58 protein-coding genes and 1 tRNA gene (1 of these 59 running past the window's edge) are annotated in these 57671 nt (G+C 41.1%); 26 read left to right on the forward strand and 33 right to left on the reverse strand.

Translation table 11 applies throughout. From position 1 onward, the window contains the following. Positions 1 to 67: 67 nt before the first annotated feature. The gene (locus U5K72_08805) at positions 68 to 442 is read left to right on the forward strand and encodes a hypothetical protein (GenBank protein MDZ7718901.1); all 375 of its coding nucleotides are present in this window, start codon (positions 68 to 70) and stop codon (positions 440 to 442) included. Positions 443 to 570: 128 nt separating this feature from the next. Here the strand turns inward: U5K72_08805 and nadS are convergent, their stop codons facing one another. Together nadS and U5K72_08815 are read right to left on the reverse strand one after the other, a co-directional pair. Beyond that, positions 571 to 858 carry a NadS family protein gene (gene nadS, locus U5K72_08810; protein ID MDZ7718902.1) on the reverse strand — a complete coding sequence of 96 codons (288 nt, stop codon included), beginning with the start codon at positions 856 to 858 and terminating at the stop codon, positions 571 to 573. Continuing rightward, on the reverse strand, positions 855 to 1172 hold the full coding sequence (locus tag U5K72_08815; GenBank protein ID MDZ7718903.1) for a type II toxin-antitoxin system RelE/ParE family toxin: 318 nt from the start codon (positions 1170 to 1172) through the stop codon (positions 855 to 857). Before U5K72_08815 ends, nadS begins: the two co-directional genes overlap by 4 nt. A 501-nt stretch (positions 1173 to 1673) precedes the next feature. On the opposite strand from U5K72_08815, the gene U5K72_08820 reads away from it, so the two are divergent. Continuing rightward, a complete protein-coding gene (locus U5K72_08820) occupies positions 1674 to 2072 on the forward strand; it encodes a type II toxin-antitoxin system VapC family toxin (protein ID MDZ7718904.1) in 399 nt (132 codons plus the stop codon). 402 nt (positions 2073 to 2474) lie between these two features. On the opposite strand, the gene dgcA is transcribed toward U5K72_08820, so the two are convergent. The 4 genes from dgcA to U5K72_08840 form a co-directional block, all read right to left on the reverse strand. Then, on the reverse strand, positions 2475 to 3449 hold the full coding sequence (dgcA, locus tag U5K72_08825; protein ID MDZ7718905.1) for an N-acetyl-D-Glu racemase DgcA: 975 nt from the start codon (positions 3447 to 3449) through the stop codon (positions 2475 to 2477). Position 3450: 1 nt separating this feature from the next. After that, a complete protein-coding gene (gene dgcN / locus U5K72_08830; protein MDZ7718906.1) occupies positions 3451 to 4452 on the reverse strand; it encodes an N-acetyltransferase DgcN in 1002 nt (333 codons plus the stop codon). Between the two features lie 55 nt (positions 4453 to 4507). Then, a complete protein-coding gene (locus tag U5K72_08835) occupies positions 4508 to 4900 on the reverse strand; it encodes a hypothetical protein (protein MDZ7718907.1) in 393 nt (130 codons plus the stop codon). 105 nt (positions 4901 to 5005) lie between these two features. Next, positions 5006 to 5620, reverse strand: a complete 615-nt coding sequence (locus U5K72_08840; GenBank protein MDZ7718908.1) for an HXXEE domain-containing protein — start codon at positions 5618 to 5620, stop codon at positions 5006 to 5008. A gap of 441 nt (positions 5621 to 6061) precedes the next feature. Here U5K72_08840 and U5K72_08845 point away from each other — a divergent pair, with 441 nt between their 5' ends. Both U5K72_08845 and U5K72_08850 read left to right on the forward strand, forming a co-directional pair. Next, the gene (locus tag U5K72_08845) at positions 6062 to 7033 is read left to right on the forward strand and encodes a sugar phosphate isomerase/epimerase (GenBank protein ID MDZ7718909.1); all 972 of its coding nucleotides are present in this window, start codon (positions 6062 to 6064) and stop codon (positions 7031 to 7033) included. Positions 7034 to 7205: 172 nt separating this feature from the next. Continuing rightward, positions 7206 to 7814: a lysozyme gene (locus U5K72_08850; GenBank protein MDZ7718910.1), complete on the forward strand. Its 609-nt coding sequence runs from the start codon at positions 7206 to 7208 to the stop codon at positions 7812 to 7814. Between the two features lie 71 nt (positions 7815 to 7885). Here the strand turns inward: U5K72_08850 and U5K72_08855 are convergent, their stop codons facing one another. The 4 genes from U5K72_08855 to U5K72_08870 all read right to left on the reverse strand — a co-directional run bounded on the left by U5K72_08855 (position 7886) and on the right by U5K72_08870 (position 12277). Beyond that, positions 7886 to 8320 (reverse strand): hypothetical protein, encoded by a 435-nt coding sequence (locus U5K72_08855; GenBank protein ID MDZ7718911.1) that lies wholly within the window; start codon positions 8318 to 8320, stop codon positions 7886 to 7888. A 168-nt stretch (positions 8321 to 8488) separates the two neighbouring features. Beyond that, the gene (locus U5K72_08860; protein MDZ7718912.1) at positions 8489 to 8668 is read right to left on the reverse strand and encodes a hypothetical protein; all 180 of its coding nucleotides are present in this window, start codon (positions 8666 to 8668) and stop codon (positions 8489 to 8491) included. A 174-nt stretch (positions 8669 to 8842) separates the two neighbouring features. Continuing rightward, complete coding sequence (locus U5K72_08865; protein MDZ7718913.1) at positions 8843 to 11548, reverse strand: cation-transporting P-type ATPase; 2706 nt, start codon at positions 11546 to 11548, stop codon at positions 8843 to 8845. Positions 11549 to 11656: 108 nt separating this feature from the next. Continuing rightward, complete coding sequence (locus tag U5K72_08870; GenBank protein ID MDZ7718914.1) at positions 11657 to 12277, reverse strand: class I SAM-dependent methyltransferase; 621 nt, start codon at positions 12275 to 12277, stop codon at positions 11657 to 11659. 310 nt (positions 12278 to 12587) lie between these two features. Between U5K72_08870 and U5K72_08875 the strand changes: the two genes are divergently transcribed. After that, complete coding sequence (locus U5K72_08875; GenBank protein MDZ7718915.1) at positions 12588 to 12950, forward strand: DoxX family protein; 363 nt, start codon at positions 12588 to 12590, stop codon at positions 12948 to 12950. A gap of 7 nt (positions 12951 to 12957) precedes the next feature. On the opposite strand, the gene U5K72_08880 is transcribed toward U5K72_08875, so the two are convergent. Both U5K72_08880 and U5K72_08885 read right to left on the reverse strand, forming a co-directional pair. Beyond that, positions 12958 to 13308: a DoxX family protein gene (locus U5K72_08880; GenBank protein ID MDZ7718916.1), complete on the reverse strand. Its 351-nt coding sequence runs from the start codon at positions 13306 to 13308 to the stop codon at positions 12958 to 12960. 152 nt (positions 13309 to 13460) lie between these two features. Further along, complete coding sequence (locus tag U5K72_08885; protein ID MDZ7718917.1) at positions 13461 to 13766, reverse strand: hypothetical protein; 306 nt, start codon at positions 13764 to 13766, stop codon at positions 13461 to 13463. 290 nt (positions 13767 to 14056) lie between these two features. On the opposite strand from U5K72_08885, the gene U5K72_08890 reads away from it, so the two are divergent. From U5K72_08890 to U5K72_08905, 4 genes are all read left to right on the forward strand, one after another. Beyond that, positions 14057 to 14971, forward strand: a complete 915-nt coding sequence (locus U5K72_08890) for a DMT family transporter (GenBank protein MDZ7718918.1) — start codon at positions 14057 to 14059, stop codon at positions 14969 to 14971. A 270-nt stretch (positions 14972 to 15241) separates the two neighbouring features. Next, on the forward strand, positions 15242 to 15997 hold the full coding sequence (locus U5K72_08895) for a transposase (GenBank protein MDZ7718919.1): 756 nt from the start codon (positions 15242 to 15244) through the stop codon (positions 15995 to 15997). A gap of 518 nt (positions 15998 to 16515) precedes the next feature. Then, complete coding sequence (locus tag U5K72_08900; GenBank protein MDZ7718920.1) at positions 16516 to 17577, forward strand: NAD(P)/FAD-dependent oxidoreductase; 1062 nt, start codon at positions 16516 to 16518, stop codon at positions 17575 to 17577. A 677-nt stretch (positions 17578 to 18254) separates the two neighbouring features. Then, positions 18255 to 18548: a hypothetical protein gene (locus U5K72_08905; protein ID MDZ7718921.1), complete on the forward strand. Its 294-nt coding sequence runs from the start codon at positions 18255 to 18257 to the stop codon at positions 18546 to 18548. 158 nt (positions 18549 to 18706) lie between these two features. On the opposite strand, the gene U5K72_08910 is transcribed toward U5K72_08905, so the two are convergent. Next, on the reverse strand, positions 18707 to 19327 hold the full coding sequence (locus U5K72_08910; GenBank protein MDZ7718922.1) for a DUF1080 domain-containing protein: 621 nt from the start codon (positions 19325 to 19327) through the stop codon (positions 18707 to 18709). 203 nt (positions 19328 to 19530) lie between these two features. Next, on the reverse strand, positions 19531 to 20676 hold the full coding sequence (locus tag U5K72_08915; GenBank protein MDZ7718923.1) for a 5-(carboxyamino)imidazole ribonucleotide synthase: 1146 nt from the start codon (positions 20674 to 20676) through the stop codon (positions 19531 to 19533). A gap of 225 nt (positions 20677 to 20901) precedes the next feature. Here U5K72_08915 and prfA point away from each other — a divergent pair, with 225 nt between their 5' ends. The 6 genes from prfA (at position 20902) to U5K72_08945 (ending at position 26158) form a co-directional block, all read left to right on the forward strand. Continuing rightward, a complete protein-coding gene (gene prfA, locus U5K72_08920) occupies positions 20902 to 21984 on the forward strand; it encodes a peptide chain release factor 1 (protein MDZ7718924.1) in 1083 nt (360 codons plus the stop codon). Positions 21985 to 22065: 81 nt separating this feature from the next. After that, complete coding sequence (locus U5K72_08925; protein ID MDZ7718925.1) at positions 22066 to 22680, forward strand: inorganic pyrophosphatase; 615 nt, start codon at positions 22066 to 22068, stop codon at positions 22678 to 22680. Positions 22681 to 22801: 121 nt separating this feature from the next. Next, the gene (locus U5K72_08930; protein ID MDZ7718926.1) at positions 22802 to 23191 is read left to right on the forward strand and encodes a 6-carboxytetrahydropterin synthase; all 390 of its coding nucleotides are present in this window, start codon (positions 22802 to 22804) and stop codon (positions 23189 to 23191) included. Beyond that, entirely contained in the window at positions 23184 to 23834 is a 651-nt protein-coding gene (locus U5K72_08935) for a 7-carboxy-7-deazaguanine synthase QueE (protein ID MDZ7718927.1), read from the forward strand. The genes U5K72_08930 and U5K72_08935 overlap by 8 nt, the downstream gene beginning before the upstream one ends. 51 nt (positions 23835 to 23885) lie before the next feature. Continuing rightward, positions 23886 to 24605: an SDR family oxidoreductase gene (locus tag U5K72_08940; protein MDZ7718928.1), complete on the forward strand. Its 720-nt coding sequence runs from the start codon at positions 23886 to 23888 to the stop codon at positions 24603 to 24605. 542 nt (positions 24606 to 25147) lie between these two features. After that, on the forward strand, positions 25148 to 26158 hold the full coding sequence (locus U5K72_08945) for a TIGR00341 family protein (GenBank protein ID MDZ7718929.1): 1011 nt from the start codon (positions 25148 to 25150) through the stop codon (positions 26156 to 26158). 16 nt (positions 26159 to 26174) lie between these two features. On the opposite strand, the gene queG is transcribed toward U5K72_08945, so the two are convergent. Beyond that, the gene (gene queG / locus U5K72_08950; GenBank protein MDZ7718930.1) at positions 26175 to 27131 is read right to left on the reverse strand and encodes a tRNA epoxyqueuosine(34) reductase QueG; all 957 of its coding nucleotides are present in this window, start codon (positions 27129 to 27131) and stop codon (positions 26175 to 26177) included. A 307-nt stretch (positions 27132 to 27438) separates the two neighbouring features. Then, a complete protein-coding gene (locus U5K72_08955) occupies positions 27439 to 28191 on the reverse strand; it encodes an FKBP-type peptidyl-prolyl cis-trans isomerase (GenBank protein ID MDZ7718931.1) in 753 nt (250 codons plus the stop codon). An 832-nt stretch (positions 28192 to 29023) separates the two neighbouring features. On the opposite strand from U5K72_08955, the gene U5K72_08960 reads away from it, so the two are divergent. Together U5K72_08960 and U5K72_08965 are read left to right on the forward strand one after the other, a co-directional pair. Further along, positions 29024 to 30670: a DEAD/DEAH box helicase gene (locus U5K72_08960; GenBank protein ID MDZ7718932.1), complete on the forward strand. Its 1647-nt coding sequence runs from the start codon at positions 29024 to 29026 to the stop codon at positions 30668 to 30670. A gap of 7 nt (positions 30671 to 30677) precedes the next feature. Then, positions 30678 to 31472, forward strand: a complete 795-nt coding sequence (locus tag U5K72_08965) for a lysophospholipid acyltransferase family protein (protein ID MDZ7718933.1) — start codon at positions 30678 to 30680, stop codon at positions 31470 to 31472. Here the strand turns inward: U5K72_08965 and U5K72_08970 are convergent. Next, entirely contained in the window at positions 31408 to 31881 is a 474-nt protein-coding gene (locus U5K72_08970) for a hypothetical protein (GenBank protein MDZ7718934.1), read from the reverse strand. The genes U5K72_08965 and U5K72_08970 overlap by 65 nt on opposite strands. 334 nt (positions 31882 to 32215) lie before the next feature. On the opposite strand from U5K72_08970, the gene U5K72_08975 reads away from it, so the two are divergent. Beyond that, on the forward strand, positions 32216 to 32710 hold the full coding sequence (locus U5K72_08975; GenBank protein MDZ7718935.1) for a putative metallopeptidase: 495 nt from the start codon (positions 32216 to 32218) through the stop codon (positions 32708 to 32710). 75 nt (positions 32711 to 32785) lie between these two features. Here U5K72_08975 and U5K72_08980 read toward each other — a convergent pair whose 3' ends face one another. The 3 genes from U5K72_08980 to U5K72_08990 form a co-directional block, all read right to left on the reverse strand. Further along, on the reverse strand, positions 32786 to 33361 hold the full coding sequence (locus U5K72_08980; protein MDZ7718936.1) for a hypothetical protein: 576 nt from the start codon (positions 33359 to 33361) through the stop codon (positions 32786 to 32788). A gap of 434 nt (positions 33362 to 33795) precedes the next feature. Then, on the reverse strand, positions 33796 to 35067 hold the full coding sequence (locus U5K72_08985) for an acetyl-CoA hydrolase/transferase C-terminal domain-containing protein (GenBank protein ID MDZ7718937.1): 1272 nt from the start codon (positions 35065 to 35067) through the stop codon (positions 33796 to 33798). A 158-nt stretch (positions 35068 to 35225) separates the two neighbouring features. After that, positions 35226 to 37598: a carboxypeptidase regulatory-like domain-containing protein gene (locus U5K72_08990; GenBank protein ID MDZ7718938.1), complete on the reverse strand. Its 2373-nt coding sequence runs from the start codon at positions 37596 to 37598 to the stop codon at positions 35226 to 35228. A 359-nt stretch (positions 37599 to 37957) separates the two neighbouring features. Here U5K72_08990 and U5K72_08995 point away from each other — a divergent pair, with 359 nt between their 5' ends. Next, positions 37958 to 38710 carry an FkbM family methyltransferase gene (locus U5K72_08995; GenBank protein ID MDZ7718939.1) on the forward strand — a complete coding sequence of 251 codons (753 nt, stop codon included), beginning with the start codon at positions 37958 to 37960 and terminating at the stop codon, positions 38708 to 38710. A 28-nt stretch (positions 38711 to 38738) separates the two neighbouring features. Then, entirely contained in the window at positions 38739 to 39899 is a 1161-nt protein-coding gene (locus U5K72_09000; protein ID MDZ7718940.1) for a glycosyltransferase, read from the forward strand. Positions 39900 to 39908: 9 nt separating this feature from the next. Here U5K72_09000 and U5K72_09005 read toward each other — a convergent pair whose 3' ends face one another. Next, a complete protein-coding gene (locus U5K72_09005; protein ID MDZ7718941.1) occupies positions 39909 to 41012 on the reverse strand; it encodes a glycosyltransferase family 1 protein in 1104 nt (367 codons plus the stop codon). Positions 41013 to 41126: 114 nt separating this feature from the next. Between U5K72_09005 and U5K72_09010 the strand changes: the two genes are divergently transcribed. From U5K72_09010 to U5K72_09020, 3 genes are all read left to right on the forward strand, one after another. Beyond that, positions 41127 to 42077, forward strand: coding sequence for a glycosyltransferase (locus U5K72_09010; protein MDZ7718942.1), 951 nt, complete (start codon positions 41127 to 41129; stop codon positions 42075 to 42077). 116 nt (positions 42078 to 42193) lie between these two features. Further along, positions 42194 to 43294 carry a glycosyltransferase gene (locus tag U5K72_09015; GenBank protein ID MDZ7718943.1) on the forward strand — a complete coding sequence of 367 codons (1101 nt, stop codon included), beginning with the start codon at positions 42194 to 42196 and terminating at the stop codon, positions 43292 to 43294. A 2-nt stretch (positions 43295 to 43296) separates the two neighbouring features. Then, a complete protein-coding gene (locus U5K72_09020) occupies positions 43297 to 44055 on the forward strand; it encodes a class I SAM-dependent methyltransferase (GenBank protein ID MDZ7718944.1) in 759 nt (252 codons plus the stop codon). Between the two features lie 162 nt (positions 44056 to 44217). Here U5K72_09020 and U5K72_09025 read toward each other — a convergent pair. The 6 genes from U5K72_09025 to U5K72_09050 form a co-directional block, all read right to left on the reverse strand. Continuing rightward, a tRNA-Leu gene (locus tag U5K72_09025) sits at positions 44218 to 44301 on the reverse strand. 412 nt (positions 44302 to 44713) lie between these two features. Then, complete coding sequence (locus tag U5K72_09030) at positions 44714 to 44872, reverse strand: hypothetical protein (protein MDZ7718945.1); 159 nt, start codon at positions 44870 to 44872, stop codon at positions 44714 to 44716. Between the two features lie 229 nt (positions 44873 to 45101). Beyond that, a complete protein-coding gene (locus U5K72_09035; protein MDZ7718946.1) occupies positions 45102 to 45860 on the reverse strand; it encodes a hypothetical protein in 759 nt (252 codons plus the stop codon). 445 nt (positions 45861 to 46305) lie between these two features. Beyond that, positions 46306 to 47799, reverse strand: coding sequence for an AMP-binding protein (locus tag U5K72_09040; GenBank protein ID MDZ7718947.1), 1494 nt, complete (start codon positions 47797 to 47799; stop codon positions 46306 to 46308). Positions 47800 to 47804: 5 nt separating this feature from the next. Further along, positions 47805 to 48890, reverse strand: a complete 1086-nt coding sequence (locus U5K72_09045; protein ID MDZ7718948.1) for an enolase C-terminal domain-like protein — start codon at positions 48888 to 48890, stop codon at positions 47805 to 47807. Between the two features lie 2 nt (positions 48891 to 48892). Next, on the reverse strand, positions 48893 to 49777 hold the full coding sequence (locus tag U5K72_09050; protein MDZ7718949.1) for a 1,4-dihydroxy-2-naphthoate polyprenyltransferase: 885 nt from the start codon (positions 49775 to 49777) through the stop codon (positions 48893 to 48895). A gap of 348 nt (positions 49778 to 50125) precedes the next feature. Here U5K72_09050 and U5K72_09055 point away from each other — a divergent pair, with 348 nt between their 5' ends. The 3 genes from U5K72_09055 to U5K72_09065 all read left to right on the forward strand — a co-directional run bounded on the left by U5K72_09055 (position 50126) and on the right by U5K72_09065 (position 53266). Beyond that, the gene (locus U5K72_09055; GenBank protein MDZ7718950.1) at positions 50126 to 51136 is read left to right on the forward strand and encodes a glutamine synthetase beta-grasp domain-containing protein; all 1011 of its coding nucleotides are present in this window, start codon (positions 50126 to 50128) and stop codon (positions 51134 to 51136) included. Between the two features lie 230 nt (positions 51137 to 51366). Then, positions 51367 to 52410 (forward strand): hypothetical protein, encoded by a 1044-nt coding sequence (locus tag U5K72_09060; protein ID MDZ7718951.1) that lies wholly within the window; start codon positions 51367 to 51369, stop codon positions 52408 to 52410. Beyond that, the gene (locus U5K72_09065; GenBank protein ID MDZ7718952.1) at positions 52373 to 53266 is read left to right on the forward strand and encodes an HAD-IIA family hydrolase; all 894 of its coding nucleotides are present in this window, start codon (positions 52373 to 52375) and stop codon (positions 53264 to 53266) included. The genes U5K72_09060 and U5K72_09065 overlap by 38 nt, the downstream gene beginning before the upstream one ends. 178 nt (positions 53267 to 53444) lie before the next feature. On the opposite strand, the gene U5K72_09070 is transcribed toward U5K72_09065, so the two are convergent. From U5K72_09070 to U5K72_09095, 6 genes are all read right to left on the reverse strand, one after another. Beyond that, complete coding sequence (locus U5K72_09070) at positions 53445 to 53819, reverse strand: carboxypeptidase-like regulatory domain-containing protein (protein MDZ7718953.1); 375 nt, start codon at positions 53817 to 53819, stop codon at positions 53445 to 53447. Then, positions 53816 to 54280 carry a curlin repeat-containing protein gene (locus tag U5K72_09075; protein ID MDZ7718954.1) on the reverse strand — a complete coding sequence of 155 codons (465 nt, stop codon included), beginning with the start codon at positions 54278 to 54280 and terminating at the stop codon, positions 53816 to 53818. The genes U5K72_09070 and U5K72_09075 overlap by 4 nt, the downstream gene beginning before the upstream one ends. A gap of 102 nt (positions 54281 to 54382) precedes the next feature. Then, positions 54383 to 55093 carry a curlin repeat-containing protein gene (locus U5K72_09080; protein ID MDZ7718955.1) on the reverse strand — a complete coding sequence of 237 codons (711 nt, stop codon included), beginning with the start codon at positions 55091 to 55093 and terminating at the stop codon, positions 54383 to 54385. Between the two features lie 153 nt (positions 55094 to 55246). After that, positions 55247 to 55624 carry a hypothetical protein gene (locus U5K72_09085; protein MDZ7718956.1) on the reverse strand — a complete coding sequence of 126 codons (378 nt, stop codon included), beginning with the start codon at positions 55622 to 55624 and terminating at the stop codon, positions 55247 to 55249. 263 nt (positions 55625 to 55887) lie between these two features. Then, positions 55888 to 56616 carry a curlin repeat-containing protein gene (locus U5K72_09090; GenBank protein ID MDZ7718957.1) on the reverse strand — a complete coding sequence of 243 codons (729 nt, stop codon included), beginning with the start codon at positions 56614 to 56616 and terminating at the stop codon, positions 55888 to 55890. Positions 56617 to 56867: 251 nt separating this feature from the next. Further along, positions 56868 to 57671: the 3' portion of a CsgG/HfaB family protein gene (locus U5K72_09095; GenBank protein ID MDZ7718958.1), read on the reverse strand. 492 nt of this gene lie beyond the right edge of the window; 804 of the gene's 1296 nt are visible here — the last part of the coding sequence; the start codon falls outside the window, past its right edge — the gene reads right to left on this strand; its stop codon occupies positions 56868 to 56870.

The following is a 57671-nucleotide window of genomic DNA, read 5'->3' on the forward strand; positions in this document are numbered from 1 at the left end:
TCTTTTGTAAGCACGTGTGGGACGCTCGCGCCATCACTTGATTTTCATAACAAAACTCTACCACACTATGAAAAAAATCATTTTTTTCATTATTGCAGTTACTTCTCTTCCACTAATATCTTCGGGACAATTTCTGTCTGAAGAGGAGAGAGACAGTATTAACACTTTGAGCCGTTTGGATCATCAACAGACAATGGAACAACTGGGCATCACTGAACTGCGTCCCGGCCCATCGGGAGATCCCAACGCCCCGAATGCTGCAAACTCGGATGAGTCGAAGGTTCAGGAATACACATTGCCGACACTTTTAGAGTTTGAAGATGGAACTGAGGTACGAACTGATTCAGACTGGCAGGAGAGAAGGGCAGAAATTGTTGAACTGTTCGATCGCGAAATGTATGGCCGTTCTTTATTGAGTTTGCGGAAAGATATTATTGAGTGATGTGTTTACGGAGTTATTTGAAAAGACATTGTATAACGGTCTGGCGGTTAAATGGCGAGGCGAACAATGTTCCAAAGTCACAAAGTGCAAACTCGTCCGTTTGAGCCGCTGGCTATTTGACGATAAGTTTACGATAAAGAGTCCAAAATTGCTTTGGGTCTCTTTTCTGCAATCTTCAAAAGCACTTTCGCCGGTCCCTGAGGCTTTCGCCTGCCTTGTTCCCAATTTCGGAGGGTGCCTACACTGATTCCAAGTAGCATAGAAAACTCCTTTTGGGTCATATCGTACTTTTCCCGGATCGCTGCAACATCAGGCTCTTCAATCACAGTGTGCCTGGACGGTTTACGTTTGCTCTTTCGAATGTCCCCGGCTTGTTTGACACTTTCGAGTAATTCATTAAACATTTCATCATTCATGATAGCTGTTCCTCAACCAGTTGTTTCAGTTGCTTCAATTGATCTGCAGTGAGATCGTCCTTTTTGCTCTTTGGATATGCATAGAGCATATAAATTTTTTTATCCTCGGTGAAGTAATAGTAAATCACCCGGATGCCACCTCGTTTTCCACGTCCTGATCCAGACCATCTTATCTTTCGGATTCCACCGCTTCCTTTAATGACATTACCAGATTTTGGTCGAATGGATAACTGCAATTGAAGCAGATGGTATTCTTCATCTGAAATCAACTTTTGAATCAGTTTCGTAAAAACAGAGGTTTCAAAGAACTCCATTCAGTAACATCTTGTTTTCGAGAAAAGTACGTCAATGACGTATAAATTGCAACTGATGAATGAATTGTGAAGTTGTTTCGAAATGTTAGAATTGGATAGACAAATAATATCGTTCAAAAAAAATTTATTGAACATTTTTTAATGAGATTTCTTCACTGGCGCAAGTGTTAAGCGAAGCGTCACTTGTGCCCCTTCCTATTAATAAAAAATAACATCCTTGATTCACGGATGGTAGAATAATTCTTGCAGCAAGACAAACCCTACATGATTCCAATGTTTACATTCAAATACCGGATTTAATACTTGCGCCAGTTTTGGATTTGAGATATATGTTGTAACGGCCGCAGGTATGTAACCGACTATAGTTCCTGGATTAATATTTCGGAGAGTTTTAAAACGAAGAGCTGCAAAGAATAGGTGGGTTTTGACCTCTTAATGAACGGTTTAGACATAGAGATTTAAAAAGTTGTTATCTGACTTGTACAATTGTTACTTTAAGGTATGATTATTACGATTGATACATCTGCATTACTTTCTGTACTTCTCAATGAGAAACATAAACAATCCATAATTAAAGCAACTCAGGAGTGTGACTTGCAGGCACCCTTTAGCTTAGATGCAGAAGTTGGAAATGCACTTTCCGCAATGTTCAAACGAGGACGATTGTCATTGAAAGAAGCTCAACAGGTCTTGGTGCAATTTGACGATATACCAATCAGAAGAACAAAACTCAGACTAAATGAGGCAACCAAAATAGCGTATAATCATAATATATATGCTTATGATGCCTATGTTCTTGATTGTGCCCGACAATACCGGTCTCCGCTGCTGAGTTTAGACAATCACCTGAAGAAAATTGGAGAGAAATTAGAATTAAATATATTAGAGGTTTCCCAATGAAGGTGTATACGTATTCTCAAGCCCGACAAAGACTTAGCTAAGTTACTTGATGATGCCCGTCAGGAAGGACAAGTTCAGATTAAACGCAGGGACGGACAAACGTTTGTTATAAAGCCGGTTGAAGAAAAAAAATCACCTTTGGATATAGCCGGAGTTTCAACAGAAATAAGTTTAGATGAACTGAATGAAGCGGTGCGAGAGAGCCGAGAAAGATTTTAGTTCGGCCAATACATCCTCGATGAACTCGATGAACGTTGTCCATTTCAATAACTATTACAATCTCGACAGACCCAGGATATTTTCACAAGTATTTGAATGACCGAATCGTCTCAAACCAGCTCAATCGTATACATACTTCCAACTCCCATCCTCTCGTTTTTTCAAGCGTTTCGAAAGATTCCATCACCCCCAAAGCTCCGGTTCGGGAGGATGAACTCCATCTTCATCAAACTTCAGAGAATGTTCACGATCTTTCGCTAAAAGTAGGGGACCATCAAGATCTGTAACAGTCGCTCCCTGGGCTAATAAAACCGCTGGTGCCATCGCTAAGGAAGTGCCGACCATGCATCCAACCATAATGTCGTACCCTTCCGAAATGGCCTGTTTTTTTAATGCCAGTGCTTCGGTGAGTCCGCCGGTTTTATCCAGTTTGATGTTGACCATATCGTATCGGCCTTTTAGCTTCGGAAGGCTTTTCCGGTCGTGACAGGATTCATCCGCACAAACCGGTAACGGTCGTTCAATCTCTTCAAGCAGTTCATCCTGATTGGCAGGCAGCGGCTGCTCCACCATCGTAACTCCAAGCCTCAATAGGTGAGGTGCTAATTCCTGGTAAACGTCAGCCGTCCATCCCTCGTTGGCATCCACGATGATTTCTGATTCGGGAGCTCCGGCGCGGACGGCTTCAAGGCGCGGCATATCATCGGGAGTTCCCAGCTTAATTTTCAACAGCGGTCGATGAGCATGTTTTGCCGCAGCAGCTTTCATTCGCTCAGGAGAATCCAGTGAAAGAGTGTAGGCGGTAATTTCAGGTCCCGGTTTTGGGAGTCCGGCCAGTTCCCACACTCGTTTGTTCTGAATCTTTGCCTCCAGATCCCAAAGAGCACAATCGACTGCGTTTCGGGCCGCTCCGGCTGGAAGTAGATCTTGTAATGAAAGTCGGTCAAATTCAGGTGGAAGAGATTCAATTTGTGCTTTTACACTCTCCATCGTTTCATCATACCGGGAGTAGGGCACGCTTTCACCCCGCCCGGTGATCCCATCTTTCGAAATCTCAACCAACAGAACATCGGCTTCGGTTTTCGATCCGCGTGCGATGGTAAAGACTTCTGCCAGTGGAAACGATTCAGATCGAATATCAATCCTGAAATCACTCATGTTAAATCTCTTCAAGTGCATCCACAAGTCGGGCGGCTCCTTGTCGATAGGGATCAACGGTCGGCAGTCCCATCTGTTCCTCTACATTAGCCAGGTAGTTTTTGGCCTCATTTTCATTTAAGGCGGAAGTGTTCACCGCAATTCCCACAACTTTGCAATCCGGATTTACCACCCGGGCAATTTTCAGGGAAAGGTCGCGAACTTCTTCAAGTGTGGGAAGTGCAAAATTTGGAATGCCGCGCATATGAGTTCGGGTCGGTTCGTGGCAGATGACCAACGCATCGGGCTGACCGCCATGCATGAGCGCCATGGTTACACCGGAAAAGGAGACATGAAACAGCGAACCCTGGCCTTCAATCAGGTCCCAGTGGTCGGGATCGTTATCAGGCGTGAGCCATTCAGCCGCTCCGGCCATAAAATCGGCAACTACGGCATCCACCGGAACTCCTTCACCGGTAATTAAAATTCCCGACTGACCCGTGGCACGAAAATCAACATTCATTTCGCGTTCTTTCATCTCCTTTTCTAAAGCCAGCGTAGTGTACATTTTTCCAACCGAACAATCGGTTCCAACGGTCAGGCAGCGTTTGCCGGATCGTTTCTCCCCCGTGGCAATTGGGTATTGATGCTGGGGAATGCGAACATCAAACAGTTCCTGTCCATGACGTGCCGCTGCGTCTGCAAGATGCGGATTATCCCGAAGCCGGTTGTGAAGCCCGGAGGCAAGATCAAATCCATTTTCGAGGGCCTGGACCATCAGATCTTTCCATGTTTCAGAGATCACACCGCCGCGATTGGCAACTCCAATTACCATTGTTTTGGCTCCGGCTTTGCGGGCTTCTTCAAGTGTCATATCAGGCAATCCAACATCGGCCTTGCAGCCGGGAAGGCGCAGTTGTCCCACGGCGTATTCCGGACGCCAGTCACAGATTCCTTTGGCTACTTTGGCAGCAAGTTGGTCGTGGGCATCTCCGAGAAAGAGGAGGTAGGGTGTTTTGAGCATAGATTAAATAGATTCTTTACGTGACTAAAACTTTAAATGATAGCAATAAATAGAATTATTTCCCATTTGCAATCTTCTCAAGATGCCGAGAGATTGCTTTTATAAAGAATTTAGAGATTCCCCAAACCAATGGTTTTACGATAATATTATTTGGATAAAGCTCCAATGAGCGATTCACGATTTCAGTATCGTCCCTTTTTCTAAATTCCCATTGTTCAATAAAATGAGAGGATAAGTAGCATAAAGGAGAGGGAAAATCGTAAAGTTTGATTGTGAAAGAATCCGGTGGCTGCCAGGTAACAATTTTCTCTTTATGCGTAGAACCATCGGTATTATAAGCGCGGATGACTGTTCCCTCAATCTCTGAAGTTTCCACTTCAAATACCGCTCTTTGAATTCCGGGAAGTGGGCCATATCCATCGAAGGAGCTCCAGCTGTTAAGGTCCATTATTTTATTGAAGATCTGAGATCCCGGAGTTGAAAGCGTGGACCGGCAAGTAAAAGTTATGGGATTCATTCTCTGCGTATTTTATTTCATAGAATCCGCAATAAACTAATATAGATTTCTCTCCGGGAAAATATAATCAGTGTCTCTGTCTTTCAACCAATCTATCATTTTTAGTTCACCTGTATAAAACAGTAATACACCGAGCGGAATACCAATCAGGTAATCCAGGGATGATCCGAGGTTTTGATCGATGACAATCCAAAAAAAGACAGCACTGACGGGTAAAAATTGCAGAATGCCTGTAATCATCCCGGCATTAAAGATTGATCTTGCCTTAATGTTAAAAAGGAATGTGTGTGTGATAAAATTGCCAAATGATATTATGATAGCAGCAATCCCAAGCCAAACGGCAGATTCAGCAAAAATTACCGCTCCCAGGTACGATACCCAACCAATTCCAACATTTGTAAGAAGAGCTATTTGAGGATTCAGAGGAAACCGGTCGGGAAGCTCACTTTTAAAAAGCACTTTATTTATCATTTCCGGATATGTGCCGATAATTCTATACTCTTCAAAGTGATGCAGAAATAATGAAATCAGATTTATATAGAGAACAATCCTGTAATAAGTAAACTCATTAAAGTTAACATACAGATGCCCCAATGCAACGACAGCCAGGATACAGCCAAGATCAAACCAATGATTTCTTAGTACTTGCATAGATCTATTTTAAGGCGTTCCCAACTTCTGCCTAAACATTCATTTTGTATTAAAGACATACATCTTAAGGGAGTAAAAATTATTTGAGTTATAATGAAAATAGAATCCCCAGGGTTGCCTTTAGATTTACTTTCAATTATCAGGTTTATTGATAATTGTAGAAAGCCGTAAAAATAAGCCATATGTGTAATAAAAACAGATGAAATGCATGAGCGTTAACACCCCTAATGTATGAAAAATACCGTGACTACCAACTGTTATTTGATCGGTCTTTGTAATGTGCAGTATTACGGGGAGTGAGTTTAAAAGTTAATCAATTTTGTAAATGTAGATATTCAGTCAGGATTAGTATAAAAAAAGGAAGCAAAAGACTCTGATTTTTACTTAGGATTTTTTTATTTATCTGCTCATCATTTAAAGCAACAAAAAATGGGTTAATTTATGTCAAAAAACAACATTTCGCGCAGGCAGATGATTCGGAACAGCGGGCTTGCTGTTTTGGGAGCTGCAACCGGGTTTGGTTTATCAAAAAGTAAAAGGGATAGAGCTTTTAGAAAAACTCACAATTTACCCTTTCGAATCAGTATGAACACCTCCACACTACAAGCCTACCAGTTACCGGCAGATGAACAGATTAAGCTGGTTGCAGGTGCCGGTTTTGAGGGTATAGAGATGTGGGTTCGAGATATTCGAAGTTACATCGATGCGGGCGGAACTCCTGAGGAATTGCGGGATCTGCTTGATTCGAATGATCTTCTGCTTGAAAATATGATCGGTTTTTCGGAATGGATCAGTGATGACGCCGAAACCCGGGCTGAGGCTTTGAGTCTGCTTCGGAGTGATATGGAGATGATTGCAGCAATGGGAGGAGAGTACATTGCCGCACCGGTTCAGGGTATCGACTCAATCGATGGAACTAAGCTTGAGGATTATGCTGAACGCTACAACACAATTCTTGAACTGGGTGAAGAAACCGGTGTTACTCCCATTTTGGAAGTGTGGGGAACCGGAGCGTTGCACAAAGTATCGGATTGCATCCATATTGCGATTGGGTCCGGCCATCCTGATGCCACGGTACTGTTAGATTTTTACCATGTATACCGGGGAGGAAACGACTGGGATACGGTGAATCTTGTGAATGCAGGAAAATTACCGGTGATGCATATGAACGATTACCCGGCTAATCCGTCGCGTGATCAACTAACAGATGCCGATCGTGTTTTCCCCGGCGAGGGAATTTGTCCATATAATGAAGTTATTCCCAAACTATACAATGCTGGTTTTCGGGGTGGTTTCTCGGTTGAACTGTTTAACCGTGAATATTGGGATTCGATGGATGCAGAGACGATTTTGGCAGAGAGTTATGATCGGACATATAACGTTTTAGCCGATGCGATGGCGGGTGTTGAGTGAGTGAATTGATTTAAAAGGGGACCCTCTTGTCCAAGGATTAGAAATCCGTTTTACACTTTTTTTCTGCCTGCAAGCACTTTTACGAGCAATTAACTACATTAAAATCAATGGATTGATTTAGCATCGATTGCTGAAGCATCAAATTGACAAAAAGATAAATAGGGGAGTCAACATGAATAAATTAGCTTGCGTACTAATCGGCATCTGTTGTTTGATAACCGCTTGCAGCAGTTCAAAAAACACAGAATCGTCTGAACCTTCAGAACCTGTAAGGGTTGAAACATACAGGCCGGTTGAAAGAAGTATACCTGAAACATCAGAAAAAGTTGTCAGACAACCGGCAGAAGAGTTTAGGACCAATGATGAGTGTATTGGGATCATTAAAGAATCCGTGGGTTTGAGCCTTGAGGCCTATTCTGATCAACGTGGAAATTGGTACATTGGGTATGGGCGCAGCCATGGGGTAACGGAGGGTATGACGATTACCGAGGCCGAAGCTGAACAATTTCTGCGAGAAGATCTCACGGCATTCGAGGAGAGTGTGAGCCGAATGGTTGAAGCAGACGTCTCTGAAAACGAATTCAGCGCAATGGTGTGTTTAACGTATAACATCGGTCCGGGCGGATTTGCCGAGTCCACCGTACTCCGAAAAGTAAATGAACAAGAGTGGGAGGAAGCCGCAGATGCCATTCTGATGTGGAATAAAGTAAACGGCCAGGTAAATGAAGCCCTTGTCAACCGCCGGGAGAAGGAAAGGGAGTTGTTTTTGAAGGTGGATTGAATCTAAAACAATCCATAAAATTGTAATTTATTAGGGATTCTATTAAATATTGATTGCCAATCAGAAATCAATTACCTGATATGCGGAATCTCCGTCAGATATTGAGTATACAGCGACGTTGCTTGTTTCAAGTCGATCTGCTCCATATCGAGCATAATTTCAAGCCCCTCGAGTTTGGCATCGCAGCCGCGGACCTGTGTGATTTTTGAGGTTAAATCACGGGCTTTTAACAAACCGTTAGCGATAACTGCCGACATAGACAATAGGGTAGCGACCAAACAGAGTACCTGCCAAACCGGGATGCCGAATGAGATCACACCCTTTGCAGATTCAATAAAACCGGTACCGCCTACTCCGGGTCCTGCCGTCAACGCAGCAGCCAAAGCCCCGGCCACAATAGAGGTGGTGATATAGCGGGAGTGCTGCGGCTCATTCTTTTTTAAATAATCAGAAACCTCTCCTCGTTTTGATTTAATTTTTTCCAAAAGTGCATCCTTATCATTCATGGGTTCTCCCAATTATTTGATGTGATAAAATTCCTGTGACTGATACAGTATCCACTTACCTTTCAACACTTAAGAATGTGTATCAAAAAATGATAATAACAAAATCCAATGCTATCTGTTAGCGGAGCAGTCGGATAAACCCCGCCAAGCCACTATTCAAAAAATGTTTCAGGCATATCCAAACAGGGGTGGAATCAAAATCACAACAAATGCCGCCCAAGCTGCATAAACCGGCAGGTAATTGATTTGCCACTTTTCGAGAAGATTGAACGAAACACGGACTCGTATAAAGTGAATATAGGAGATGATAGACCACATCACCAGATAAACATGCCTACTTAACAGCATAGTTATTACGTAACTACAGTTAGTTATTTGAGTATATCCAATCAGAAAAAACCAGCGAAAATTGGGATACAATAATCAAATTGAAAACAGTTTACAGTTCACTTTTCTGCGTATAAAAAGGGAAGGTGTGCTGATTTTCTATCAGAAAATGTGTGATGTCGGGTATTAAACCTTTCAGTTTGTTGGTTCCGGGCTTTTTTGAAAGGCTCTGATTCCCTGTCCGATCACAAATGGAAGAAGACTCATTCCAAGTAAAAGAAGCCAACCAGACTGACCAGGATCACGGGTTTTAAGCACATCAGATAGACCCGGCAGATAAACGGCTGCAAGGAGTAAGACAATACAGAGCAGAATTGAACCGGCAACATACCGGTTTTTTGTAATTTCGTTGGATAAAAAACGTGTACCGGCTCCACGTAAATTGTAAACAAACCAAAGTTTTCCAAAGGCAAGGGTGAGAAAAGAGATGGTAACCGCTTGTTCCTGTTCAAACCCAAGCTCATAGACGGCCAGAGCAAGTGCAATGAGTACGGAAGCAGAAATGATAAACGACCATCCCGCGATTGCCAGCCAGTGGCTTTGCGTTAGTACAGATTCCTCTTTGGGGCGCGGTTTATTCTTCATAATACCGGGCTCTCCACTACCCATACCAAGAGCCAGGGCAGGAAACACATCGGTAATTACATTCAGATAGAGAATTTGAAGGGGAAGAAGGGGAAGCGGGAAAAAATAAAATCCACCGATAATCGTGGCGATGGTTACCGCAAGCACCTCGGCCACGTTGGTACAAAGCATAAACATTACCGATTTTCTGATATTTTCAAATATAATACGCCCATAGCGTACAGCAGAAACAATTGTTTTAAAGGCATCATCCAGAAGTACCATGTCTGATATTTGTCGTGCCGCATCCGTACCGCGTTTTCCCATAGCGACTCCGATATCTGCTTTTTTCAGGGCAGGGGTATCGTTGATACCATCACCCGTCATTGCCACAACACTGCCCTCTTGCTGCATCATTTTGATAAGATGCAATTTTTGAGTCGGGCTGACACGGGCAAAAATATTGGTTTCTACCATTTGGCGACGCTCCCGGTCTGGTAATTTTTCAGGGTCTTTTAAATCTTTTCCGTGTACAACAGCCGGATTGTCCTCATCTGTAATCCCTGTATCTTTAGCTATGGCTGATGCTGTCGGAGCCTGGTCGCCCGTTACCATAATTACGCGAATTCCGGCAGATTTACATTCGCTGATTGCAGGTTCTACATCCTCACGTGCCGGATCAAGCAACCCGATGAGGCCTAAAAAATGCAGATCTTTGTAAGGTTCTTCATTTTTATCTTCTGTTATTTTATCAGCTACTGCTAAAAGGCGAAGTCCGTTTTCTGCAAGTTCTTCAGATCGCTCCAGCCATCTCTTTTTCTCCTCTTCGGTAAATGGATTTTTCGTATCAGGTTCATTGCCGGATATGGTTGTACAGGCGTCAAGTAGTTTTTCAGGAGCTCCCTTTACGGCTACTTCAATAGCTCCGTTTTTTTGATGATAGGTAGCCATCATCATCGTATCTGAGCTGAATGCCACCTCACGGATCTCATTTTTCTCCTCAACCAATTCTTTACGATTCATATCCATCAACAGGCCTGCCCGTAAAAGGGCGGTTTCGGTGGGGTCTCCCTGTTCCTCTTCGGGAATCTGATCGTTGTCTTCATCCAAAACAGATGCATTATTGCACAAAACCCCAACCTCTATAATCCGTTTTAAAAGCTGGTTATCCTGATATCGACCGGAATCCGTATTTTGTTCATGGTCATTATTCAGCCTGAAATCACCGGCGGGTGATGCAATCGTATGAACGGTCATGTTGTTTTCTGTAAGCGTGCCGGTTTTATCGGTAAAAATAATTCCGGTTGCTCCCAGGGTTTCCACCGCCTGTAATTTATTAATGAGGGCATTTTTCTCAGCAAGCAGATACATGCCCCTTGCAAGTGCAATCGTAGTTACAATCGGCAACCCCTCAGGAATGGCAGCGACACCCAGGGCGATAGCGGTTTCAATCATAATTCGTGTATCCTGTCCCACAATGAGCCCCACAACTGCAATTAAAACAGCTATACCAATCGTAATCCACGCGAGTCTTTTTCCGAGATCGTCCAGTTTTTGTTGAAGTGGCGTAGCCTCTTTTTCCGCACTCTCTGCAAGTTCGGAGATACGGCCAAGTTCCGTACTCATACCCGTCCCCGTCACAACCCCGAGGCCCGACCCATCCGTAACAACGGTTCCTTTAAACGCTTTGCAAGATTGCTCTGCGAGAACACTGTCAGAATCAACTGGCTCTGTCTTTTTTTGGACAGGCACAGATTCTCCGGTAAGCGCTGATTCATTGACCTGGAGATTATTCGATTCAATGATCCGAACGTCAGCGGGTACAAGATCTCCGCTCTCAAGAACAATGATATCTCCCGGAACAAGGCTTTCGGTATCTACCTCCTCCTCGGTTCCGTCACGGCGCACACGGATCTTATCCCTTTGAATCTGTCTCAGGGATTCCATAGAACGGGTTGCTTTTAATTCTGTAAAAAACCCGATGAGCGTATTCACCAACAGAACGGCGAGGACGGCAATGCCTTCTGAAAGGTGCTGCAAAGCAAAAGCAAGAATTGCAGCGATGAGAAGTACCAGAATCACAATGCTTTTAAACTGATCAATCAGAATTTTTAATCTGCTTCGTTTTTTTGTCTCCCGAAGGCGGTTGGGACCCTGTTTTTCTATTCTCTCGTGATATAGTTTTTTTGGAAGGCCGGATTCAACATCACTTTCAAGTTCTTCTAATGTTTCTTCTACTGATTTTGTAAAGTAGCTTTGCTGCTGATTCAGTTTCATCTGTTTGATTGTGAGAACACCCGGTGTTTAGGTTATATGCAGGCTGAAACAGTAAAGTACTAAAGACGGGACTTTCTAAACAGCCCTGTGATAACTAAAAATTGAATTTTACAATTTCCGGGCCTTCATCAGGAAAATGGGAAACATTTTGGTGGTCCCCTCATCGTCAATTTCCCTCTCCATTTGATAAGCCGTGGTAAATGTTATGTTTGAAAAACCAAGCTTTTCTGCCCGGTTTTTCAGCTCTTCTCGTTCAAATCCTTTATGAACATCATCTACCTCATGGCCGTGAAATGAACCATCCTCTTTATCGAGATCTGCAATGCAGAGTATTCCGCCGGGGTTCAAAAGTTGATTGAATTTTTTGAGGATTTCGTCTGTATCAGGAATGTGATGAAGGGTCATTGCTGTATAAACAAGATCAAAACGTTGATCCGGCAGCGGATCTCTGGTCAGATCCATCTGAACCGGTTTCATAGTAGTAGCTGAATTCTTTTCAATCTTATCCTTTAGTACGTCCAGCATCCCGCTGGAATTATCTGCCAGTGTGATTGATTTCAAATGATCTCGAAGCTCAAAACTAAGTTGGCCAGTTCCGCAGCCGTACTCAAAGGCTGTCATGTTTTTAGAAAGTGTTACCTCAGAGCGAATAGCAGACGCAATCTGCTCTGCCCGTTCCTGGCTTTCGGGCGTGTCCCACGTTTTAGCTTCTTCATCGAATCGCGACATAAGTAAAAAGTATTTTAATTTTTTTGATATATCATCACTTGAAAAACAAGTATGTACTCAAAATCATTTTTTCAGCCGGAACTTTTTAATGTGTTTATCCGGTTGGTACACAGCAAAGAAAAGTTATTTATTGCCAATAATAGATGAACAAAGTGCATCGCTTTAAACGGGAAATTGCTTAATTTCATAGATCTATCATGCGAAAAAAGATCAACAGATTCGTTTGTTTAATGAAAAAGTTTTCTTTCGTGAGATTTTGTGAGCATTTTAAATAGTAGATAACTGAAAATTAAAACTAAAGAGTTTGATTATGGAATATATTATTATAGCACTTAAACTTATTGTTGGTTTAAGTATTCTCAATGTATGGCTTGTCCGTTCGAAAAAATCTACAGCCTGGAGAGGAGGTGATGCAGATAATATTGTTGAGGAGTTCAAAGCTTATGGACTTCCGGTATGGTTTATGTGGTTGGTTGGATCAGTTAAAGTTGTTCTTGCCCTTCTTCTTTTAGTCTCCATATTCTATGCACAGTTTGAAGCGATTGCTGCTTATGGAATAGCAATTTTAATGCTTGGAGCCGTATCCATGCACGTAAAAATCGGAGACCCTTTTAAGAAATCTCTCCCGGCTTTTACTTTCCTGGTTCTTTCTCTTGCTATAGCCCTGCTCTAAAGTATTGTTACAACAGGTTGTAAAAACTGATTGTCAACCATGTGTTGACCAGCATAAAAAATAGAGACGGCAGAGATTGAATGAAGCTGTCTTTTATTTTTATGCGAATGATGAACGCCACAATCATCATGATAGTAAAACCGGCTGCGGCCAAAAATCCTGCATAAGAAAACATAAAACCTGCAAACAGTCCGGCTGAACCTGAAATTTGCAAAATTCCTGTAAGCTGACGCATTTTATCAGTCATGCCAAATCGTTTAAACTCATCAATCATCACCTGCGAATTTAGAGACTGAAACCCATAGAACAGGAAAAACAGAGCATTTAAAATTACGACAAATTGAAATATAGCGGGCAAATATGTGGATGTTAAAATGTTTTGATAGCTATGGAATATTTTTTACAAAGCTCCAAAAATTTAGAGCAATGTTTATGCTACCGTGCAATTAAACAACAATAGAAGCCTCTCATTACAATTATCGTTCACTTCCATAAAAGTCGTGAAATTGATTAAAAGTGTGATTTAGCTTTATCAAGGGCATTTGCCAATGCATTCCAGCTTTCATCTATACCATCTTTTAGATCTTTCCATGCATCATCAGAAGCCTCTTTTAAAGATTGCATCTGATTTGAAACTTCCGCTTTTCTCTCTCTAATCTCATTCATTTGTTTTTTCAGATCGGTTTTTGCTTCACTTTTCGACTGGTTTGCCTTAGCCTCAAGTTTATCAAGTTCAGCATCCCATTCTTTTAGTTTTTCGGTAAGTTTTTCGATGTATTCATCTCTTTTACTCATATCAACTCCTTGTCTTTTCATTTATGTTGTTCCTGATATTTACAACTATAAATTTTCTTTTAAAAGCAATAGTTTTGGTTTTTATCTAAAAGAGGGCTTTGCAAAACTTTGCCCGTCATCCTGAACTTGATTCAGGATCTCCAGATACAGGCTATAAAAACGAATGGAGAATCTGAATCGAGTTCAGATTGACCAATAACCACGGTTTTGCAAAGCCTTCTTTTATCTAAAAAAGGACAAATAGATCAATTGGATAACAGTTTGTGATTAAGGGCGCTATCTTAACAGGATCAGCAAGGTATTAAACAGGTATGACAAACAAGTACACAGTTGTAATAGCAGCGGGATTCGTTCTCCTTTGGAATTCAGGATTTATTGGGGCTGAGTATGGTCTTCCCTTCACCGGGCCTTTTACCTTGGTCTTTTGGCGATACCTGGCGTTGACATTACTGCTTGCCGGTTACTTGATGGTAAGAAAACGACTCCGATGGGTTGGTTGGAAGGTGGCGGCTACCAACATGTTTATTGGCGTGCTGGCTCACGGTGTTTGGTTAACTTGTGTACTGTTTGCACTTGACAATGAGGTTCCGGCGGGTATTGTGGCCTTGGTCGTGGCACTTCAGCCTTTGGCTACAGGAGCATTTTCCGGGGTCGTAACCGGTGAAGGAACCAATATCTATCAGTGGACAGGCTTAATACTGGGATTCGCAGGCGTGTTGCTGACGGTGGCCTTTCGTATCGATTTTGAAAGCTATCAATCTGTGTTTGGTTACCTGATACCACTGGGATCTGTAGTTGGAATGACATCAGCAAGCCTGGTACAACGGCGAATGGAGATAAACTATGCAACCACTAAATTGCCGATCGACCAAACACTCTTCTATCAAAGTTTGGCAACAACGGCAGTATTGGCATTACCCGCTATCTATGCTGAACAATTATATACAGAGTGGGAACCTGTTTTTATCTATACAATGATTTGGCTCATTGTTGCAGTTTCACTGGGAGCGTACACATTGATGTGGCTTTTGATCGAACGAATAGAAGCTACGCAGGTAGCAAGTCTTTTTTATCTTGGCCCACCTGTGACCATGGTTATGGCATGGATGGCATTCGGTGATACCGTCCGGTTGATGGATATTGCGGGCCTTGTTATTGTATTTGCGGGCGTTCTCTTAACCCAGTTCAATATTCAAAAGACAAGAAGTGTAAAAAATAATTTGTGATGGGGGCAGGGCATTTCTGTAAAAAAATCATGGTAACATTTGAAGGGCTTTCAATTTGCCTGTCTTCCTGAGCCTCAGTAATTGCATGCTCCAGGCGCTTCACCAGGGATCTCTCATGGGAAAAGTCACTTTTTTAAGTCAACCGGCAAAACAGGTCATTGTAAATGTGCTCATTCGGTTCAGATTCATGGAAAATCTGCCCAAACTGCCATCGCCACCTCAGATACCACTGTACAGGAAAACAACACCACTTTTCCCACCGACGGGAAATTGGCTAAAAAAGTGATTGAGGGGTGCAACCGTATTGTCAAAGGCGAGGGACTGCCCCAACGCCAGTCCTATGTGCGGGTGAGCAAACAGTTGTTGCGGGATTCCTACTTTGGACATCATCCCCGGCGGGCCAAGAAGGCTAAAAAAGCCCAACGAAAGTTGCGGACCATTGCAGGGCGATTGCTACGGGAGCTGGAGCGAAACCTGCCCGAGGGGCGCCAGCAGGACTATCAGGAGTTTATGGAGGTGGGCTGGCAGGCGATTACCCAACAGCGTAGCGATAAAGACAAAATTTACAGTCTGCATAAACCCTTTACTACTTGTATTGCCAAGGGCAAAGCTCACAAGAAATACGAATTTGGCAACAAAGTAGGAATCATCGTGCACCCCACTCGCCGAATTGTGTTGTCGGTGGGGGCTTACGAAGGAAATCCGAACGATTCAAAAACGATTGCCCCGCTGCTGGAGACCATGGACCGGCTGGAGTTGGAAAAACCTTCCGAGATTATTTTTGACCGCGGCGGGCGAGGAACCAAACAGGTGGAAGGGGTTGTGGTGACCACTCCAGACCCGCCGGGAAGAACAGTCGATGAAAATCACAAACGGCGAATGCGACGCAGATTTCGCAAGCGAGCCGGGATCGAACCAATCATAGGGCACCTGAAGAGCGATCATCGTATGGGACAGAACTATCTGCATGGGGCCGATTCGCCTTACAAGAATGCTCTGCTGGCGGCAACGGGTCATTGTAAATAAGAAGCGCATTCAAGATAGTATTATTACAGGTTGATGAATGGGAAGGAGGAAAGCCAAAAATAAAGAAAAGAATCGCACAGATGACGCGAGAACTGTCCTCATTAATACGCGGTTTAACCATCACAAACAGATAGCTAAGATGAATGTAATCAGATATTTATAATTTTCTTTAAGTTGAAATAGTAATTATCGGAGTCTAATAGGCCTTGAATAGTTGGCGGGAGAAAGGACAACGAGTGAACCGTGAGACGAATCCTTTCATACCGGTGAGGAGCGAAATTTAAGGACTGAAAGCGTGATGGACCATTGAAAGGATTCCACGGTGAACTTGTGTCCGCCGCCAACTATTCACAGCCTTGATTTTTTCGTTCTTTTGTATCAAGACAAAAGGACATAAAACTTATAATAACTTTAAATTATAAATATGGGGTAAGTCCTCATAGTTATGAACGGTTGTATCAACAAAATCGATTCTTTACTTTTGGCATCTTTTCAAGATTTAAATCCAAAATACTCTTATGAAAACCCCTGAAATTGTCATCATTGGTGGAGGCTTTTCTGGTCTGCTTATAGCTTATTGGCTCCAAAAAGAAGGAGTAAGAAAATCTCAAATTCTGGAAGCCAGGAACCGGTTGGGCGGACGCATTTATACATTAAGATCAGATCATGAGCCTCCTATTGAGATGGGAGCCACCTGGTTGGGTAAAAAACATCGGAATTTGTTGCAATTACTGGATGAATTAGATATTGACATTTACCAGCAGTATATGGGAGATAAAGCATACTATGAGCCCATGTCGGTTTCACCACCGCAGCTTGTGGAGTTGCCTCCTAATGATGAACCGAGTTATCGGATTGAGGGTGGCACAGACAGGATCATTCAAAAATTGGCCAACAGTCTTAATCCAGACCAAATTCATTCAGGTCAAACAGTAAAAACTATTCGGAAAACCGGTACGAAGTTAGAAATTAAAACTGAAAGCGATTTTTTTAAGGCTGATTATATTATCAGTACACTGCCCCCTAAGCTTTTGGTCGATAGTATTGATTTTTCTCCCTCTCTACCTGAAAAGTTTACAGATATCGCTTCACAGACACACACTTGGATGGCCGATTCGATAAAAATTGCGATGACGTTTGATAAACCCTTTTGGCGAAATCCGGAGTCCAGTGGCACAATCTTCAGCAATGTGGGACCTGTTAATGAAATGTACGATCATTCTGATAGCACCTATTTTGCTCTTAAAGGATTTATGAACAATGCCTACCATGCGGTAGCTCGTGATCAACGAAAACAGTTAGTCATGGAACAGCTCCGCCGATTTTATGGAGATAAGGTTGACAGCTATCGATCCTACCGGGAATTAGTTTGGCAAAAAGAGTCCTTTTCCTACAGCAAATACGAACAGCATATTATACCCCATCAAAACAATGGTCACATAAGATTCCAAGAACCACTTTTTGATAATCGACTACTGATTGCAGGATCTGAAACGGCAACTGAATTTCCAGGCTATATGGATGGTGTTGTAGAAAGTTCCCGCCGTACAATCCGGCAACTAAAACAAATTCTTTCCTGATTATGAGAGATGCCTGGCGGTCTTGAGTATAACCGGCGTATGATTTACTGTTGATTAGCAAAGAACGATTCATACTATAAAAAGCCATGGATAAATATATTGAGCAACTTCTATAAAAGACCAGGTTAAAGTTGAGAAGGAGTAAAGAGGCCTTTGGATCAAAGATGATATGTGATTTTAAAAATCAGATCGAATATCATAAATCAAAAATCTCCAATCAGAAATCAAGCTCTTCGAAACTATGCCCCAAGCTTTTGTGCAAAGGGAAAGGGGCACAAGTGACGCTTCGCTTAACACTTGCGCCAGCTGAGGGGATTTGGTGGTTTTGAAGAAGGATGGGCCGATAAATTCAAATCGTGAAAACTCACCAAATGAGTTTGGTAAAAAGTTTACTATGAAGGCCACTAAAATACAAAGACACGAAAAATATATTGTGTCTTGGTGATTTACTGGCATTCCATTCTACCTAATGTAAATTTAAGGAGATTCTCCATTCCAGGATGTTTCATCGGGGTGAAATTCCCCTTGGCTACTCGACTTATAGTTGAATAAGTTAGATGTGTAAAATGAAGAATAAAATATAAGTCAGTTTATCATAAAAATGTCTGAAGAAACACTGACCATCTAATAATTGTTTTTTTAAAAGTGAATGATAGTGAAATAAAACTGATGATATTATGCCATTATTAGACAGATCAGATTTAAAATACGATTACAATTGGAAAACAGGTCCGGCAGATATACCTCGTACAGAAACTTCTACGGATAGTGAGACCGACAGTAAACTATTCAGACGTCATGAAGGTGATGAAGTTCTGGATTTTATAAATGAATATTCCGAGGAGAATGAAGTCCTGGAAAAAGCAGATGCTTTAGAAATTGAGAGATTACTTCGCGACGAGTTAAAAAATGAAGATATGACACGGAAGGAAGTACGTCTCTGGTTAAAAAATCATCTCAGGAACGTTTAAAAAATGAATAGAAGGCTTTGCAAAACTCTGCCCGTCATCCTGAACTTGATTCAGGATCTCCAGATACTGGCTATAAAGGCGAATGGAGAATCTGAATCGAGTTCAGATTGACCAATAACCACGGTTTTGCAAAGCCCTCGAATAAAAAGAGTGATGCCTTACAAAGGTCTCACTCTTATATTTTTAAAATACACTTTGCTGTCCGGATCATGCCCCTGCAGTGCAAATGTTCCGCTTGAAAGAACATTCGTTCCTCGATCCACATCTTCCGGTTCGGTGTAATCTGTAATTACCTGGTCATTCACCGAAATTGTAATGTGCTGTCCTTCCACCCGTATCGTCATGGTAAACCACTCGTTATCAGGAAAGGTGATTTCCGTGTTATCATCCACACTGTATAAACTGGCCGTTCGCCGCGGATCCGGGTCATAAGAGTTATTGATCTGTGCTTCATACCCGTGAGCCGGCCAGCCTTCTTCCTGGTATTGGGTGTGAAAAAAGATGCCTGAATTGGCATTTTCCATCGTCATGATATCGGCTTTAAAGACAAAATCATCAAAGTTGTGATTTTCGACCGGACCGTTGTAAAAGAGGTGAGCTCGTGGCCCATCAACTACAATCATCCCATCCTCGATTGAAAATGTTTCCGGGTTTTCGGCGGCTGCCCAGTTATTCAGAGTTTCGCCGTCGAAAAGAGTGATCCAATCGCCATTTGATTGAGCGTGAGCTGTTGTGAGCAATAGTGTAAGCAGCAGGAAAAAATGAGTGAGTATTTTCATGATGAGTTGTTCGGTTAAATTTTTATTTGTCTATAAAGATAGAGCGAAAAATGTAAAGAAAGAAAGATGGAAAAAGTTTTAAGTTTTTTTAAGATTTTTTGATTAAACGACGGGTCTTTAGAGACACTATTTAACGGTTTCTGCAACTGAAGGTCCCTGCTACTCGGAAATATGCTGAACCTGTAAAAGATCAAATTTAGATTTCATTGTCTGGTCACATCTTTGCTTTGATATATCTTCTCCAGATCATCACCCAACAGAGTATAATGAGCCATTTTTCGGCCAACTTTGCTGTCTAACTTTCCATAGAAGTGGAGGTGTCCGTTTGATTCAGCTACTGCTTTTTCAGTATGATCTATCTGAGCATCTCTTTTCTGTGTACCCAGTAAGTTAATCATCGCCACGGCGGGTTTAATGAGTCCCGGATCACCCAAAGGCAAACCGCAAACAGCTCTTACATGGTTCTCAAATTGCGAGGTGATACAGCCTTCAATGGTATAGTGCCCTGAATTATGGGGGCGTGGTGCGGATTCGTTTAGCAATACATCACCAGATGTGGTCAGGAAAAATTCAAAGGCAAAGATCCCTTTGGCATCGATCGCTTCAGTGGCTGTAACTGCTAACTCCTGCGCACGTTTTTGAACGGATTCTTTAACCGGGGCAGGTGATTTGACGGCTACACAAATATGATTTTCCTGGACTGTTTCGCAGCATGGGTAAACAACATGGCCTGTTTCATTTCGGGCAACTTGAACAGCAAGTTCATGAGTAAAATCAACAAACGCTTCTGCCAGGATATCCCGTCCTTTATTTCCACCCAAATTTTCGAATGCTTTCAGTGCCTGGTCTGTATTTTCAACCGTTTCATTTCCATATCCATCATATCCACCTTTCGATGATTTTAAGAGGTAGGGCCATCCATGCTTATTTCCGAAAGCTTTCAGGTCATCTTTAGATTTTACAATTGCATATGGTGTAACGGGAATTCCTGCATCTTCGAATGTCTGCTTCTCAATCAATTTGTTTTCAATCAGGGAGAAACTTTTGGGTGAAGGGTAGATGGGTGTTCCTGAGATTTTTTGAAGCTCTGAGAGCACAGCTGAGTCAATAAACTCATTTTCAAGCGTCATTACATCGCAGGTTCGGGCAAATTCAATCATCGATTTCACATCATCGAAAGATCCGCTGTAGGAGTGAGGTGTCATAAATTGTACGGGCTCATTTTCCGGCCGATCCGAAAAAACCGCTACCTGCATTCCATAACGAAAGGCTTGCAGAGATGACATTCGCGCAAGTTGTCCGGCTCCTAAAAATCCAAGTACAAAGTTCGAAGATAGTGGGTTTTTCATAGTTGTGTTGATTTCAATTTTTCAAAAAGGTATTGATTTTAAAGCTGAAAAGGTAGGTATGTGAAATGCGGATTGTGGAGTGAGGAGAGCGGAACTCAAATTTAGTTTAATTTAGAATGTCCACTCTCCGCATACCTCATTCCACAATCCCCAATCGATATAAAATTCGATTCCAAAGATCACCATCAAATTCTCTATCTTTAGATAAAATCAGCAGTAACAACAATAATGGATTTAGAAGGAAAACTACAACAGGTTAAAGAGCGCTACGAAGAGATTACCCAGGCTATGGCCGATCCGGCTATCTATGATCGTCCACAGGAGTACGCAGAGTTGACAAAAGAACATACACAGCTCAAAGAATTAGTAGAAGATTTTGATACCTGGAAATCAATCACCAAGCAGATTTCGGGGAATGAAGAGCTTATTGAGATGGATGATGATGCCGAAATAACGGAGATGGCCAGGGAGGAGATCAAGGAATTAAAGCAACAGTTGGAGGATCTTGAAGAAGCGATCAAAATGAAGCTGATTCCCAAAGATCCCGATGACTCCAAAAACTGTATTATTGAAATCAGGGCCGGTACCGGCGGAGATGAAGCCGCCCTGTTTGCAGGAGATCTTTTTGATATGTATCGGCGATACGCAGAAACTCAAAAATGGAAGCAAAATATTTTGTCTGTTGCCGAAAGTGAGAAGGGTGGATTTAAGGAGATTGTTTTTGAGCTTTCCGGAAATGAGGTTTATGGAAAAATGAAATACGAGAGCGGTGTACATCGTGTGCAGCGAGTGCCTGAGACTGAATCACAAGGACGCGTTCATACATCGGCGGCAACTGTGGCAGTTCTCCCGGAAGTGAATGATGATGTAGAGATCAACATCGATATGAATGATGTTCGGGTTGATACATTTCGCGCCAGCGGGGCAGGAGGTCAGCACGTGAACAAGACCGATTCAGCCATTCGTTTAACGCACGAACCAAGCGGAGTTGTTGTGGAATGTCAGCAGGAGCGGTCGCAACACCAAAACAAAGAGAAGGCCCTGATAATGCTGAAAACCAAACTCTACGATATGGAGATGGAAAAAATCCGGGCCGAGCGTGCGGCGGACCGCAAAAGCCAGGTCTCAACCGGAGACAGAAGTGCAAAAATTCGAACCTATAATTTTCCGCAAGGCCGCCTGACCGATCACCGTATCAACCTGACTCTTTATAATCTTGATGATATTTTAAAAGGCAACATTGATGATGTGATTAAGGCACTGCGAGTTGAAGAAAACCTGGAAAAACTAAATGCAATAATGGATTAACTTATATTCGTCTGACCGCTCAAAGCGATCTGACGGATTACGAATCCAACAAACCACGAACCACATACAACACACAAAAACGTGAATTTTCCCAATCCTTTTTTTCGATGGAGACCTCATCCCTGGCACGGTTTAGAAATCGGTGACGATGCACCACATACCGTAAACGCCTTTATTGAGGTCACCTCTTTTGATGCTATTAAATATGAAGTAGATAAAATGACCGGCTATATGCGGGTAGACCGTCCGCAGCGAAGTTCATCGATGCCGCCTTCACTCTATGGTTTTATTCCGCGAACGTACTGTGGTGATAGGATCGGCTCGCTGTCAAAACATACCGAAAAGGGAGATGGAGACCCGCTGGATATCTGTGTTCTCAGTGAACGCCCGATCGACAGGGCGGAGGTAATTTTGAGCGCCAGGGTTGTGGGAGGTTTGCACATGATTGATCATGGCGAGGCAGATGATAAGATTATCTCTGTACTGGACAATGACAGCTATTATACCGATATCGAAAATGTGACTGATCTTCCGGATGTTCTGATCGAGAGATTACGACACTACTTTGGTACATATAAACTGGTTCCGGGAAAAAAAGAGACAGATGTATTTGTTGATCGGGTGTATGATAAAGATGAAGCTACAAAAGTGATCTCCGCCTCAGTGGATGATTACATTGATATGTTTGGTGAATAAAACTCCTGCTATTCGATGAAGGTAGAGTTGCTGAAAGTCTGAGCCTAACTCTGCGGAGCTATATAAAATTCCTTATCTTTCCAAGCTATATAAATTTTGATATTTGATTCAGGTTTTTTTCATGCCAACGTGGACACTACATACAGAATTTAAGTTTGATGCAGCTCACTTTATTGATGGGTATGATGGAAAGTGTGGCCGCATGCATGGCCATACCTATAAGGTTCGTATTGCAGCAAAGTCGCATAAACTTAATCCGTCGAAATATTTACAATCGGCTGACATGGTTTGCGATTTTAAAGAGCTGAAATGGGCAGCTAATGACGGCAAAAAAGGGGGGTTGGATCATACTGTTTTGAATGAAGAAGTAACTGTTCCAACCACTGCAGAGCGAATTGCAGAGTATATCCATAAAGAAACCCAATCTAAAATTCCCGATGGCATTGAATTGACTGTAACTGTCTGGGAAACAGATACGAGTTGGGTAGAATACACTGATAAAGATGTATAGCACAAAAGATCAAAAACTTAAAAAGCGATCTGTATCTGCATTTGATGAGATTGAATATCCGCTGATGGAAGATTTTTACACCATCCAGGGGGAGGGTGCACATACGGGCAAACCTGCATACTTTATCCGATTGGCCGGGTGTGATGTTCAGTGTTGGTGGTGTGATGTAAAAGACAGTTGGGATGAAAGCAAGCATCCTAAAATTAAAACGAAAGAGATTGTTTCCCGGGCCGTAAAGAGTGGAGCTTCATTTGCCGTAATTACAGGCGGGGAGCCTTTGCTGCATAACCTGGAGCCATTAACGGTTCGACTGAAAGACCACGGGCTTAACGTGCATATCGAAACAAGTGGATCTTCACCGCTTTCTGGTCATCTGGATTGGATTACATTATCACCAAAGCGATTCAAAAAACCTTTGGATGAAGTGTTTCCATATGTAGATGAGTTAAAAATAGTAGTCCTAAAAAATAAAGACATTGAATGGGCTGAGCTCAACGCAAAAAAATGTCCGGATAATGCAAAACTTCTGCTTCAACCCGAGTGGGATACTCCGTCATCCATTGATCTTATTGTAGACTATGTGAAGAAAAATCCCGAGTGGGGAATAAGTCTGCAAACACACAAATATCTGAATGTTCCATAGTTTTTATTGGTTACTGACAAGACATTTGAAAGCAACGACGAAGTTTAAATCATGAGTTATAAAGAATCATCTGTCCTCATAACAGGGGCAAGCCAGGGAATTGGCAGAAGTATTGCCATTACATATTCAGCATCTACCCGACGGCCTATCCTGCTTTTAGCCCGAAACGAAGAAAATCTTAAACAAACAAAACTTTTATGTGAAGAAGCCGGAGCCAATCAAGTTGAAGTATTGGTTTGTGATGCTACCAATATGGAAGATGTTTTAAATCTTCAGATGCCAGAAAACTTTCCGCAGCCTGGAATTATCATTAATAATGCCGGTAGTTATCTGTACAAGACACTGGCAGATACTACAGATAAAGAGTTCCGCTACGAAGTGAATGTTAATCTTTTTGCCGCCGTAAACATTATCAAACGATTTTTACCGGATCTGCGTAAAGAAGACCGGGCATTGATTATAAATATTTGTTCTGTGGGCGCATTAAGGGGATTGGCGGACAGCGGCGCCTATTCAGCCTCGAAACATGCACTTCTTGGCTATACACGCTCACTCAGGGAGGAGTTGAAGAAAACAGATATTGCTGTTACAGCTATTAATCTCGGACAAACTCATTCAACCTCGTGGGACGAATCAGACATGAGCCCGGAACGCCTTATTAACCCGACAGATGTTGCGTCTTTATTAGTTACAATTTCAGAACTCTCATCGAGAAGTGTTGTTGAAGAGATTTTAATTCAGCCGCAACACGGAAGAGTTCCTGCAATGTAAGAGACCGGATGAGAAATTCATTATCAAAATCTCAGCCAGTATGCTCAAGTTTACATTTTTCAACTGTTTGTAAGGTTGATATTTTTGGTATAAGCAATGAAAAAACAGGGGAGAGCTAAGCTAAAAACCCGTGAAAATTCTGGTTTTAACTCTTTCTAATAAGATTAAAATTTTTTAATTTTAAAAACTTCTTAGAAAGGGAACAAATTGAAAAAGTTCATGTATATAACGTAGTAATATCGACCCAGATATTACTTGTTGTACCCCGAAAAAGCCAACGTAGTAGAAAAGCCCGGTTGATAGCCGGGTTTTTCAGTTTCTGTTGATAATTTCATCAACATCACCTCTCACCTGCATCAACCAATAAACTGTATTTTAAATCTCTTTTTAATATATAGATGGAGACGCACTTTTTATATTAGATGTTTTTAATATTAAAAAAGTGCCGTGTTTTGAAATTTTTTGGATAACGAATGACGTACAATTTATTTATGATTACATTTGAATAAAGGAACTGAACATTTTATAAATTTTGATGCAAGATGCCTATCAGACAAATTGAGGTGATTGTCCCAAAAGATGCAAGGGAAGATTTTAAAGAACTTTTGAATGACAATTCGGTTGAACACTATTGGAATGAAGAATCGGATAGTGGATATCTGTTAAAGGCTTTGGTGGATGCCAATAAAACAGAAAGTTTCCTTGATAATGCCGAACAATTGATGGGGAATGATGATAGGTACAGACTGGTCATGCAGGATGTTGAGGCCACTCTGCCGCGTGTAGAAGAAGATGAAGAGGAAGAAGAGAAACAGGGAAAAGAAGATGAAGAAGAGGAGCAGGAACCATTTCGCGGTGTCAGGGTTAGCCGGGAAGAACTCTACAACGAAATCTCCGATGCAGTTAATCTTACGCCGGTTTATATTGCATTAGTCACTTTTTCAACCATAGTTGCTGCACTTGGAATGCTTCGGGATAGTGTGGCTGTGGTAATCGGCGCGATGGTAATTGCCCCCCTTTTAGGACCAAATGTTGCCTTGGCACTATCAACAACTTTAGGAGATTCAAAACTTTTTATAAAATCATTGAAAACCAATGTGACTGGAATAACTGTGGCGTTTTTTCTGTCTGTCCTAATGGGAATTTTTTTGACTGTTGATGCATCGGTATATGAAATTGCGAGCCGAACCGATGTACAGCTTTCTGATATTGCACTTGCCCTTGCGTCAGGCGCGGCCGGTGTGTTGGCTTATACCATTGGTATGTCGGCTGCAGTTATTGGGGTTATGGTAGCAGTTGCTTTATTACCACCACTGGTATCAGCCGGACTGCTAATCGGGGATATGCAATTTTCTTTGGCATATTATTCGTTTTTACTGTTAACGACTAATATTATCTGTGTGAACCTTGCAGCGGTTGCAACATTTGCCGTTCAGGGTGTGAGTCCCCGAAGCTGGTATAAAGCTAAAAAGGCAAAAAAAATCAATAAAATTGCGTTTGCTCTCTGGGCTGTTTTACTTCTGATTCTGAGTCTGCTCATAATTCTAAACTGATATAATTGGGAAGAACTCAGATCTGTTTTGCAAATTCTTTCTTGTGATTTTCCACACGACTGGCATTTTCGGTAAAACGTTTGTAACCGGCGCGTCGGACAGCACTCCCCTCAAAAATATCCTCAAACTCCTCTTCCTTAAGATCAGTCCATCTCTTTGGCGGGTGTAAAACCTGTTCGCGTGGTTTTAGATCGTTTATGTGACCATATTTTGCTTTTCGATTCCAGGGGCATACATCCTGGCAAATATCGCAGCCGAATGCCCAGTCGCCAAGCTGATCTTCAAACTCGTCGGGCATCTGCTCTTTTAGCTCAATCGTCAGGTAAGAAATACATCGGTTACTGTCGATCCGATAGGGTTCATGAATAGCATCTGTAGGGCAGGCATCAATACATTGTGTACAACTTCCGCAGTGATCGGTTTGAGGAGCATCATACACAAAGGGAATATCCACAATCATTTCACCAATCAGGAAAAAAGAACCATATGTTTTATTCAACAAATTGCTGTTCTTCCCCATCCAGCCCAGTCCGGCTCGTTTTGCCCATGCTTTATCCATCACCGGTGCGGAATCCACAAAAAAGCGGCCGTTGATATCTCCCGTTAACTCTTTGGTATAGAAAAAAAGTTTCTTAAGCCGGTTTTTAAATGTCTTATGATAATCACGCCCCCGTGCATATTTGGCAATTTTAGGTTGATCGGTTTCCCGGTCGTGTTCTTCATTTTCTTTAAAACGATAACTTGCCAGAACGCTTACCACACTTTTGGCACCGGGAACCAGTATGGTGGGATCTACACGTTTATCGAAGTAGTTTTCCATCCATCCCATCGTTCCATGTAGATTTTGGTTAAGCCACTGTTCAAGACGAAAAGCCTCGGGATCAAGAGGACCAGCTTTGGCAAACCCACACTGGTCAAAACCCAGTTCAAAAGATTTCAGCCGAACCTTATTTGTGAGTGCGTGAATATCCATTGTAGTGAGGTGTTAAGTAGAAAATATCAAAGAGATCTGTCGGGTTTCTTTAAATCTTAAATTTAGCGTTAGAACAGAGATGAAAAAACCAGACAGGTCTTTGTCAACTATCGCAGACCAAACATCAATAGTAACATAAAAAAATCGCGCAACCCATTAAATAATTGCGCGATTTAAAATAGAAGAAAAAGTATTTTTTGAAAATCCATCAGACGGCTGGTTTTACCGTCTGATGGATGCCTTGGCAACTTTTAAACTCGTGAGTCCGAAAATACAACGGTCAGACGAGACTGAATTATGAAATAAATTACTGTTGCTGAAGCTGTTGTTGCTGAGGTTCTGGATTTACTTCGAGCAGCTCCACATCAAAAATGAGTACGGCTCCCGGAGGAATCGGACTTCCCTGCGGAGGATTCGCACCGTATGCAAGCTCGCCGGGGATAAAGAATCTATATTTGGCGCCTTCTTCCATCAACTGTAATCCTTCAGTCCAGCCGGGAATAACACGATTGAGTGGAAAAGTAGCCGGCTGACCTCGTTCATATGAACTATCAAACACTTCATCTGAAAGCAAACGTCCTTCGTAATGAACCTGAACCCGATCTTCTGCAGTTGGACTATCGCCATCGCCTTCTTCAAGAACACGATACTGGAGACCTGATTCGGTTTCCATTACATCACTGTTTTGGAGGTTTTCTTCGAGGAAAGCTTGTCCGCGTTCTCTGTTTACTCCCGCTTCCTCCTCAGCCTGTGCTTGCCTGTTCATTTCAAGCTCTTGCAGGTAGGTTTGAATGAGAGTTTGCATTGCCATGTTGTCAATAGCTACAGATGTATCAGTTGTGTCTAACCCCGTTTGTAGACCGGCAACATAATTTTGAATGTCAACATCGTGAATCCCCTCACTGGAGAGGCTATTGCCTTGTAGATATCCGAAGCTGTAACTTAAGGAGTCCATTTTTGTTGAGAGATCTTCTGAAGCTCTCTGCTCGTAGCTGTTGCAGGCGGAAAACAGAACCAACGAGCTAATTAGTATAATAGCCGCAAAATGTAGATTTTTCATACAGTAGTGTAATAGGTTTTTTTTGGATTAATGATGCCTTAAGGTAAACTTTTTTCAACCTATTGAAAAGAATCACCATTTCGAGGACTTACCCCATTTTTAGGGAGAGCTAATATCCCGGATGGAAGAATAGTGCAGGAGAGGACTTACCCCATTATTGAAAGTGTAAACTTATTGCATGTTGTATGTCCTTTTGTCTTGATACAAAAGAACGAAAAAATCTATTAGACTGTGAATACTTGGCGGCGGACACGAGTTCACCGTGGAATCCTTTCAATGGTCCATCAGGTTTTCAGCCCTTAAATTTCGCTCCTCGCCGGTATGAAAGGATTCTTCTCACGGTTCTCTCGTTGTCCTTTTTCCCGCCAACTATTCAAGGTCGGTTATTTTCCCAAAATCACCATTTCCACTTGTTAAATGTATTAAACTACTGTTATTTAATACTTTAGTATACTTAAACTTAAAATTTCGGGGTAACTTCTCTAGCGCAGGAGCACCTGTTTACAAAAAGGCAGCTCTCTTTTTTTATTAGGCCATGGCCGGTGAGTGGAATTCTCTGTGCAGGGTACAGACTTTAGGAAGGCTTTGCAAAACTCTGACCGTCATCCTGAACTTGATTCAGGATCTCCAGATATAGGCTATAAAGACGAATGGAGAATCTGAATCGAGTTCAGATTGACCAGTAGCCACGGTTTTGCAAAGCCCTCTTTAACATAAAAATTTTAGAATACCCCTCTCACCGATTTGGGAGAATTGATAATATATTGGCTTGAACTTGCTTATATTATAGGGTTATAGAAAATAATTTTTCACAAATTTAGATATTGACCATTTGAAGTTTACTGAATTTAATTTATCAGATTCTCTTTTAGCAGGTTTGAGAGACCTGAGATTCGAAGAGCCTACCCCCATCCAGGAAAAATCAATACCCCTTATTACGGATGGAAAAGACGTTATCGGAATTGCACAAACAGGTACCGGAAAAACCGGTGCTTTTGTGATACCCATTATGGAACGGGTACTGCAAAGTGAGAGGCAGGGAGTGAAGGCGTTAATCCTGAGTCCCACCCGTGAGTTGGCCAAACAGATTGACGAACATATTTTTGCGATCGGTTACCATGCCGGAATTACATCTGCAACTGTAATTGGCGGGAGTGATTTTTCTGTTCAGGCCAAAGCCCTGAAAGCCGGTGTGGATATTATTATAGCCACTCCCGGCCGCCTTCTTGACCAAAACAGGGTTGTAAATATCGACTTTTCAAACCTGGAGTACCTTGTTCTGGATGAGGCCGACAGGATGCTTGATATGGGTTTCCTGCCGGATATGAAAAAAATTATAAGTTGGCTGCCAGAGAAACGGCAAACATTACTGTTTTCAGCAACAATGCCTACCGAAATTGAGCGGCTTGCCTCCTCAATTATGAAGAATCCACAAACGGTAGAAATTGAAAGAGCCAAGCCGTCTGCTAATGTTGAACAGAGAGCTTATTTTTTGAAAAGCCATCAGAAAATTCCACTTGTAAAGGGGATTTTCGATCAGCTGGAATGGGACTCCTGCATTATCTTCACATCTACCAAAAAAGGGACTGATGAGTTACAGAGACTATTGAAGAAAGAGGGAATGAAAGCAGCCAGTATCCATGGGGACCGCTCACAGGATGAACGGAACAAAGCGTTATCAGCATTCAAAAATAAGCAAGTACCTATTATTGTGGCCACAGATGTCCTGGCGCGGGGTATAGATATTAAAGAGGTATCTATCATTATCAATTATGATGTACCCAACACAACGGATGATTATGTGCATCGAATTGGACGAACAGCCCGGTACGATAAATCCGGGATTGCAATTACCTTTATAACCACGCGTGATCGTAGAACCTTCGGGGATATAGACAAGATTAAAGAAAATTCGATCAAAAAACTGGATGTTCCCAATCAGTTTAAAAATCCTGAAGACTTTTCTTGGGAAAATCATTTTCAAAAAGAAAAAGAAGACCTAAAACAGGAGAAACAAGAGAAGAAGGATACAACTCCATCTTCGAAACGCACGAAACGAGAAGATCTTCCACCAAGACCAACCCGAGGAGAAAAAAAGAAAGATCAGAAACCTTCCGAGGATAAGTCGAATCAACAGAAATCGGATCAAAAAAAGCGTTCAGAGAGAGAAAACAAGTCGAATCAACCCCAGGAATCAGAAGAACGGCAAAAGGCCGGGAAAGGAGAAGATGAGAAGCAATCTCAAAATCAATCTGGACGGCAGCAAAAGAGATACTCACGAGATTCCATATCAAGTAAAAAAGAGGAATCAAAGGGTAAGGAACAGGCTGCACCGAAAAAGATGCGGAAGGAAACTAAGGATATTAACCTGCCGCCGGTGATTGAAAAAGCAGTTGACAGAAACAAGAGAGCCCGAAAGCCGGCAAAAGGTGTTTGGGGAATTATTAAAAGCTTCATTCCGAAAATCAGAAGTAACTGATTTAAACATGCAACACCTGGCCTCAGTCATCATATGGATAGCAATAAGCTTGTTGGTGATTTTTTGGTTGCCGTTGCTTGCTGTTATCTACTTGTTTGACCGCGATCCCGGCCGATACAGAACCGGCCGGATGTTTCGGAAACTGGGACTGTTTATCTCGCGGGTGAACCCAAATTGGAAGATCTCTATTGAGGGAGATACGAAGATTGATGATCGCCATCCTTATGTAATTGTGAGCAATCATATGTCGAACGCGGATATCCCCGTGATTTCGAATCTGCCGTGGGAAATGAAGTGGGTGGCTAAAAGGGAGCTATTTGACCTTCCCATTCTTGGCTGGATGATGAAGCTGGCCGGTGATATTCCTGTTTCCCGGGGTAAAAAAAAACAAGCACTGATGGTTTTTAAGAGATGTAACTATTATCTCGACAGAAATATTTCGGTGATTTTTTTCCCGGAGGGAACACGATCCAGGTCCGGTAATTTAACCCGGTTTGCCAGCGGAGCATTTGATCTTGCTATTCGTGAAAATAAACCGATCTTGCCACTTGTTCTGGATGGTACACAGGGATGCCTGCCTAAACAATCGTGGGTGTTTGAGAAAGACGTTCATGTGAAACTCAAGGTTTTGGAGCCGATAGCGACGGATGAATATAAAAAAGGAGATTCCCCATTGCTGATGCAAACGGTTCGAACCCGAATGGCAGAACAATTAGCCGAATGGAGAGGCGTGGATGTTACTGAGGTTGATTATGCCGCCGGTCGTCTCCGGCAGGGTGGTGGTGCTTCTGCGGAGAGATAGGTGGTTCGGATTTATCCTGATTATCTTTGGATTTAGACCGGCCGATTAGTTTCCAGGCCAGGAAAATACTGATCAGTGAGAGCACGAGGGCAATGACCGGAAAAAGAAGTCCTTCTGTATCATCAAGAATAACAATCTGACCATATCTGTAGAGCCCGGCAAACAAGATGAAAATAATGAGAGAAAAAACACGTTTTTCGCGTCCATAACTGAGGGCAAACATCGCTCCGAAAAAAGTACTAAATGCAGCGATTGCCACAAGCAGAACAGGCCAGAAACCGGAGTAAAGGCTGTAAGAAAACATCAAAATATCTTCATTTTCATACAGGGAGATTATTACTCTTGATAGTGAATCGATACTAAAAATTATGCTTATTCCAATTAAGCTACCCAGAAGACTCTTTTTCATAGCAATTTTAGTTTAATTTGATATCTACTTCTTTTAGAATAATAGCGTTATTTGTTATGAAATGAAATCAGAATCAGTCATCCGATGAGTGAGATAGCCTGGATTTTTAAATTTGCCACAAATACTCATCGGATGACTCAGGTACTTTAATGGATGATGAAGGGCATCGGTATTCGCCAGCCGAAAGAAGCAATCGGCAGGCGCGGAGTTCATTCGGCAGACGATTATCTTAAACAAAAAAGCGATGAAATACCGAAGGGATTCAAAGAGATCTTTTGTATATTTTTGCCTTCGATAAAATCAAATATCATCAAAAAATTTACAGACAATATTTATGGCTCAAAATGACTATTTAGATCCAACCGGAGAGATCAAGCTAAGCGGAAAAGAGTTGATGGAAGCCCCCGAGATGGAGAAACTGGCTTCTGAAGTACTCGAAACGCATCAAATTGATATTGGCCCGGCACAAATTGGTTTTTTATTAGTCTATCCAAACATTTCTAAACAGAGAGCTGCAAAATGTGTTAAGTCAACCCGTGAGGTAAAACACTATTCCGGGAATGATTACCTGGTTGAGGTTTCGGGTGAACTTTGGGATATGCTGGACGACGACACAAAGAAGATGCTTTTGTATCACCAGTTACTTCATATAGACCCTGTTTTTAAAGCAAAAAACCAAGAGTGGAAGATGAAGATTCGCAAACCAGATTTTGCCGATTATTACGAGATCAATGACAAATATGGAAACGAATGGTACAAGACGATTCAGGCAACCGTTTCCTCGCTCTATGATTTAGATCCGCGTCAAGAAGGGAAAGTGAGTGTGTAAGATAAGTTATTAGGGCTTACCCGTCAGCCCGCTCAAAGCGGTCAGACGGGTTATATTGTGTCTTGCAAAAAACTGCTATGCTGTTTTAGGACGCTTATTTGAAAAGGTATGCCCGTGAACGTGAATCTGCTTGAGCCTCCAGAAAAATTTACCCATCATTGAAGTAGGTTTGTCGCAGATAATTGTGGTTTGGGCATAACGCTCGAGTGTTTTGTCGATGCTGTCTAAATCTTCGAACTCTATCACTACAAATTTTTCGCTGTTAATAATTTTCTTGAGCAGGTATTTTTCCTGTGGAGTAGCATAACGAGTATTAGAATAAGTAAAACCAGTGTACTCTCCGGCGAGTGCATCGCCATGTCTGAAAAGCAGACTTTTTTTATTTTCTTCGATAGAACTAAACAGTTCGTCAATTTTTTTGTAGCATTTCTCCTCATTTAACAGGATAATATCACGCAGATCAAACTCTTTGTACATGCCAACTTTTCTTTCAACTCTTGGCAATAAATCTTCTCTGGCCTCTTTGTAGGGGCCGACCACGAGCATCAGATAGTAGGAGGATTCAAGATTGATATCATCCAGATTATCAATGATCGATGAAACTTCTTTATCGTTATAAGAGATCTTTTTAGTTGTTGATGGTTGTTGCATGTCTGACTTCGTTCAAATCTATTGGGATTGTTTCCATGATAAGGATTTACGATTAAAACAGTAAACCCGATCAAATATAAGAACAATTGCTTTTAATGCAGTGTCTATTTTTTAGAATTAGGTATCACACATTCTGAAGTTGCTGGTATGTGACCTCGAAGTGTTGAGTCTGTCTAAAAAAGATGTAAGATACACGTAATGACTATGATTTTGTCATACCGGACTCCGATCCGGTATCTCCAGCTTTTACTAACGGGAGGAGATTCTGAATCAAGTTCAGAATGACATTTTTTTAGACAGACTCATCCTCCAAGTCACGGTGATACCGGCAATAGAGCGCTTCTCCCACGGGGATCTCTTGCGGGAAGGACGATACGGACTTTTACTCCAACAGGATGTCTTGGAAAAGGTTCTTTAACACTTAACACGTCCGGTTATAATGTATTAAAACGTTCGTAAGCGGCTTTTTCCAGCTCTTCCCTTGAATCGGGATGCGAAATTTCAATAAGGGCTTTGGCCCTTTCACGAAGAGCTTTCCCGTATAGATCGGCCACACCGTATTCTGTTACAACATAGTGTACGTGAGCCCGGGTCGTTACCACACTGGCTCCTTTTTTCAGATAAGGAACAATCCTGGATTCACCACGTCTCGTGGAAGAGGGGATGGCAATGATAGGTTTTCCGCCGGGTGAAAGGGATGCACCACGAATAAAATCCATTTGTCCGCCCACGCCTGAATATTGGCGGGTTCCAATGGAATCAGCACAAACCTGGCCGGTTAAGTCCACTTCTATGGCACTGTTAATAGCCACAACATTCGGATTTCTTCGAATCACGGCTGTGTCGTTCACATAGGCGCAATCCAGCATCGCAATATTGGGATTATCATCTACAAAATCGTACAATCTTTGGCTCCCGAAAAGGAAAGATGCTACCGTTCGATTTGGGTGAATTCGTTTTTTTGAATTATTGACAGTACCGTTTTCAAGCAGGTCGATTAAACCATCAGAAAACATTTCTGTATGTACACCCAAATTTTTGTGATCCTTTAGCGATGCTAAAACAGCATCCGGGATGTTGCCAATTCCCATCTGAAGTGTAGCACCATCATCAATCAAACTGGCACAGTGCCGTCCAATGGAAAGTTCTGATTCCGACAACTCCATAGGATGTGCTTCAGGAAGGGGATCATCAACTTCAACGGCAATATCAATAAGCTTACTGTGAATAATGCCATCTCCGTGGGTTCGCGGCATGTTTGGATTTATTTGAGCAATGACCGTATCAGCGTTCATTACAGCAGCCCGGCTGGCATCCACAGAAACACCGAGCGAACAATAACCGTGCTTGTCGGGCGGACTTACATTTACTAAAGCCACATTCAGATCGATAATTCCGCGATTAAAAAAATGTGGAATTTCACTGAGGAAAACCGGGATATAATCGGCTTCACCGGTTTCCAGAGCTTGCCTTATATTTTTTCCGACAAAAAACGCTTTGGTTTTAAACGTGTCTTTATATTCAGGATTTACATAAGGAGCAACGCCCTCTGTATGCAGATGATAGATCGTGATATCACTGAGTTCTGCATGACGATTAGTAAGCGATTTTACCAGTTGTTGAGGAGCTGCCGCAGCAGTATGAACAAAGATGTTATCACCCTTTTTTACAGATTGAAGGGCTTCGTCTGAAGATAGATATTTCATAGCTCTTGATTTGTTAGTTGTTAATATTCTCTAACAGAAAGATAACATTTTAGAACCAAGAATGAATAAAAAAATGGATAAAAAGAGCATAAAATCCGAAATAAGTTAAACTGCCGGCCTTCTCAGAAACCGGCAGTTTAAATGGAAAAAGGTGAGAGTTAATTAAAAGTTTTTCTTTTCCTTCCTTCAATTACTTTCTTGGCATAGCCATTAGGTCCATCAACTTCAATGGTAATAATAACAGGTGCATCTTCATTTGTATCAGAATCAGAATCATTGACATTAAACTTAAACTCTGTCAAATCTTCAATGTTAGAAAAATCTGGATCCACATCTCTCAATGTAACATCTGTTTGACCAATCAATTCAATGCTCTCGCCTTCTGCTGTTACACTTATTGTAGTTCCTTCAACCATTGGAAATCCATTTGAATCTTCCACCGTGAAATCAATGGTAAGATCATCACCGTTGGACAAGTCAATTGAATTTGTACTTGTGGTAATAATTGGTTGTCGAGAAAAAATCAGGTCGGTCTCGACATCAATTGTGTTTTGTTGATCATTTGTAGTGTAAGCTCTAACAGTAACTTCTCCATCGGAAGGTATTGGATTACCCATTGTTAAAGTGGCTATTGCTTTACCATTCGAAGTATAAGCAGCACCATTAATAAAACCACCATCAGTTTCAAAATATATTGCTACGTCATCAGGGACGGTGTTGCTATATTTATCACCTGCGAGTACAGTAAAATCGTAATCGAGGTTAAATTGAGTGGCAGGAAAATTTATTTGTGGTGGGACTATCGAGAAGTGTTCTTGACTTGGCAATCCTGCATGTATAACAATTGGGACTGGTTGTGAGCTTATATCCGAATCTAAAACTCTGGCTCTAACTTGAACAGTACCTGCGGCTTCACCGCTGGTTAAAGATACAGTTGCTTGACCTAAATTATTTGTAGTGACCACTTCAGGAGAAAGAAATTCACCTCCATTTGGCCTGTCTCCGAAAAAGAATTCAACGTCAACAGGATTTGCGTTACTCAAATTTTTACCGTTTACATCAACTACTTGAAATGTTAATTGAGTATCCTCTTTCTGGCCAGTAGCTCTAACACCAATTTGATTGTCTGTGATTGATTCTAAATAAATAGAACCTGGAGGTCCGGGGTCTTCTTCGTCAATTTCAAATCTAAGATTTTTTGTTACTGAACCATTAGGTCCGTTTGTTGAAATTGTTAAAGTTACATCTTCTGTAATAGTAACTCTATCAGGGTTTCTGAGTTGGAATTCAAATTCAGTATATCCGTCACCTGTTTTTTGTGTATCGTTTAATTCTGCGGTAGTAGTACCAACCAAAACTAAATCTTGATTGTCTACACTAACTGAAAGGGTAGTACCTGGAGCTAAAGGATTGCCATTGGCATCTGATAAGTTTACAGAGAAAGTTTCTGATTCGAATCCGAGTAAATCTACATTGGTAGGCGTAACAGACAATTCAGGTTCACCGGAAAAAAGGACATTCAATTCTCTGGAAATTTTTGAACTTGTTTCATCAACAGTTTCGACAGTAACTGTTGCCATTCCGGGTTCAGTATTATTTGTTCTGAGTTGTGCAGAAGCTAAACCTTGTTCGTCAGTATTTGCTGATCCATCTATGTTGCCTTTGTTAGTACCGAAATAAACAGCAGTTCCTGGAATTACAGTATTTCCGTATTTGTCACCAAGTAAAACAGTTATTTCACTCGGGTTACTTGAATTAGCTGGTATATTTTTAAATTCTGAATTAACCTCAAAATGATTGTCGTTAGGTAAACCACCACTAATTGTAATAGGGATTGGTGCTGATTTTTCAGTTATTCCATTTCTAAGGAACGAAGCTCGAATTTGAACGACTCCCGGAACAGTGCCACTTGTGAGTGTGGCTTTTGCTATTCCGTCAACTGTTTTAACTGAATCCGGATAAATGCTTTCACCGCCATTAGGTCCTGCTGTAATTTCAAAATGAACAAATGTGGCGTTTTGATTATCTACCGGAACGCCTGCTGAGTCCTTAACTACAAATTCAAATGTAGCTGTTTCAAGTCCACCGGTTTCACGAACCTGAATAGTTTCAGCAGATTTACTTTGTAGAGTTATATTTGCAGATCCCTCAGAAGGAGGAGGCCCACTACCTCCTTCTTCTGATCCGCTTATTTCAATATCCGGTACAATAAGTTCTTTTTCTGGTGCAGCAATGAGAGTGATCGATTTAGTTGAAAATCCCTCTTTCTGAGCCTGAATTGTTATATCAATGACACTGTCAACAGGAACTTCTTCAAAAAGAAATTCACCATTACTGTCACTAAATGTTTCTCTGGCAAGATCTTCAGGTGAGATAATTGAAACAGTTGCATCAGTTACAGGACTACCCGATTCAGTATTAACAACTTTGCCAGATACTATTATTGGTTCGTAAATCTCTTCACAGCCAATAAAAACAGACATAGTAATGACCGAAATGGCCAAAAGTAGAAGTGTTATTTTATTTTTCATCCCATCCAACGTTTAGTTAGAAATCGAAAACCCAGTGTTTATTAAAAATTTTTCATATTAATGATACGCAATCGATTCCGAAAAAAGAAGTTTAGATAATGTATGTGATTGAATAGCAATTTTATATACTCTTTTGAATTATTATCGTAAACAATAAGCAGGAACCTTCAAAGATCAAAAATAAAATAGCATCTAAACAGCAAAGATGCTCTCATTTGTTCAAAGAAATTCAGTAGATTAATTTTTTAATTTTGATACAGGATTTTGCGATCCGGCATTTTCTACACGAAACGAAAGCGTTTACAGAATTATAATTTTAAGGCTTTTTTAACGTGCATATTAACCATTGACCCTTTTTAATGCATATTAATTTCAAACGAAGAATTAACCAGATCATTGGTTTTCTGGGATATCGAGTATCTAAAGCAGAACATTCGAATTATTTTAATTTTCAGGCACTTTTAAATCATTATTTAAATCACTACGAAACTCTGTCATTCGTTCAAATTGGTGGTTGTGACGGGGAATCTTTCGACCCGCTTTATCCAAAAATTCTATCCAATCCCACACGTTTTGAAGGGATTATCGTCGAACCTGTTCATGCATATTTCAATGAGCTGTCAGCTCGCTATTCTACATTTGAAAGAATAAAAACACTCAATTTGGCGGTTCATAATGAAAAAGAAAAAGCGACTATTTACAGGCCTCAAGTTGAAAGTTTACCTCATTTACCGGTCTATGCCAAAGGAACCGCGTCATTCAATAAATCCCATCTGCAAAAGTTTAACATACCCTCCGACATGATTGTTGAAGAAGAAGTGCCCTGTATTTCTCTTAATGATCTTCTAAGAAAGTATAATTTAAAGCCGGATCTGATGATCACAGATACAGAAGGGTATGATTCGGAAATCATATGTAATTATGATTTCGATTACCATAAACCACCATTAATCTATTTTGAACATGGTTTGCCGGATGAAATTATGAAGAAGCATGAGATCGATCAGGTCGAAGAGGTGTTGCACCGGGCTGGTTATAACATAATTTTTGAGTACTATGATGCACTGGCCTATCGAAAAGAGAGTCTTATGGATTCCTTTCCAACGAGATGAATGAAACAGATAATAGATATATCCAATAATGTCATCAAGCCTTAAATATGTTTCTCTCTACGAAAATAGTGGGTATGGAATTGCCGCTAAACTGTATTTAAAAGCACTATTGAATTCCGATATCGATGTGACATGGACACCAATGGTCCGGGGGAAAGGTATCGGAATGACCTATGAACCCTATCAAAAAAGTGAAATTGGAGAGTCTGAATTAGATTCCATTTGCAACAAACCTATTGAATATGATACCGTTCTTGTTCATACGATCCCGGAATTCTTTTCTTATTGGAGAGAGCAAGAACCCGATAAATATTTAATCGGTTACACAGTATGGGAAACCACAAAACCACCCGATCACTGGAAAGATCTCATCAACCAGTTAGATCACCTGTTGGTACCGACCCTGTGGAATAAGAAGATATTTCGTGAGCATGGTATCATCATTCCGATCGATGTTTTACCACATATGTCGGAATTCGAGGGAATTCCATTACAGAACGAAGAGCTGCTTGATGAAACAAATGACCGATTCCTGTTTTACATCATCTCAACATGGACAGAGCGCAAGGCAATTTGGAAATTGATTGATGCTTATGTGAAAGCTTTCAATAAGAATGACCATGTTGAATTGTTGATCAAAACATCAAAGGGAGATATGCGAAATCCCAGGAATATTCTTTTAAGATATTTAGGATATACATATCAACCTGTTCGAAAAACGTTTAAAAATTATTTGAAACGATTTAATAATCATCCTAAAATTTCACTTGTTGCAGATGAATCGATGTCCAAAGAATATATCCATCAATTACATACAAGAGGAGACTGTTATGTTTCTTTATGCAGGGGAGAAGGGTGGGGCATCGGTTCTTTTGAAGCTGCCAGATTTGGCAAACCGGTGATTATGACGGGTTTTGGCGGACAAACTGATTACTTACAACCGGAATATTCCTGGCTGGTTGATTATGAACTGATACCGGTTGTTGATAAAAATGCACCCAAATCTTACGGATCCGATCAAAACTGGGCAGAACCGAATATAGAGCAGGCTGCTGAATTCATGCGGTATGTTTATGAACATCAAGAAGAGGCAAAACGGAAAGGAGAGAAGCTAAAGGAATATGTTATGGAGAATTTCAGCAATGAACGAACCGCCGGGAAGCTCATTCAATTTTTAAGATCTGTCTGAGAAATCAAGCTATTTTTGATATGAACCCACAGCTTTTTCAAACAGATCGATCATTCCGGAAATACACTTTTCGGTTGAAAAGATTTTACTTCGCTCGAGTCCTTTTTGAACGAGTTCGTCTCGGAATGCCGGGTTATTTGTAATCTTTTTTAGTCCTCCGAGCATACTTTCGTGGTCCAAAGGATCAACGTATAGTACTGCATCTCCGCCAACTTCAGGGATTGAGGAGTTGTTCGCAGTGATGACGGGACACCCGTTAGCCATCGCCTCGATGACGGGAAGTCCAAAACCTTCATAAAGAGTGGGATATGAAAGGCAAAGGGCGTTTTTATAAAGAGTTACCAATTGTGCATTGGTTACATTTTCCAACACTGTGATCTGTTTTAAAACCCTGATTTTTTCATAGAAATACTTTTCATAGGGTGAAATCTGGCCGGTGACGATTACCTTCAGGTCAGGATTTTCATGTAAAAAAGGGGAAATCGCACGGATCCATGCCCAGAAATTTTTCCGTCCCAAGCGGGACCCTAAAAACAGTATATATCGCTCCGGCAGATGTTCCACCGGAACCGGATCGGTGTCCAAAAAATTGGCAAGATAAACAGTGTGAGTTTTTTCCCGGTCTGTGAGGTACAGGTTGCACAAGTCGTTTTGAGTATAGTTGGAATTGCATACTACAATTTCTGCGTGGTCGGCCAGGAATCCCAGGGCTTTTGTATCGCGGGGTTGATCCACAAAGGTGTGGTTCCCACGGGCAATCTGCATTGTGTCGTGTACAGTCATGACATAGGGCTTTTTCTGTATATGATCCAAAAACTCCGATTCAAACGTTGGAGATGTTATATAAACCAGATCGTAATTCAGGTTTTCGAGTGCCCTGTAATAATCTTTTTTTAAACGATGTAATCTGTACCGGTTTCGAACGAATTGCAGTTTTGGATGAAGGATATTATCTAAAAGGGAGTTCTGCCCGGCAATATTTTCAACAATTGATCGATTTGGATAAACAATATCAATCCCTGCATCGGGTAAGCCTTTAAAGAGAGTTGAATAGTAGCTTTTCATGCCGGAATACCCCAGCATGAAAACCTGGGGATCAAAAAGAATCTTCATGATTTCATGTTAATTGTAATTAAGCATCCATAAAGAATTACGTTGCAATACATTTTTTCAATACTTTCTTCAACAACTTATTTAGCCGCATTAATTTTTTGAACATATTAAGTAATGATACCAAATCATTTTCATTTTATTTATGGGTTGAAAGAGCAGAATAGTCCATTCCACTTAATGTACTATCTCTGTCTTAAAACCTGTATTGAGATCAATAGCCCTGAAAAGATCTATTTCTACTATGAGCATGAACCGTTTGGCGTTTACTGGGAACTGATTAAACCGGAACTCACCCTTGAAAAAGTTTCAAGAAATCAATTTGTAGATAACTTCAAATACCGGAAAATCGGCAGAAAAGATCTCAGTTATGCACATCATGCTGATTTTATTCGTCTTGAAAAATTGCTTAAAAAAGGAGGGGTTTATGCAGATATGGATACACTGTTTGTAAAAAAACTCCCATCATACTTATTTGATAAACCATTTGTATTAGGACGGGAACCGGATATCTATTCAGAATCAACAGGAGAGAAACAGCGCTCACTTTGTAATGCCCTTATTATGGCTGAACCAAATGCAGAGTTTGCACAAAGATGGTTTGATGATATGCAAAATCACTTCGACGGTTCCTGGAGCAATCATTCCACAGTGTTGCCGCAAAAGCTGAGTGAAGAATTACCGGATGAGATCCATATTGAACCTCAAACAAGTTTTTACCATTTTGAATGGACAAAGAGTAACCTGAAGGATCTGTTTGAAAGAGATGTTGGCGAGCTTCCGGGGGTCTATTCAATTCATCTGTGGAAACATTTGTGGTTTTCATCCTGGAAGAATGATTTTTCTTCCTTCAATGGTAAACGTCTTGATGAAGAGTATGTCCGTTCGGGGTCAACAACGTATGCAAGGCTTGCAAAACCGTTTCTTCCTTCAGAAATGGAATTAAAGGCTGTTGGCAAGGTGCCAATTGGTAAAATTATTTATAAGAAGACAAAAGAAAGCGTTGAAAATATCAGGCTTATTTTTACGAGGGTTGCAGCAAAAATTCAATATCTGTTGAAGTCATAATGGCTCAAAAAAATATTCTTTTTATTACACCCGTTTTACCATCATTGAACGGAAGGGGGAGAAATTTCCGGGCCTTCCACTGGGTCTGGCATTTGCAAAAGACCTGGAGTGTCTCCGTGTTATGTACCTCAATTTACGGGAAAGATCTGTTTAGGGATGAAGAGAGCCTGGCAAAACTGGATTGCAGTATATACCATTCAAATCACGCCTATTCTAAATTTCAACGTTTTACAAATCTGCTTTCCGGTCAGCCCAGCACATGGAACTCAATCGGAAAAATTATTGAAGAGGAAGCGGTAAGACTGGATATTCCAAAACCCGATGTTATTCTCTGCTTCAGGATGTTGAACGCCCCGATTGCACTGCATTTACAGGAAAGATGGAATATTGAAAAGATCTGGCTGGATATTGATGAAATTGACTCCCGAGTACGGTTTGATATTGCGAACCGAATGGCATCAGAGGGATATTATTTCCGGGCGGTAAAGGAACGGGTTGAAGGCTTCTTCTACGCCATCCAGGAAAATAGCCTGATCCCTGAATTTGACAGGATTTATGCTTCGACGATTGAAGAGAAAAACTCTATAGACCGAATGGGTTTCGGTGTCCAAACCGAAGTGAAGCCGAATATGCTTCCGGTTTCGAATAGAGTTACCTATCAAAAAACAGATGACAATCCCTACACTTTTATGTTTGTGGGTGATTCCAATTACTTTCCCAATTTGGATGCGATTGACCGGATTCTCTTTGAGATTGTTCCGGGTTTGGAGAAGATCGCACAAGTGCCGTTCCGATTTGTAATTATTGGCGGTGATCTCGGAGAAGCTCAACAGCAACAAATTCGGAAATACGATTCAGTTGTCTATCACCAGGATGTTGACGATTTGAAGGCTATTTACGACCGCTCGAATGCAGTTGTGGTTCCGTTGCGGGTGGGCGGGGGCAGCAGCCTCAAATTCCTGGAGGCTCTGAGCCGTCTAAAACCAGTGGTAGCCACGCCGGTTGGTGCTCGCGGATTTGGAGTAAGAAATGGTGAACATGCACTGATCGGTGAATCTTCCGGTGAGCTGATTCATCACTGTAATCATTTGATAAGTGACATGGATTTAAACCGGAAATTGTCTGAAAAAGGATACCAATGGTTTTTAGATCATTATTCATATGAGATTAATGTGAAAGCAACCAAAGAAACAGTGAACAATAGTCAACCCGGTTAAACATGAGCAGCAAAGAGCAAATATGGCGGCTGCTCCCGAATATTTTTAAAAAGTTATACCTGAAAATCAAGCCAACCATTTTAAATGTTTGGAATAGAGATAACGCCGAGGAAGTCTTTACGGAAATCTATAAAAAGGATTTATGGGGCAAAGCAGATGAGGGCTATTTTTCCGGGATCGGCTCATTGAATGATCTCATCGTTTCAAGGTATGTGAATACAATAACTGAAGAAGCTGACAGACAGGGATTCAGAGACAAAACGTTTGTTGATTTGGGGTGTGGTGATTTTAGGGTCGGACAACAGCTGGTACCGCTCAGTTCAAAATATATAGCTGTTGATGTGGTAAAACCTCTAATTGAATACAATCTTAAAAAATATGCCGCTGAAAAGATTGAATTCCACCATTTGGATATTGTAAATGACGAACTTCCGGAAGGGGAGGTCTGCTTTGTCAGACAGGTCCTGCAGCACCTGTCGAACCAACAGATCAAAAAAATATTAGAAAAGCTCGACATGTACAAGTGGGTTTACATTACAGAGCACTATCCACGAGAAAGTAAAAATATCCGCCCGAATGTGAACAAGGTACCGGACTTAAAAATCCGGTTAGAATATCAGTCCGGCGTTTACTTGTCTGAGCCGCCATTTAATGTACCATTAAACAAACTAAAGCAAATTCTTGAGGTTCCGGCTACAGGAAAAGAAGGAGATGACTCGATCGGTGTGATCCGAACTATTTTGTATATGCCAAATGCTTGATGGACTGAGTGCGAATAATTTAGCTTGTACCCAAAACTGTACCCAAATTTTGGGGAAATCGACTTCACTCACTCCGTTTTGTGTGGCAGATTACTCATCCCTTTGCAGCTGAAGAAAAGAATAGAAGCGGATCTCACGACTCAGATCTCAAGACTAAAACAGTACCCGGAGTGGGACTCGAACCCACACGATATCGCTACCACCGGATTTTGAGTCCGGCGCGTCTACCAATTCCGCCATCCGGGCAGAAGAATTTTAAATATAAGGCTTTAGCCAATACTTCTTCAAAGTAGTTTTGTTCTTTTTTGTGGACTTTTCTTATTTACTGTTTAAAAATGAAGAGGATTGATACTGCTTGTTTCAACTTCGAGTGTTGGTTTGATTTGCTCCGTACCAACCCCGCAAAATTGGAGAGTTGATGTATAAGAGATAAGGATTCGATATAGACTCGTTTCACTGCTCAGCTTGCCATCTCGAAGTCCAGCACCGGTACATAGAAAATTGAAATACAATCATTGACTCGAAGCCGGTGCTTCACGGTGGCGTCACGAAGGAGGACCTTCGTGACGAGGTAAAAAAGCGAAGTTGAGATTTAATGTTGTGTTCTCCTCTGTGCCTCTAATTTTTTCCGCCTTTTCTGCTTAGAATCCCACGACTATTAATCTTTCTCCTCCTTTTTATCTTTTTCATGTCCCGGACGGGTACGCGATGGAGGATCACTGGCCGGAAAGGTTTGACGAAGCTCTTTGTTTAACTCATTCTTTTCTTTTTGAGTTTTCTCCTCATTCTTTTTTTGATTGTCTTTCTTGTCATTCATAACGGTCCGCTTATTTATTTGAATAAAGTTCTGATGTCTATACAATAGTAACATGAGTAATAATTAAAGAATTCGAAAAGTTGATCAACAAGGTTTCTCTAAACCAATTTCGAACGAACTCCATAAAACTTGGTTTTTTAAGCAAAGGGGGATAGACTATCTCCATTAACAAAAAAAGCCCCTGATCCATATCAAAATCAGAGGCCTTTTCTATTACATCAGTCATTACCTATTCTTCGGGTTCAGCACTCATAGCCGGGTTTAGTTCCCAGACTTCATCGTAGGTATCTTCTACGGCCAGGTCCATTATGCGGAGCCAATCGTCCCAGGCGGGTTTGCCATGGACTTCTTCAAACGTAGAGCGGAAATTAGGGTTTTCATCCAGCTCACCCCAGCTGTTCATCGGCCAATCTACTGTAAAATGACGTCCTAAATTACCCTGCTGAAAGGCATTCCACCACACAATCCAGGGATTATCTCCCTCCATCGCTTTCACAGTCTCACTGATTTTTTTCAATGCATCTTGAATCAAAAATAGATAATCCCCGGAGATTGTATTCACTCTCATAAAATGCATACTGTAATCTCCTTCTATAGGGTTAGAGAGATCCTGGTCCATTGTCCAGTATTCCACGGTTCCAACATCGTCAATCAGCGGCAGCACTTCATTCACCCAGTGCTCATTGTGTTCATCGCTGGACGGACGGTTGTCAAGATCGGCAAAAGAGGATAGAGGTCCCATCACCAACATCATCTTGCCGGCATCAGGTCCCGATGTAATCTCAAAAACGAAAGCTGAATAGGGTGCTGTGTTATGAAAGGTTCGGTTATGTTCCTGCATGGCATCCTGCAGTTCTTGTAAAGTGTTCAGGTCCGGTGTTAACATTACGGACTCATACATTATGGTTTCTTCCTCTTCCTCGTCTTGTGCAAATAGACTGTAGGGAATGAGTAGAAGAAGTAATATTAAGATTGAGATCTGTTTCATAACTATTTTTATTTGTTCATGGTTAGTTCCGGATACCGCTGGATCTGAGTTATTACCCGCTTTATCATCACGATCTTTTACATTATCTATGAAAGAAAAGGATACCCCAACGGTATGGATCTGTTTGTTCTGCAAACTATTCTCTCTGCTTTTGAAATGATTGTACTTTTTAACCATATATTTGGACTTTTTAGATGTTTAAAATCTTCTTGTCCAACAATCTATCCGGAAGTGTGAATTCTGCCTGGAAGGGAGATGAATTTGGTAGAGTTTGCAGAAGTGATCTCTTTATTAAGAATCAGCGTATCTATAAACAGATGAATCACTTAAGATCGGTAGATTTAAAAGCAATGACAGACCACTTGATGAGTTCCGAGAGACAGGAAGTAGAAGTGTTTTTTCAGGTGAGATGTTCCGAAAGAAGACATTCGGAGGATGGTAAAACTTATCTCGAATCGACGGCTTCTTTGTAAAGTCGGATTAATTCAGCCCGTTTAATTTTTTGAGTAGCGGTTCTTGGTAGTTTACTGATGATGATAAACTCTTTCGGCATTTTGTAACTTCGGAGTGAGTCTCTCAATCCTTTTTCAATCTCCTGTTTATTCAGCTCTTCACTATTTTCTTTCAAAACAAGAAACGCTGTTACTTTTTGTCCCCATTTTTTATCTGGAATTCCAACAACGGCCGATTCTTGAATGCTCGAAAATGAGTTCAGAATCTCCTCAACTTCCACAGGATTTACATTCTCCCCACCGGTTAAAATCAGATCTGTTCGCCGGTTTTCAATAAATAGCTGCCCTTTTCGGTTGGTATGTCCGTAATCGCCCGTGTAAAACCAGCCCTCATCATCAAAGTAATTTTGGTTGATCGATTCCTCGATGTACCCGTCAAAAATCTGTGGTCCCTTCAGCCAGATATGTCCGGATTCATTGTAGAGAACAGTCACATTCTTATCGTTTCGAATCTCAATTTCATTCGGTTCAAATACAGGCCCTACACTTTTTTTGGGAATATACATTCCGCCGCTTCTCAGCATAGGATTGGCTGCAATCTGGGCACATGTTTCCGTCATACCGTAACTGCAAACTATGGGGAGCCCCCGGGTTAAAGATCTGTTAATGAGATCCATGGAGATCGGCCCGCCGCCCAGTAGAATGGCTTTGAAATTAAAATGAACCCTGAAAAATGAATCTTCCATCAGTTGCACCAGCATTGTCGGTACCATAGAAGCCACTTCGAATGACTCTTTATCTTGCAGCAGCTCCCGGATCTTTTCCTTCTCAAAAGATGCTACCAGGTAGATTGCCGAATGATATAATACAGATCGATAGATAACATTAATGCCACCAACGTGATTTAAGGGAAGGCAGAGCAGCCAGTATTTGTTATTCCCGGGTTTAAAATTTTGTGCTGATGAGGATGCTGCAAACAGAACTTGCCGCCGTTTTACCGGTACTATTTTCGGAATGCCCGTTGAACCGGAGGTAAGAAAATAACCCGCTATCTGTTCAGGTTGATCAAGGATTAGTTCAATGGATTCATACTGTTCATCAAACCTAAATGCCTCTTCAGGAAGTTCCAGTTGTGGATATTCATTCAGAAGCTCAAAAGAATTATTCTTATTCATGTAAACAGCCGAGGGTTTTACCTGATCCAATACACTTTCAATCTCATAGGTAGAAGTTTCCGGATGAATCGGCAGGATCGGTATTTTCAGTAGGAAGGAGGCTGCAATTAAAAAAACTGTCTCAATTGAACTGTCGGCTACTATCAAAAGAGGTTCCTTTGCCCCCGGTTTGATATTTTTAAATTGAGCTTGAATTCGCTTACAAAACTGGTAGAGATTTTTGTAGGTGAAATTTTCGGTTTCTGTTGATAGAAAAGTCAGGTTCTGTTTTGGTAAATCGAATGTTGGAACACTGTATTGGCTCCCCATCATGCTGTCTATCCCAATTTTTTTAAATAAGATGTTTTTATCTGGCTGAATATATCAATGGCAGGATTTTTCGGGAGATTCTGTATCGATCCGTTCTCGATTTTAAAATCCGGCAATAGATCATCAGCTAAAAGATGTCCGGTATGTAAACCATGTCTCATCTGAGGGTCGCCAATCAGAGAAGCTGTTGAGGCTGTCATTGTGCGACCAATTCTCGACTCGAGCGTTGTTGTAACGACTATACGTTTAAAGCTACTTCTGAATTGTGAAATTGTTTCATGGATCTCCAAAATATTTCCCAATACCATCGGTTTGACGATAAGTACAAGGTTGGGGTACAGGGCAAGAGCTGTTTTTAACCGGTTGATCGTAAAAATGGATTCATCCAGTGCAATCGGGAAAGGAGACATTTGCTGAACTTCTTCGATCTCGGAAAGCTCGTTGATCTTACAGGGCTCTTCAATATATTCGATCGGAAGTTGCTCCAGCTGGCCAAAGATTTCTTTTAGTTCTGATGGTGGCCAGGATTGGTTGGCGTCGAGCCGGAAATAAATATCTGGATGATCTTTTTGAATTGAACCGAGAAGAGATGCGAGCTCATCAAGCGGATGGGGAGCTTTTATCTTCAGTACCTTGAACCCTTTTTTGATGGACGACTGGATTTGATTTTTCATCTCCCGAATAGAAGCATGGCCGATAACATCATTAATAAGAATTTCCTGGGGCGGTTTTTTATCAAACAGATGATAAATCGTTTTTCCCTGTCGCTTCGCCAAGATCGAAAGACTCAAATAACTCAACCCACATAGAATGGACGGTAGATTCAATTCGCTGACTTCATTCAAATCACGAATGTTTTGCATTGTGAAATTCCCTCTCAGAAAATCCACAATCCATCTCTTTTGATCTAATAGAGATTGCCGGACATCCCCAAACGTTTCCCTGGAAAAACCCGGAAGGGGAGAGGCTTCCGAAACGAAATCAATATTGTTTTCATGGTAATGAATAAGAACTCCTTTTCGGTTTTTAAAATCAGACGAGCCGGTTTTAAATGCAGATCGGAATGGAAGTTCATATTCAAATAGTTGAAGCATATTTACAGGATTATTCCAATGGAAAAAAGGAGACCAAACAGAATCATAAACTGTGCAGTGCGTTCCAGGGTTTTGTTTAGCTCTTTTTTATCATCGTGATAGTAGACTTGTTTAATCAGTCTCCACCCAAGCGGGAGAGCCAGGTAGGGCAATATAATTGCGATACCGTATCCATAAAAATGATAGAAAATTACAGGGATAAGAAAAGCTAAAAAAAGCAAAGCCAGATACTCCATTTTCAACATTTTTTCCCCAAACAGAACTCCAAGTGTTCTTTTGCCCGATACTCTGTCTTGATGGATATCCCGAAGGTTATTAACCACAAGAATATTTACGCACAGGGCTCCAACGGGTAGTGAGGCAAGAAACGATGTTGTGCTCCATTCCAGTGCGTTTACGTAATAGGTTCCCATCACTGCAATAATGCCGAAAAAGATAAAAACAAAAATATCGCCAAGGCCATTGTATCCAAGTGGATAGGGGCCGCCGGTGTAGAGAATGCCAAACAGAAGGGATAGGATGCCGATGATCAGGATTATCCATCCGCCCACCCAAACCAGGTATAAACCGATTAAAAAAGCCAGGGCCATTGTAATGTATGTTGCAGTGAGCATTGCCCGGGGTGAGATGAGCCCGAGAGCCGTAGCTCGTTCAAAACCGATTCGATCATCCGTATCAGCTCCTTTTTTAAAATCGTAATAGTCGTTTGCAAAGTTGGTGCCTACCTGGATGAGCAGTGCACAGAGGAGTGCAACGATTGTAGTATCGAGCCGAAAAGCGTAGTGACTCCAGGCAAGTGAAGCCCCCACCATGATTGGAACAATGGATGCCGCAAGGGTTTGGGGACGTGCAGCGCTCAGCCAGGTACTAATTTTGGATCTCTTCAACCGGTTCTTATTGTTTGACGTCTGTGGATAATTTATTCAACATAAAATACTGAATAATAAAGTCCCTAAAAATGTTCGGTTTGATTTGGTTTTTGAATTTATGACTTTATGAAAGTAAAATAGGAAGCGCTTTTTCTTTAAATAAGTAAGGAAAAATTTAAAATAATAGATTAAAGTTAGTTGTTAATATTTTTTTGACTAAAATATTTTATAAAATCAATTTTGATCAATATCTTACCAGCCATTTGTGGCGAAACCGAATTAATAAGTTAAAAACTTTCTTTCGGTTTAAGCTCAAACCAAATTATTAAAGGTTAACTCAATTAAACATAAACTAACTAAACTCATATGGCGTATTCCAAACTTGAATATATCTGGCTTGATGGAAACAAGCCGACTCAGTCATTAAGAAGCAAGACTAAAATTGTTCACGATTTTAGCGGAGAACTTGAAGATTGTCCTATTTGGAACTTTGACGGAAGTTCAACCGGACAGGCTACAGGAGAATCCTCAGACTGCCTTCTGAAACCCGTTGCAATTTTCCCCGATCCCGATAAGGAAAACGGGTATCTCGTTATGACAGAAGTACTAAATGCAGATGGATCCCCGCATGCAACGAACGGCAGAGCTCATATCGATGAGGAAGATGAAGATTTTTGGTTTGGATATGAGCAGGAGTACTTCCTTGTTGATCCTGAGACAAACATGCCATTAGGATTTTCAATTAATGGTTATCCTGCACCCCAGGGGCCCTATTATTGTGGTGTTGGTGCAAGAAGCGTATTTGGCAGAGAGATTATCGACGAACATCTTGATATCTGTCTCGAAGCCGGACTGAATATTGAAGGAACAAACGGTGAGGTTGCTGCCGGACAATGGGAATTCCAGATTTTTGCCAAAGGCGCAGCTCGTGCCGGTGATGAGATCTGGGTAGGCCGTTACCTGATTGAACGAACCGCCCGTAAATATGGAATAGCTGTAGACTGGCATCCAAAACCACTCGGTGATACTGACTGGAACGGTTCAGGAATGCATGCAAACTTCTCCAACGGCGCCATGCGAGACGAAGGCGGCGAAGAGTTGATGAAAAACGTTTGCGAGGCATTTGCCAACAACATCCAGGAACACATTGCAGTCTATGGACATGATAACGACAAACGGCTGACCGGTAAGCACGAAACTCAGTCTATTGATAAATTCAGTTACGGTGTATCCGACAGAGGAGCATCTATCAGAATTCCTGTTGGAACTGTTGAAGATGGATGGAAAGGACGTCTGGAAGATCGACGACCCGCTTCTAATGCAGATCCTTATAAAGTAGGTGCACGAATTATCAAGACTGTTCACTCAGCTCTATAAATCAGAGTTCTATTACAGTTACTAAAAATTCAGCCCCGTTTCTAAAATTGGAGACGGGGCTTTTTTTCGATTCGTTTAATTTCTTCTTTGAAGTAAGGAAAGGTCTTGCGATTTTTGTGTCTGCTTCAACTTTCATAAAGCAGATACCCTGTTTTTATGATTGGCGAACTCAGCGATTCGATCACAGGCAGTAGAGAAGAAAATAATTTTATATTAACACCTACCATTTTATGATTCAGATTGATTTTAATTCGATAGTAAGAGAGGCCGTCGAGAGCTATGATGACAGCAGAGAAATTTCCAGCATCATGGATATTAGTGCAAAAGTATCTACAAATCATGTCTATAGAATTAAACTTGAAGATGATAATATTATCATCGCAAAGCTCTCCTATTTTGGAAAGTTCGAGCATTTTGTAGAAGATCACAGCATTATTAATGCACTTGCTACAAATCTTCCTTCGCCGTATGAAAATGTACTGGCTCGTTCTCTTATGAAAGGAAATTCACTGTTTGTGCATCGGCATAAAACAAAATTGATAGATGTATGGGTAGTTTTTTATAAGCCGATGAAAGTAGAAAAAAAATTACCAAAGAGATTAAACGATAAACAGATTAAAAAACTTGGTAAATCAGTTGCAAGATTTCATAAGGCATGCTTTAGTGTAAGAAATACATTACCCGAATCATCAAAAACACTCTCTTCAGATATCTACCATCTGCTTGAAATTATGAAGACGAAAGAGGGGCAGCATGAGTACAGGATGCGCCAGGAGTTGATAAAATCTCAAAGCTGGACTTTCCTGGAAAACCTGGAGCAGTTGGGAATGAGTACGCTCAACCCAATCCCGGTTTTTGTAGACTGGAACATTGGAAATTTCTCTGTCACCTCCGATTTTGAAATCTATTCCCGCTGGGATTATGACTGGTTTCGGGTAAGTACCCGGATTATGGATTTCTACTTCTTCAGTCGTGTCGTTTCGGATATTGGAGATCAGACTGTATTTAGTTATGATATTGACAGGCTGACGGAAGACCGGTTTATCACCTTTTTGAAGGCTTATCACCAGGAAAATCCTCTAAAGGAGAAGGAGATCCGTTTTATGAAAGAGGCCTACAGATTCTTTTTGCTAAATTATGTGGTAAAATACGGCCGGTATTTCTTCCACGAGATTTTTGCTACACGATTGCAGCAGGAAGCCTACGATATTCACCTTCCTGCTATCGAAGAAAAGTTTGATCCGGAACCCATTCTTAAAGCGCTTAATATTTAGTTTAACATTTTATGAATCACGTTTCTTTTTTTCAACAGTAAAAAATTACAAAGCCGTTTTTTTAGATTCCTACGGTGTACTTAAAAATCACCAGGGACTCATTGAAGGAGTTGCAGATACCCTCAATTACCTCCGTGAGCAGGATATAGAACTTCGTGTATTGACGAATGATGCTTCACGGAGCCAGATACAACAGGTGCAAATGTTTGAAGACCTGGGCTTAAAAGGACTTAAAGAAAATGAGATTGTCACTTCCGGAATGTTAGCAAGACAGTTTTTAGAACTGAAAATTAAAAAGGGAAAATTTGCTTACCTGGGAACAGATAATTCAGCCAATTACATCATGCAAAACGGTCTTATTGGAATTCCTGTTTCCGAGGTAGATATTGAAAATAGTACGGATGTAGCGGCTTTTGTTTTTTTAGATGACGAGGGTTTTGACTGGCACCGTGATATTAACAGGACGGTAAATTTCTTAAGGCGAAATAACCTGCCTATTATCGTTGCGAACTCCGATAAATATTATCCTATTTCAAGAGATGATGTTGCTGTGGCAATTGGGGGCATTTCACGGTTGTGTGAATCTGTTTTAAATCAAAAATTTATACGGTTTGGAAAACCCGATTCTCAGATGTTTATGTTTGCATTTGATGATATCAACAAAACCGGCAATTTCGACAAAAGTGATATTCTGATGGTGGGAGATACCCTTCACACAGATATTTTGGGAGGGAACAAATTTGGGCTTAAAACTTTATTGGTGCTTTCCGGGAATACCCGCGGAAAAACTGCCGAGGCCAAAATCAATTCAACCGGGATTATTCCGGATTATATTGCGAACTCTATATTGGAGTAAGTGTCAGACATGGTATTTTTTCTTGCTGGTAATGAAAGCTGAAGTGCTTTCATTAACTCAAACAGAAATCACGTGCCATGCCGCCTCGAAAAATACCATCTCTTCTCCATGCCGAAAAGTTTGCGGCCCAGGCGAGCCGAATTACCGATGTTTCACTCACTCCTAAGCGAAATTTATCCTATTCAGGATTTTGGGCATCACTGGATGTTGTATCTGGTTCTTCCTCTTCAGGTGCCAAAACAATATTCGCAACAGCAACTTGATCCTCTCTTACAGCAACACTCACGGAGTTATTCTGGAACTTATTCTTTCTGGCTTGTATGGAATAACTGCCAACCGGTATTTCATCCAGCCGAAAAGTTCCGTCATCTTCGGTGAGAATAGAATTGGTCGGTGGAGTTGTTGTTATATTAGCGTTATTGATGGGTAAATCTGTTTCACTGTCAATAACCGTTCCCTGAATACTGCCGAAAGTCTCATCTTCAATGGTGACTTTTTCGCAAGAAATTAGTGTAATAAAAATTGAGAGCAGGAATAAAATTCTGTAGTTCATTGCTTTTTTTTAGTGATTCTCACTCCATCAGATGTTTGATGAATATATAATGATTTTTCAGGATCGTTAAAAATGAAATAAAATTCGTTAAAATTAAAGTTCTTTTTTGAAAGAGTATTGAGAGACGCTTTTATCGAGAAAGACTGAATCCAGGGGCCTGGATGGGTAATCAGTTGGTTAGATTCACCAAGGAATTCTACATTTGCTTGCAGTGAATCGCTTCCTGACGTAATTTCTGTATGGTTATTTTCTCCGCTTGATTTAACTGTGACGTTCGTTTTGTTCTTTGAACCGCTCTGAGAAACAGATACGGAATTGCCGCTTCCTTGTTGTGTAACTGTAATTGTATTATTACTGGATTGAGTTTCTGTTGTGTCCGTATCAGCTTCAGAAAACCCTGAATCAAATGTACCTATATTCACCAGCGACAAAACCAGGCAGAAAAAAATGTATGGTATCATTTTGTAAAACAGCGCAACCATCAAAAATTTCTATTTATTAAATATTGTGAGTAAAGTTTAGTAATGTTCGATATGTACAGGTGCACCAGTTCCGTTCTGTATCTATCTAGAGAGGGTTTTCGGTAGGCACAAACTGTTTAACTGTAGCAATATTATTATTGTTTGTCTTGAAAAATTTCTGCACATGCGATAACCTGACATACTGTTAGAAGATGATACTCCCCTGAAATCCTGCAATATGGATGCGTAGTTTTCGTCGCCATACTGATGAATGATAGCTTCCAACTGCGAACCATACTGAACAATTTTTGCTTCATTTTCGTCGCCATCCTGATATATATAAGCAGTAGAGCCGTCATTAGATGAAGCATCGCAAGGCTCAAAGGGAGGAGGACATGGGTTGGCTACTCCCGGTGGGTTGAATGAAGAAGATTCACCGGAACCGTTTTCTTGTAAAATCGATGCTATATTGCTAAAACCGAGTTGGAATATTTGCGCCCAATGGCTGCCCGCCTGTAATATTGAGGCCATATTACTTGACTCGTACTGCAAAATCTCTGCATAAGAGTCAGATAATGAACCATCTGCACCGTTTTTACCCTGAAATGGAATCCCATTGGGCAGACCATCAAACCCGTTTCCAGGGAAATTACCGATATATGAACCATATGTAATATTACCGGGCTCTTGTTGTATGTAACCCTTATGAGATGTGCCAACCTGTTCAATATGAGACTCGTTCGATTGGGCGAATGTCAAACCGGTTGTAAACGCAATGGTAAGGCAAATTAGAATTGACTTGTATGATTTCATGACGATCTTAAATTGGTTATCGTATCAGTGATTAAAAAGGTCTACACAGCTTTCATACTGTGCAGAACAAAATTTGAGTTAATTACTTTGCGTGATTGTAATTATTCCAAATTAAATTGCCTGAACAGCCAATGCTGTGCAGGTCTAAGATTATTAATTCTGAGTAATTGTTGCTGAATTAAAAGATCCATCAACATTCACAAGAGCAGAATTTGAACCCATGGTTTGCGTAACGCTCACGCCGTTTTCATTACCGAAAATGTCAACTGTGGCAGTATTAAAACCTGAATTATTTCCTATTTGAGAAAGTGTTACACTATTAAGATCACCTTCGATGTCTACATATCCGAGAGCATCTTCTTGAGCAGCACCTACGGTGTTCTCATCCCCAATTATATCCAAAATTAATTCATTTGGAATTTTTTGGGCTTCTGCTCTGAGTGAATAAAGACGGTTTAGATCACCAATCATAATCCAATTGCCCACCAAACGCCGTGGTAAAATCTCCAGTAAACTGCTTAACGGCTCCATTATGCTCCACGTTAGCCTGCTGGATGAAAATGTTATGCACAATTATTAGAAATAAAGTTTTTATCATTTGAGTCTTGATTTTATATAACATTTATCGGTTACAGATCAGAGATTATAAGGTCTGATCAAAAATCACAAACATTCATAAGTGCGTTTTTTTTGCTCAGTTAACTTTAATAAATCATTAACATCGTGATTTAAAAAGCCGGCCGAATCTTTCAAATTCATAAAATTGAAAGTCGACCGGCAAATTCAATTATAGATCAGTTTATTTGATTTACCACAGCATCATTCTCATGACCAGTTTGTGCAATGTCTATCATATCACCACTACCACCGTTTTGGTAGGATAGCGCAGCGTTCCAATCACCTGTTTGGAGTATTGTTGAAGAACCATAACCTCTTTCTTGTCCAGCTTGAATTGTGTTGTTATCTCCATCTTGAGTGAAGTCCATTTCATACCGTAAGGATGAAAAACCATCTGCTATTTGAAAAGCACGACCACCGAATCCATATGTTCCACCGCCTGGTACACCTATAATTTTGTTATCATCACCAATCTGTGTAGCATCAAACTCATTCCAGTATTGTTGGTAAACATTTGCAAAGTTTTCTATTCCGTCTTGTAGTATGTTTGCTACGTTGTTTCCTGCGTCTACCTGCTCAACATGAGCTACGTTATCATCTCCCCACTGTTCAATGGTTGTAGCATGGGCGCCTGTAACTCGAAAATCTTGCTTTACAGTTGCAAGATTGTTTACTCCTGAGCCCAGACCACCTAAACCAAGTTGATCTATATCAGCAAAATGACCCTCACCTTCACTAAGTCCAACATCAGAAGTTTGTTCTACATTTGCCGTGTTAAGGTCACCAACCTGATCAATGAAAGCTTCATTGCCATCATCATTCTGATCGACTGTTGCATTATTCTGCCCAAAGGCCATTCCTGCCGTAAAGAGCAGCATTACGAGTAGTGTTGTTAGCTTTTTCATCGCTTATCCTGTTTTTATTTGTTGTTATTTAATGAAACTGCCTGGCTCGGTTTGAGCCAATCAGTACTCACGCTTATGTGTGAGATTCAGTTTAGGAGATGAAAAAGCGCATGGTAACCCAGCACAGAAATATGTATTTTGTCAATGCAAGGCGACGTTGTGGTGTTCACCTCTTACAGTTTTACCTGTAAGATTCCGCAGCGTCGTTTTGCGCTTTTTTCTCCAAATTCTTGTCTATTGATTTATCATTTTTAATAGAAATTTGGTTTTATTAAAAAACTTAAGTTCACGTTCCACTGCTGGTCGTTATACCTGCCCTCAGAAACTCCGTCAAGACCATCTTGTAATAAATACCTGTACTGAGCACTTACCCGTAGACCGAAGTTGTTATTGAATCTAAGATCCAGACCAGTTTCGAAACTTGCAGTTGGAAAAAATTGATCTTCCAGATAGTCATATTTTTTGTCGAAAGCTAAAATCCCTCCCCCTAAACTCATAAATGGTGAGAGATGGTAATTGGGTGTGGCATAGACATTTAATAATAGATCAACACTATTGAGAGGGCTTAAAAAAACTTCATTAACCCCGATTTCACCTCTTTGAAAATTTCCTCTGATTGAGAAGTAATTATTCATGTTTTTCTCGACTTGAATCGCCAAACCTGCTCTTTTACTTGGAGATTTATAGTTCCCAATATGGCTTCCTAAGAGCCCACCAACACCTACTGTAAATCCATCTCGTAACTCTTCCCGGGTATCAAAACCAAAGTAATCTCTTCTCAACCGTTCTTCTTGTTTTTTGCTATATTCGAAATTCTCTTTGTAGGCGAGAACCTCATCATCGTTTTCAGCACTCCATATACCTTCTTCAATGCCTTCCAGAATCAGAAGTTTTACGGCTTCATCAATCGCCTCAGTGACAGCCATAACCGGAGGCTCATTGTATGTGTAACCAGCCTCAGCCTCAAGGAGTCTGTTGGTGTCGATATATCGGAATGCACCGCCCTCTAATTGTTGAGATAGAACGGATTTCGTAGTATGCACTGTTTTTAAAAC

It is taken from the genome of Balneolaceae bacterium, from assembly GCA_034521495.1.
In the GTDB taxonomy this organism is placed as follows: Bacteria; Bacteroidota; Rhodothermia; order Balneolales; family Balneolaceae; genus Rhodohalobacter.

Excerpts from the sequence above, each read along its gene's own strand:
- U5K72_08805 (MDZ7718901.1), top strand. The coding sequence starts at position 68 with ATGAAAAAAATCATTTTTTTCATTATTGCAGTTACTTCTCTTCCACTA.
- nadS (MDZ7718902.1), bottom strand. The coding sequence starts at position 858 with ATGAATGATGAAATGTTTAATGAATTACTCGAAAGTGTCAAACAAGCC.
- U5K72_08815 (MDZ7718903.1), bottom strand. The coding sequence starts at position 1,172 with ATGGAGTTCTTTGAAACCTCTGTTTTTACGAAACTGATTCAAAAGTTG.
- U5K72_08820 (MDZ7718904.1), top strand. The coding sequence starts at position 1,674 with ATGATTATTACGATTGATACATCTGCATTACTTTCTGTACTTCTCAAT.
- dgcA (MDZ7718905.1), bottom strand. The coding sequence starts at position 3,449 with ATGAGTGATTTCAGGATTGATATTCGATCTGAATCGTTTCCACTGGCA.
- dgcN (MDZ7718906.1), bottom strand. The coding sequence starts at position 4,452 with ATGCTCAAAACACCCTACCTCCTCTTTCTCGGAGATGCCCACGACCAA.
- U5K72_08835 (MDZ7718907.1), bottom strand. The coding sequence starts at position 4,900 with ATGGACCTTAACAGCTGGAGCTCCTTCGATGGATATGGCCCACTTCCC.
- U5K72_08840 (MDZ7718908.1), bottom strand. The coding sequence starts at position 5,620 with ATGCAAGTACTAAGAAATCATTGGTTTGATCTTGGCTGTATCCTGGCT.
- U5K72_08845 (MDZ7718909.1), top strand. The coding sequence starts at position 6,062 with ATGTCAAAAAACAACATTTCGCGCAGGCAGATGATTCGGAACAGCGGG.
- U5K72_08850 (MDZ7718910.1), top strand. The coding sequence starts at position 7,206 with ATGAATAAATTAGCTTGCGTACTAATCGGCATCTGTTGTTTGATAACC.
- U5K72_08855 (MDZ7718911.1), bottom strand. The coding sequence starts at position 8,320 with ATGAATGATAAGGATGCACTTTTGGAAAAAATTAAATCAAAACGAGGA.
- U5K72_08860 (MDZ7718912.1), bottom strand. The coding sequence starts at position 8,668 with ATGCTGTTAAGTAGGCATGTTTATCTGGTGATGTGGTCTATCATCTCC.
- U5K72_08865 (MDZ7718913.1), bottom strand. The coding sequence starts at position 11,548 with ATGAAACTGAATCAGCAGCAAAGCTACTTTACAAAATCAGTAGAAGAA.
- U5K72_08870 (MDZ7718914.1), bottom strand. The coding sequence starts at position 12,277 with ATGTCGCGATTCGATGAAGAAGCTAAAACGTGGGACACGCCCGAAAGC.
- U5K72_08875 (MDZ7718915.1), top strand. The coding sequence starts at position 12,588 with ATGGAATATATTATTATAGCACTTAAACTTATTGTTGGTTTAAGTATT.
- U5K72_08885 (MDZ7718917.1), bottom strand. The coding sequence starts at position 13,766 with ATGAAAAGACAAGGAGTTGATATGAGTAAAAGAGATGAATACATCGAA.
- U5K72_08890 (MDZ7718918.1), top strand. The coding sequence starts at position 14,057 with ATGACAAACAAGTACACAGTTGTAATAGCAGCGGGATTCGTTCTCCTT.
- U5K72_08900 (MDZ7718920.1), top strand. The coding sequence starts at position 16,516 with ATGAAAACCCCTGAAATTGTCATCATTGGTGGAGGCTTTTCTGGTCTG.
- U5K72_08905 (MDZ7718921.1), top strand. The coding sequence starts at position 18,255 with ATGCCATTATTAGACAGATCAGATTTAAAATACGATTACAATTGGAAA.
- U5K72_08910 (MDZ7718922.1), bottom strand. The coding sequence starts at position 19,327 with ATGAAAATACTCACTCATTTTTTCCTGCTGCTTACACTATTGCTCACA.
- U5K72_08915 (MDZ7718923.1), bottom strand. The coding sequence starts at position 20,676 with ATGAAAAACCCACTATCTTCGAACTTTGTACTTGGATTTTTAGGAGCC.
- U5K72_08930 (MDZ7718926.1), top strand. The coding sequence starts at position 22,802 with ATGCCAACGTGGACACTACATACAGAATTTAAGTTTGATGCAGCTCAC.
- U5K72_08935 (MDZ7718927.1), top strand. The coding sequence starts at position 23,184 with ATGTATAGCACAAAAGATCAAAAACTTAAAAAGCGATCTGTATCTGCA.
- U5K72_08940 (MDZ7718928.1), top strand. The coding sequence starts at position 23,886 with ATGAGTTATAAAGAATCATCTGTCCTCATAACAGGGGCAAGCCAGGGA.
- U5K72_08945 (MDZ7718929.1), top strand. The coding sequence starts at position 25,148 with ATGCCTATCAGACAAATTGAGGTGATTGTCCCAAAAGATGCAAGGGAA.
- queG (MDZ7718930.1), bottom strand. The coding sequence starts at position 27,131 with ATGGATATTCACGCACTCACAAATAAGGTTCGGCTGAAATCTTTTGAA.
- U5K72_08955 (MDZ7718931.1), bottom strand. The coding sequence starts at position 28,191 with ATGAAAAATCTACATTTTGCGGCTATTATACTAATTAGCTCGTTGGTT.
- U5K72_08965 (MDZ7718933.1), top strand. The coding sequence starts at position 30,678 with ATGCAACACCTGGCCTCAGTCATCATATGGATAGCAATAAGCTTGTTG.
- U5K72_08970 (MDZ7718934.1), bottom strand. The coding sequence starts at position 31,881 with ATGAAAAAGAGTCTTCTGGGTAGCTTAATTGGAATAAGCATAATTTTT.
- U5K72_08975 (MDZ7718935.1), top strand. The coding sequence starts at position 32,216 with ATGGCTCAAAATGACTATTTAGATCCAACCGGAGAGATCAAGCTAAGC.
- U5K72_08980 (MDZ7718936.1), bottom strand. The coding sequence starts at position 33,361 with ATGCAACAACCATCAACAACTAAAAAGATCTCTTATAACGATAAAGAA.
- U5K72_08985 (MDZ7718937.1), bottom strand. The coding sequence starts at position 35,067 with ATGAAATATCTATCTTCAGACGAAGCCCTTCAATCTGTAAAAAAGGGT.
- U5K72_08990 (MDZ7718938.1), bottom strand. The coding sequence starts at position 37,598 with ATGAAAAATAAAATAACACTTCTACTTTTGGCCATTTCGGTCATTACT.
- U5K72_08995 (MDZ7718939.1), top strand. The coding sequence starts at position 37,958 with ATGCATATTAATTTCAAACGAAGAATTAACCAGATCATTGGTTTTCTG.
- U5K72_09000 (MDZ7718940.1), top strand. The coding sequence starts at position 38,739 with ATGTCATCAAGCCTTAAATATGTTTCTCTCTACGAAAATAGTGGGTAT.
- U5K72_09005 (MDZ7718941.1), bottom strand. The coding sequence starts at position 41,012 with ATGAAGATTCTTTTTGATCCCCAGGTTTTCATGCTGGGGTATTCCGGC.
- U5K72_09010 (MDZ7718942.1), top strand. The coding sequence starts at position 41,127 with ATGATACCAAATCATTTTCATTTTATTTATGGGTTGAAAGAGCAGAAT.
- U5K72_09020 (MDZ7718944.1), top strand. The coding sequence starts at position 43,297 with ATGAGCAGCAAAGAGCAAATATGGCGGCTGCTCCCGAATATTTTTAAA.
- U5K72_09030 (MDZ7718945.1), bottom strand. The coding sequence starts at position 44,872 with ATGAATGACAAGAAAGACAATCAAAAAAAGAATGAGGAGAAAACTCAA.
- U5K72_09035 (MDZ7718946.1), bottom strand. The coding sequence starts at position 45,860 with ATGAAACAGATCTCAATCTTAATATTACTTCTTCTACTCATTCCCTAC.
- U5K72_09040 (MDZ7718947.1), bottom strand. The coding sequence starts at position 47,799 with ATGATGGGGAGCCAATACAGTGTTCCAACATTCGATTTACCAAAACAG.
- U5K72_09045 (MDZ7718948.1), bottom strand. The coding sequence starts at position 48,890 with ATGCTTCAACTATTTGAATATGAACTTCCATTCCGATCTGCATTTAAA.
- U5K72_09055 (MDZ7718950.1), top strand. The coding sequence starts at position 50,126 with ATGGCGTATTCCAAACTTGAATATATCTGGCTTGATGGAAACAAGCCG.
- U5K72_09060 (MDZ7718951.1), top strand. The coding sequence starts at position 51,367 with ATGATTCAGATTGATTTTAATTCGATAGTAAGAGAGGCCGTCGAGAGC.
- U5K72_09070 (MDZ7718953.1), bottom strand. The coding sequence starts at position 53,819 with ATGAACTACAGAATTTTATTCCTGCTCTCAATTTTTATTACACTAATT.
- U5K72_09075 (MDZ7718954.1), bottom strand. The coding sequence starts at position 54,280 with ATGATACCATACATTTTTTTCTGCCTGGTTTTGTCGCTGGTGAATATA.
- U5K72_09080 (MDZ7718955.1), bottom strand. The coding sequence starts at position 55,093 with ATGAAATCATACAAGTCAATTCTAATTTGCCTTACCATTGCGTTTACA.
- U5K72_09085 (MDZ7718956.1), bottom strand. The coding sequence starts at position 55,624 with ATGGAGCCGTTAAGCAGTTTACTGGAGATTTTACCACGGCGTTTGGTG.
- U5K72_09090 (MDZ7718957.1), bottom strand. The coding sequence starts at position 56,616 with ATGAAAAAGCTAACAACACTACTCGTAATGCTGCTCTTTACGGCAGGA.